55 protein-coding genes are annotated in these 56,382 nt (G+C 42.7%); 28 read left to right on the forward strand and 27 right to left on the reverse strand.

Annotation, left to right across the window (positions count from 1 at the left end; all coding sequences use genetic code 11):
* Window positions 1-153 precede the first annotated feature (153 nt).
* On the reverse strand, window positions 154-672 hold the full coding sequence (locus NI468_RS10040) for a DJ-1/PfpI family protein (RefSeq protein ID WP_253101640.1): 519 nt from the start codon (window positions 670-672) through the stop codon (window positions 154-156).
* A 487-nt stretch (window positions 673-1,159) separates the two neighbouring features.
* Between NI468_RS10040 and pheA the strand changes: the two genes are divergently transcribed.
* The 5 genes from pheA (at window position 1,160) to NI468_RS10065 (ending at window position 6,669) form a co-directional block, all read left to right on the forward strand.
* Complete coding sequence (pheA, locus tag NI468_RS10045; protein ID WP_004645570.1) at window positions 1,160-2,269, forward strand: prephenate dehydratase; 1,110 nt, start codon at window positions 1,160-1,162, stop codon at window positions 2,267-2,269.
* A gap of 66 nt (window positions 2,270-2,335) precedes the next feature.
* Window positions 2,336-3,427: a histidinol-phosphate transaminase gene (hisC, locus tag NI468_RS10050; RefSeq protein WP_253101643.1), complete on the forward strand. Its 1,092-nt coding sequence runs from the start codon at window positions 2,336-2,338 to the stop codon at window positions 3,425-3,427.
* 3 nt (window positions 3,428-3,430) lie between these two features.
* Window positions 3,431-5,677 carry a bifunctional prephenate dehydrogenase/3-phosphoshikimate 1-carboxyvinyltransferase gene (locus NI468_RS10055; protein ID WP_253101646.1) on the forward strand — a complete coding sequence of 749 codons (2,247 nt, stop codon included), beginning with the start codon at window positions 3,431-3,433 and terminating at the stop codon, window positions 5,675-5,677.
* Window positions 5,678-5,776: 99 nt separating this feature from the next.
* A complete protein-coding gene (locus tag NI468_RS10060) occupies window positions 5,777-6,139 on the forward strand; it encodes a hypothetical protein (RefSeq protein WP_253101649.1) in 363 nt (120 codons plus the stop codon).
* Window positions 6,127-6,669, forward strand: coding sequence for a GNAT family N-acetyltransferase (locus NI468_RS10065; protein ID WP_253101652.1), 543 nt, complete (start codon window positions 6,127-6,129; stop codon window positions 6,667-6,669). Before NI468_RS10060 ends, NI468_RS10065 begins: the two co-directional genes overlap by 13 nt.
* A gap of 33 nt (window positions 6,670-6,702) precedes the next feature.
* Here NI468_RS10065 and NI468_RS10070 read toward each other — a convergent pair whose 3' ends face one another.
* On the reverse strand, window positions 6,703-7,335 hold the full coding sequence (locus NI468_RS10070) for an alpha/beta hydrolase (RefSeq protein ID WP_253101655.1): 633 nt from the start codon (window positions 7,333-7,335) through the stop codon (window positions 6,703-6,705).
* A 123-nt stretch (window positions 7,336-7,458) separates the two neighbouring features.
* On the opposite strand from NI468_RS10070, the gene yaaA reads away from it, so the two are divergent.
* The 4 genes from yaaA (at window position 7,459) to NI468_RS10090 (ending at window position 12,221) form a co-directional block, all read left to right on the forward strand.
* Entirely contained in the window at window positions 7,459-8,241 is a 783-nt protein-coding gene (gene yaaA / locus NI468_RS10075; protein WP_005247421.1) for a peroxide stress protein YaaA, read from the forward strand.
* 1,180 nt (window positions 8,242-9,421) lie between these two features.
* Window positions 9,422-10,744, forward strand: a complete 1,323-nt coding sequence (locus NI468_RS10080; RefSeq protein WP_004645563.1) for an NCS2 family permease — start codon at window positions 9,422-9,424, stop codon at window positions 10,742-10,744.
* 76 nt (window positions 10,745-10,820) lie between these two features.
* Window positions 10,821-11,822, forward strand: a complete 1,002-nt coding sequence (locus NI468_RS10085) for an adenosine deaminase (protein WP_004731590.1) — start codon at window positions 10,821-10,823, stop codon at window positions 11,820-11,822.
* Between the two features lie 45 nt (window positions 11,823-11,867).
* Window positions 11,868-12,221 carry a hypothetical protein gene (locus NI468_RS10090; protein WP_004645560.1) on the forward strand — a complete coding sequence of 118 codons (354 nt, stop codon included), beginning with the start codon at window positions 11,868-11,870 and terminating at the stop codon, window positions 12,219-12,221.
* Window positions 12,222-12,264: 43 nt separating this feature from the next.
* Here the strand turns inward: NI468_RS10090 and NI468_RS10095 are convergent, their stop codons facing one another.
* Entirely contained in the window at window positions 12,265-12,828 is a 564-nt protein-coding gene (locus NI468_RS10095) for a cytochrome b (RefSeq protein WP_005252288.1), read from the reverse strand.
* 217 nt (window positions 12,829-13,045) lie between these two features.
* On the opposite strand from NI468_RS10095, the gene NI468_RS10100 reads away from it, so the two are divergent.
* Together NI468_RS10100 and rnhB are read left to right on the forward strand one after the other, a co-directional pair.
* Window positions 13,046-13,417: a hypothetical protein gene (locus tag NI468_RS10100; RefSeq protein ID WP_004731585.1), complete on the forward strand. Its 372-nt coding sequence runs from the start codon at window positions 13,046-13,048 to the stop codon at window positions 13,415-13,417.
* A gap of 59 nt (window positions 13,418-13,476) precedes the next feature.
* Window positions 13,477-14,064 carry a ribonuclease HII gene (rnhB, locus tag NI468_RS10105; protein ID WP_004731583.1) on the forward strand — a complete coding sequence of 196 codons (588 nt, stop codon included), beginning with the start codon at window positions 13,477-13,479 and terminating at the stop codon, window positions 14,062-14,064.
* A 95-nt stretch (window positions 14,065-14,159) separates the two neighbouring features.
* On the opposite strand, the gene csrA is transcribed toward rnhB, so the two are convergent.
* From csrA to alaS, 3 genes are all read right to left on the reverse strand, one after another.
* Window positions 14,160-14,414: a carbon storage regulator CsrA gene (gene csrA, locus NI468_RS10110; protein WP_004278972.1), complete on the reverse strand. Its 255-nt coding sequence runs from the start codon at window positions 14,412-14,414 to the stop codon at window positions 14,160-14,162.
* A gap of 250 nt (window positions 14,415-14,664) precedes the next feature.
* A complete protein-coding gene (locus NI468_RS10115) occupies window positions 14,665-15,945 on the reverse strand; it encodes an aspartate kinase (RefSeq protein ID WP_004278971.1) in 1,281 nt (426 codons plus the stop codon).
* A 64-nt stretch (window positions 15,946-16,009) separates the two neighbouring features.
* Entirely contained in the window at window positions 16,010-18,703 is a 2,694-nt protein-coding gene (alaS, locus tag NI468_RS10120) for an alanine--tRNA ligase (protein WP_171065870.1), read from the reverse strand.
* A gap of 388 nt (window positions 18,704-19,091) precedes the next feature.
* On the opposite strand from alaS, the gene NI468_RS10125 reads away from it, so the two are divergent.
* Both NI468_RS10125 and NI468_RS10130 read left to right on the forward strand, forming a co-directional pair.
* The gene (locus NI468_RS10125; protein WP_005106504.1) at window positions 19,092-20,114 is read left to right on the forward strand and encodes a type I glyceraldehyde-3-phosphate dehydrogenase; all 1,023 of its coding nucleotides are present in this window, start codon (window positions 19,092-19,094) and stop codon (window positions 20,112-20,114) included.
* Between the two features lie 192 nt (window positions 20,115-20,306).
* Window positions 20,307-20,603 carry a hypothetical protein gene (locus tag NI468_RS10130; protein ID WP_253101658.1) on the forward strand — a complete coding sequence of 99 codons (297 nt, stop codon included), beginning with the start codon at window positions 20,307-20,309 and terminating at the stop codon, window positions 20,601-20,603.
* Window positions 20,604-20,647: 44 nt separating this feature from the next.
* Here the strand turns inward: NI468_RS10130 and NI468_RS10135 are convergent, their stop codons facing one another.
* On the reverse strand, window positions 20,648-20,947 hold the full coding sequence (locus NI468_RS10135; RefSeq protein WP_005106506.1) for an AzlD family protein: 300 nt from the start codon (window positions 20,945-20,947) through the stop codon (window positions 20,648-20,650).
* Window positions 20,944-21,693: an AzlC family ABC transporter permease gene (locus NI468_RS10140; RefSeq protein WP_247144053.1), complete on the reverse strand. Its 750-nt coding sequence runs from the start codon at window positions 21,691-21,693 to the stop codon at window positions 20,944-20,946. Before NI468_RS10140 ends, NI468_RS10135 begins: the two co-directional genes overlap by 4 nt.
* 147 nt (window positions 21,694-21,840) lie before the next feature.
* Between NI468_RS10140 and NI468_RS10145 the strand changes: the two genes are divergently transcribed.
* The 5 genes from NI468_RS10145 to NI468_RS10165 all read left to right on the forward strand — a co-directional run bounded on the left by NI468_RS10145 (window position 21,841) and on the right by NI468_RS10165 (window position 26,411).
* Window positions 21,841-22,296, forward strand: a complete 456-nt coding sequence (locus tag NI468_RS10145) for an Lrp/AsnC family transcriptional regulator (RefSeq protein WP_004645552.1) — start codon at window positions 21,841-21,843, stop codon at window positions 22,294-22,296.
* A 206-nt stretch (window positions 22,297-22,502) separates the two neighbouring features.
* Window positions 22,503-23,669: an ATP phosphoribosyltransferase regulatory subunit gene (locus NI468_RS10150; RefSeq protein WP_004278964.1), complete on the forward strand. Its 1,167-nt coding sequence runs from the start codon at window positions 22,503-22,505 to the stop codon at window positions 23,667-23,669.
* A 70-nt stretch (window positions 23,670-23,739) separates the two neighbouring features.
* A complete protein-coding gene (locus NI468_RS10155; RefSeq protein WP_004278963.1) occupies window positions 23,740-25,059 on the forward strand; it encodes an adenylosuccinate synthase in 1,320 nt (439 codons plus the stop codon).
* A 160-nt stretch (window positions 25,060-25,219) separates the two neighbouring features.
* Complete coding sequence (locus tag NI468_RS10160) at window positions 25,220-25,528, forward strand: hypothetical protein (protein ID WP_253101661.1); 309 nt, start codon at window positions 25,220-25,222, stop codon at window positions 25,526-25,528.
* Window positions 25,529-25,640: 112 nt separating this feature from the next.
* Window positions 25,641-26,411: a M48 family metallopeptidase gene (locus NI468_RS10165; RefSeq protein WP_253101664.1), complete on the forward strand. Its 771-nt coding sequence runs from the start codon at window positions 25,641-25,643 to the stop codon at window positions 26,409-26,411.
* 166 nt (window positions 26,412-26,577) lie between these two features.
* Here the strand turns inward: NI468_RS10165 and slyD are convergent, their stop codons facing one another.
* The 3 genes from slyD to NI468_RS10180 all read right to left on the reverse strand — a co-directional run bounded on the left by slyD (window position 26,578) and on the right by NI468_RS10180 (window position 30,049).
* On the reverse strand, window positions 26,578-27,060 hold the full coding sequence (slyD, locus tag NI468_RS10170; RefSeq protein ID WP_004278960.1) for a peptidylprolyl isomerase: 483 nt from the start codon (window positions 27,058-27,060) through the stop codon (window positions 26,578-26,580).
* Window positions 27,061-27,196: 136 nt separating this feature from the next.
* Window positions 27,197-28,483, reverse strand: coding sequence for an NAD(P)/FAD-dependent oxidoreductase (locus NI468_RS10175; RefSeq protein WP_253101667.1), 1,287 nt, complete (start codon window positions 28,481-28,483; stop codon window positions 27,197-27,199).
* Between the two features lie 252 nt (window positions 28,484-28,735).
* Window positions 28,736-30,049, reverse strand: coding sequence for a D-alanyl-D-alanine carboxypeptidase PBP6B (locus tag NI468_RS10180; RefSeq protein ID WP_253101670.1), 1,314 nt, complete (start codon window positions 30,047-30,049; stop codon window positions 28,736-28,738).
* 175 nt (window positions 30,050-30,224) lie between these two features.
* Between NI468_RS10180 and NI468_RS10185 the strand changes: the two genes are divergently transcribed.
* Complete coding sequence (locus NI468_RS10185) at window positions 30,225-31,928, forward strand: M61 family metallopeptidase (protein ID WP_253101673.1); 1,704 nt, start codon at window positions 30,225-30,227, stop codon at window positions 31,926-31,928.
* 76 nt (window positions 31,929-32,004) lie between these two features.
* On the opposite strand, the gene paaI is transcribed toward NI468_RS10185, so the two are convergent.
* A complete protein-coding gene (gene paaI, locus NI468_RS10190) occupies window positions 32,005-32,397 on the reverse strand; it encodes a hydroxyphenylacetyl-CoA thioesterase PaaI (protein WP_005103578.1) in 393 nt (130 codons plus the stop codon).
* Between the two features lie 170 nt (window positions 32,398-32,567).
* Between paaI and NI468_RS10195 the strand changes: the two genes are divergently transcribed.
* On the forward strand, window positions 32,568-33,281 hold the full coding sequence (locus NI468_RS10195; RefSeq protein WP_153566972.1) for a hypothetical protein: 714 nt from the start codon (window positions 32,568-32,570) through the stop codon (window positions 33,279-33,281).
* 5 nt (window positions 33,282-33,286) lie between these two features.
* Here the strand turns inward: NI468_RS10195 and uraH are convergent, their stop codons facing one another.
* Window positions 33,287-33,682, reverse strand: a complete 396-nt coding sequence (gene uraH / locus NI468_RS10200; protein ID WP_044113019.1) for a hydroxyisourate hydrolase — start codon at window positions 33,680-33,682, stop codon at window positions 33,287-33,289.
* 118 nt (window positions 33,683-33,800) lie between these two features.
* Window positions 33,801-34,589, reverse strand: a complete 789-nt coding sequence (locus NI468_RS10205; protein WP_004731551.1) for an rRNA large subunit pseudouridine synthase E — start codon at window positions 34,587-34,589, stop codon at window positions 33,801-33,803.
* 194 nt (window positions 34,590-34,783) lie between these two features.
* Here NI468_RS10205 and icd point away from each other — a divergent pair, with 194 nt between their 5' ends.
* The 3 genes from icd (at window position 34,784) to NI468_RS10215 (ending at window position 37,174) form a co-directional block, all read left to right on the forward strand.
* Entirely contained in the window at window positions 34,784-36,040 is a 1,257-nt protein-coding gene (icd, locus tag NI468_RS10210; RefSeq protein WP_180180853.1) for an NADP-dependent isocitrate dehydrogenase, read from the forward strand.
* A 301-nt stretch (window positions 36,041-36,341) separates the two neighbouring features.
* Window positions 36,342-36,473, forward strand: coding sequence for a hypothetical protein (locus tag NI468_RS16290; RefSeq protein ID WP_276534290.1), 132 nt, complete (start codon window positions 36,342-36,344; stop codon window positions 36,471-36,473).
* 143 nt (window positions 36,474-36,616) lie between these two features.
* A complete protein-coding gene (locus NI468_RS10215) occupies window positions 36,617-37,174 on the forward strand; it encodes a M23 family metallopeptidase (RefSeq protein WP_253101677.1) in 558 nt (185 codons plus the stop codon).
* Here the strand turns inward: NI468_RS10215 and NI468_RS10220 are convergent.
* The gene (locus tag NI468_RS10220) at window positions 37,153-38,364 is read right to left on the reverse strand and encodes a YbfB/YjiJ family MFS transporter (RefSeq protein ID WP_253101681.1); all 1,212 of its coding nucleotides are present in this window, start codon (window positions 38,362-38,364) and stop codon (window positions 37,153-37,155) included. The two genes, NI468_RS10215 and NI468_RS10220, sit on opposite strands and share 22 nt — an antisense overlap.
* Before the next feature lie 212 nt (window positions 38,365-38,576).
* Complete coding sequence (locus NI468_RS10225) at window positions 38,577-40,007, reverse strand: pyridoxal phosphate-dependent aminotransferase (protein WP_247144048.1); 1,431 nt, start codon at window positions 40,005-40,007, stop codon at window positions 38,577-38,579.
* A gap of 228 nt (window positions 40,008-40,235) precedes the next feature.
* Here NI468_RS10225 and msrB point away from each other — a divergent pair, with 228 nt between their 5' ends.
* Complete coding sequence (gene msrB, locus NI468_RS10230; protein ID WP_004645533.1) at window positions 40,236-40,655, forward strand: peptide-methionine (R)-S-oxide reductase MsrB; 420 nt, start codon at window positions 40,236-40,238, stop codon at window positions 40,653-40,655.
* Complete coding sequence (locus NI468_RS10235) at window positions 40,652-41,128, forward strand: glutathione peroxidase (protein WP_004278946.1); 477 nt, start codon at window positions 40,652-40,654, stop codon at window positions 41,126-41,128. The genes msrB and NI468_RS10235 overlap by 4 nt, the downstream gene beginning before the upstream one ends.
* Before the next feature lie 101 nt (window positions 41,129-41,229).
* On the opposite strand, the gene dapC is transcribed toward NI468_RS10235, so the two are convergent.
* The 6 genes from dapC to NI468_RS10265 all read right to left on the reverse strand — a co-directional run bounded on the left by dapC (window position 41,230) and on the right by NI468_RS10265 (window position 48,279).
* Complete coding sequence (dapC, locus tag NI468_RS10240) at window positions 41,230-42,399, reverse strand: succinyldiaminopimelate transaminase (protein ID WP_253101684.1); 1,170 nt, start codon at window positions 42,397-42,399, stop codon at window positions 41,230-41,232.
* 17 nt (window positions 42,400-42,416) lie between these two features.
* Window positions 42,417-45,089: a [protein-PII] uridylyltransferase gene (gene glnD, locus NI468_RS10245; RefSeq protein ID WP_005263392.1), complete on the reverse strand. Its 2,673-nt coding sequence runs from the start codon at window positions 45,087-45,089 to the stop codon at window positions 42,417-42,419.
* A 26-nt stretch (window positions 45,090-45,115) separates the two neighbouring features.
* Window positions 45,116-46,330: a formate-dependent phosphoribosylglycinamide formyltransferase gene (gene purT / locus NI468_RS10250; protein ID WP_171057027.1), complete on the reverse strand. Its 1,215-nt coding sequence runs from the start codon at window positions 46,328-46,330 to the stop codon at window positions 45,116-45,118.
* A 114-nt stretch (window positions 46,331-46,444) separates the two neighbouring features.
* Window positions 46,445-47,089 carry a hypothetical protein gene (locus tag NI468_RS10255; RefSeq protein ID WP_005252263.1) on the reverse strand — a complete coding sequence of 215 codons (645 nt, stop codon included), beginning with the start codon at window positions 47,087-47,089 and terminating at the stop codon, window positions 46,445-46,447.
* Between the two features lie 93 nt (window positions 47,090-47,182).
* Window positions 47,183-47,530, reverse strand: coding sequence for an L-valine transporter subunit YgaH (gene ygaH / locus NI468_RS10260; RefSeq protein WP_004278941.1), 348 nt, complete (start codon window positions 47,528-47,530; stop codon window positions 47,183-47,185).
* The gene (locus tag NI468_RS10265; protein WP_004278940.1) at window positions 47,527-48,279 is read right to left on the reverse strand and encodes an AzlC family ABC transporter permease; all 753 of its coding nucleotides are present in this window, start codon (window positions 48,277-48,279) and stop codon (window positions 47,527-47,529) included. The genes ygaH and NI468_RS10265 overlap by 4 nt, the downstream gene beginning before the upstream one ends.
* 103 nt (window positions 48,280-48,382) lie before the next feature.
* Here NI468_RS10265 and NI468_RS10270 point away from each other — a divergent pair, with 103 nt between their 5' ends.
* Window positions 48,383-48,880, forward strand: a complete 498-nt coding sequence (locus tag NI468_RS10270) for a hypothetical protein (RefSeq protein ID WP_005106524.1) — start codon at window positions 48,383-48,385, stop codon at window positions 48,878-48,880.
* A gap of 190 nt (window positions 48,881-49,070) precedes the next feature.
* Here the strand turns inward: NI468_RS10270 and NI468_RS10275 are convergent, their stop codons facing one another.
* Entirely contained in the window at window positions 49,071-49,688 is a 618-nt protein-coding gene (locus tag NI468_RS10275; RefSeq protein WP_253101691.1) for a superoxide dismutase, read from the reverse strand.
* Between the two features lie 212 nt (window positions 49,689-49,900).
* Window positions 49,901-50,992, reverse strand: coding sequence for a redox-regulated ATPase YchF (gene ychF, locus NI468_RS10280; protein WP_004645523.1), 1,092 nt, complete (start codon window positions 50,990-50,992; stop codon window positions 49,901-49,903).
* Between the two features lie 294 nt (window positions 50,993-51,286).
* Here ychF and NI468_RS10285 point away from each other — a divergent pair, with 294 nt between their 5' ends.
* The gene (locus NI468_RS10285) at window positions 51,287-52,051 is read left to right on the forward strand and encodes a glutathione S-transferase family protein (protein WP_004645522.1); all 765 of its coding nucleotides are present in this window, start codon (window positions 51,287-51,289) and stop codon (window positions 52,049-52,051) included.
* A 64-nt stretch (window positions 52,052-52,115) separates the two neighbouring features.
* On the opposite strand, the gene NI468_RS10290 is transcribed toward NI468_RS10285, so the two are convergent.
* Window positions 52,116-53,636 carry a hypothetical protein gene (locus tag NI468_RS10290; RefSeq protein WP_253101694.1) on the reverse strand — a complete coding sequence of 507 codons (1,521 nt, stop codon included), beginning with the start codon at window positions 53,634-53,636 and terminating at the stop codon, window positions 52,116-52,118.
* Between the two features lie 380 nt (window positions 53,637-54,016).
* Here NI468_RS10290 and NI468_RS10295 point away from each other — a divergent pair, with 380 nt between their 5' ends.
* Window positions 54,017-54,487 carry an Lrp/AsnC family transcriptional regulator gene (locus NI468_RS10295; protein ID WP_004645518.1) on the forward strand — a complete coding sequence of 157 codons (471 nt, stop codon included), beginning with the start codon at window positions 54,017-54,019 and terminating at the stop codon, window positions 54,485-54,487.
* Window positions 54,488-54,556: 69 nt separating this feature from the next.
* Here the strand turns inward: NI468_RS10295 and NI468_RS10300 are convergent, their stop codons facing one another.
* The gene (locus NI468_RS10300) at window positions 54,557-55,306 is read right to left on the reverse strand and encodes a YebC/PmpR family DNA-binding transcriptional regulator (protein ID WP_004278933.1); all 750 of its coding nucleotides are present in this window, start codon (window positions 55,304-55,306) and stop codon (window positions 54,557-54,559) included.
* 247 nt (window positions 55,307-55,553) lie between these two features.
* Window positions 55,554-56,108, reverse strand: a complete 555-nt coding sequence (locus tag NI468_RS10305) for a 1-acyl-sn-glycerol-3-phosphate acyltransferase (protein ID WP_026056524.1) — start codon at window positions 56,106-56,108, stop codon at window positions 55,554-55,556.
* Window positions 56,109-56,382 lie beyond the last annotated feature (274 nt).

The raw sequence follows: 56,382 nt of genomic DNA on the forward strand, positions 1-56,382 counted from the left end.
TAAAAGCTTTATTTTCACCCGATAAAATACCCATAAAACAAGAGGAAGCTCAAATGAGCTTCCTCTTGTGAAAAATTGTGGGACAGCAATGTCCCGAAGGACTCTTTTTTATAGGGGAGAACATGGCCAAGATGGGAAATATTTTTTAAGACTTTATGATTTTAAAACATCCAAACATTCATGAATAAAAATGGGTAAATCATTGGGTAGGCGCGATGAAATCAACTGATTATTGTCATTCACCAGTTCCGCATCATAATACGTTCCACCGGCACGTTGTACGCGACTGGCATGCGCGCGAATACTGGTAATAATTCGATTTTTTAGTACATCTGCTTCGCACAGTAATAATGATGCATCACATAAACTAAAGATGGTTTTCTTGGCCTGGTTAAAAGCTTGGATAAATTGAAGCACCCGGAGATCGGTAGATAAAGAAACTGCAGATTCACCGCCAGGGATCAGCAAGGCATCAAAATCATCAATACTGATTTGTTCGATGCCCCGGTCAATCGTCACTGCAGAACAGCCATGCAGACCATAGACCACTCTTCCTACATTAAACTCAATATTACAGATGCTATGCTTTGCTTCCAGCAAGGCCGCAACGGGTTCAAGATATTCCTGATCTTCAAAATTATTCGTCAAAAGTACAGCTATTCTTTTTGGCATGACTGACACCCAAACGCTTGTTTTAAGTTAGACTATCTATGATTGGTTAAAAAATCGTCTCTGCTTTGTAATTGAGTAGTGATTTAATGTAAAAAATAAGTGAAATCAAAGAGAAGTCGATAAAAATGGGGTTGCAGAGTGTGCATTTTATTGTGAAATCTATCTTAGATATGAATGGTTCAAAAATGACGTGTGAAAAGTAATTATTTTAATTTTCTTATGCTTAAAACCGCTATATAGATTAAGAAATAGTGATATTTCATCTTCCTTAAAATCAGTTAATATGGACAGGCAAAGTTTACAATTTAATAATGTAAATCAAGCAGAAAAGCTGAAGTAAATGTTACCAGATATGACCAAAAGCGATAAATGGTTAAAATCAACTGTATGTTTTTAAGACTTAATCTACCAATGTCATATTGCGTAACATTTGAAAGCTCACTATTGTTATACTGAACAGATAAGGTTTATGAAGGGCGACAGAACAATGATCAACGACGATCAAAACACCACGACTTCTCTTGATTTGGCAAAAATTCGTGAAGATATCGATTCTGTTGATCAGCAAATTCAGCAATTGATTAACCGTCGGGCACGTTTGGCTGAAGCTGTGGCAAAAGCAAAGTTTGCTTCAGAAGAGAATCCGCTGTTTTACCGTCCAGAACGTGAAGCTCAGGTTTTGCGTAATGTCATGGAACGTAATGAAGGGCCATTGTCTGATACCACCATGGCACGTCTGTTCCGTGAAATCATGTCGGCCTGTCTGGCACTTGAAGCTCCGCAAAGCATTGCTTTCTTGGGACCAGTCGGGACCTATACTCATTCTGCGGTACTCAAGCACTTTGGCCATGATGCTGTGGTTCGTCCTTTACCGACCATTGATGAAGTTTTCCGTGACGTGGAAGCGGGTAGTGCCCATTATGGTCTGGTGCCGGTAGAAAATTCCTCTGAAGGCGTGGTTAACCATACTTTAGACTGTTTCAAAACCTCGAACCTGAATGTAATTGGCGAAGTTGAATTACCGATTCACCATCAGTTCCTGATTTCTGAAAATACCCGTAAAGACAGCATCAAACAGATTTATGCGCATCAGCAGACTTTGGCACAGTGCCGTAAGTGGCTGGATGCGCATTATCCAGGCGTGGAACGTGTCGCTTTAAGCTCCAACGCAGAAGCAGCGCGCCGTATTCGTAATGAATGGCATTCTGCCGCGATTGCCTCTGAAATTGCTGCGAGTATCTATGATCTCGAAATCATGCATAGCAATATCGAGGACAATCCGGAAAATACCACACGCTTCCTGGTGATTGGCCGTGAAAAAGTGCCACAAAGTGGTAATGACAAGACTTCATTACTGATTTCAGCACATGATCGTGCCGGGGCTTTGCTGGAAATTCTGGCGCCGTTTGCCAAGCACAATATCAGTCTGACCAGCATTGAAACCCGTCCTGCACTTCCTGAAAAATGGGCTTATGTGTTCTTCATTGATCTTGAAGGCCATATTGAGCAGGAACACGTGAAAGCAGCCATTGAAGAAATTCGTCCTTTGGTTAAAGAAGTTCGCGTGCTCGGTTCATATCCTGCAGCTGTACTTTAAGTCAGCTATCCGTGGTTAGGGCGAGGGTGCTGACCACTGTTTTATACCTAAAATTGGAAGTCTAAAATGTCGTTTGTTCCAGCCAATTCAGGCATCTCAAAATTAAAGCCATATCAACCGGGTAAGCCGATCAGTGAACTTGAGCGCGAGTTGGGGCTTACCGATATCGTCAAACTGGCTTCAAATGAAAATCCGCTGGGTTGTTCAGATAAAGTCAAAGAAGCGGTCGCTGCGGAAATTTCTGAAATTGGCCGTTATCCGGATGGTGGTGGTTTTATCCTGAAAGATCAGATCAAGGCCCAGTTTGGTTTTAATCACGATCAGATTACCTTGGGGAATGGTTCAAACGACTTACTGGAAATGTTTGCCCGCGCATTCGTTTCAGAAAATGATTCGGTGGTGTATAGCCAGCATGCTTTTGCAGTTTATGCATTGGTGACTCAAGCCATTAATGCACAAGCGATTGAAGTGCCAGCTAAAGGCTTTTCGCATGACTTGGAAGCAATGGCGGCTGCAATTCAAGACAATACCAAACTCGTCTTCATTGCAAACCCGAATAATCCAACAGGAACCTGGTTTGAAGAAGCTGAATTTGAAGCGTTCATGCAAAAAGTTCCTGCCAATGTCATCGTGGTTCTGGATGAAGCCTATGTGGAATATTTCCCGGAAAACTTCAACAGTCTGAAATTCTTGGCTCAATATCCAAACCTGATCGTTAGCCGTACTTTGTCGAAGTGCTATGGTCTGGCTGCACTACGTGTTGGTTTTGCTCTGGCTTCAGTAGAAGTGACGGATTATCTCAATCGTATTCGTCAGCCATTTAATGTCAACCATCTTGCGATGGTGGCTGCGGTGGCTGCACTGAAAGATGAAGATTTTATCGCGCGTTCTCGTGAAGTGAATAAAGCCGGTATGGCGCAACTTGAAGCTGGTTTTAAGGCTTTGGGTCTTAACTATGTGCCTTCACGTGCCAACTTTATCTTGGTAGATGTACAGGCAGACCCATCAGCAACCTTCAATGGTCTGCTCAAGCAAGGGGTGATTGTACGTCCGGTCGGTATTTCTAATCACATTCGGGTATCGATTGGTACTGAAGCAGAAAATGCGAAATTCTTGAGCGCATTGGCTAAAGTACTCGGTTTAGAGGCAAAAGCTTAAACCATGTCGCAGCCACTGTTTGAAAAAGTTGCATTTATCGGGCTTGGACTGATTGGTTCAAGTCTGGCGCGTGTCATTCGAGCCGAGCATTTGGCCAATGACATTGTTGCATCGACACGTTCACAAAAGACTTTGGAAGATGCTAAATCTCTTGGCCTGATTTCCGAAGGCTATGCCGATCCTTTAGAGGCGGTCAAAGGCGCTGATCTGGTGGTACTGGCATTGCCGGTACGTGCCACGCAAAAGGTGCTGGAAGCTATCAAGCCTTATTTATCTGCCAATACCATTATTACTGATGTGGGTAGTACCAAAGGTAATGTGGTCGATGCAGCGAAAGCGGTTTTTGGCGATGAACTGCCTGAAGGTTTTGTACCGGGCCATCCGATTGCAGGTGCCGAGCATACCGGGGTGCATGCAGGTAAAGTTGATTTATTTGCCAATCACAAGGTGATCTTGACGCCACTGCCAAGCAGTGCAGACTGGGCCGTCGATAAACTGATTCAGCTGTGGCAAGCGGCGAAAGCCGAAGTGATTTGTATGGATGTCGACAAGCACGATGAAGTGCTGGCGCATACCAGTCATCTTCCGCATCTCATGGCATTCAACTTGGTTGAGCAATTGGCCAAGCGTGAAGACAATTTAGATATATTTCGTTATGCTGCCGGTGGCTTCCGGGATTTCTCGCGAATTGCCGCTAGCGATCCACAAATGTGGCATGACATCTTTTTTGCCAACAAAAAAGCAGTTCTGAATGCTGTTGATGGCTTTGAACAGCAGCTCGCGATTATTCGCAAATTGATTGAAGATGAAGATTCCCACGCATTGATGGGCTTATTGAGTCATGCGCAGGCAGCTCGCCAGCATTTCAACCATATGCTCGCCAAGAAACCTTTCATGGAGAAAAATAAAGTGACACAACAATTTACCATTCAGCCGGGTGCCAAGAAATTTCAGGGTAAATTTACCGTGCCAGGTGACAAATCTGTGTCACATCGCTCGATCATGTTTGGTGCGATTGCAGAAGGTACCACACATGTGACCGGCTTTTTGGAAGGTGAGGATGCTCTAGCGACACTGCAAGCTTTCCGTGATATGGGAGTCAGCATTGAAGGCCCTAAAAATGGTGAAGTCACCATTCATGGTGTTGGCATGCAAGGCTTAAAAGCGCCGCAGTCTGCCATTTATATGGGCAACTCAGGCACTTCAATGCGTTTGCTGTCGGGTATGCTAGCAGCACAGAAATTTGATTCAGTGATGACAGGGGATGCGTCATTGTCTAAACGTCCAATGGAGCGTATTGCCAAGCCTTTACGTGAAATGGGCGCGCAAATTCAGACCACTGGTGAGCGAGGTACGCCACCTGTATCCATCACCGGCAACCAAAACCTGAAAGGGATTCAGTACGATTTGCCAATGGCATCAGCTCAGGTAAAATCAGGGATTCTGCTGGCAGGTCTATGGGCAGAAGGTGAAACTTCGGTGACTGAACCAGAACCAACACGCGACCATACTGAACGTATGCTACGTGCCTTTGGTTATGAAGTGAAAACAGAAGGCAACCGAATTTCACTGCAAGGTGGCGGAAAGCTGGTTGGAACCAATATTCAGGTGCCTTCAGATATTTCTTCTGCTGCTTTCTTTATGGTCGGTGCGGCCATTACTGAAAACTCGGATGTGACCCTTGAAGCAGTTGGCATTAACCCGACCCGTACTGGTGTGGTCGAAATCCTCAAGCAAATGGGTGCGGACATTACAGTTGAAAACGAGCGTATTGCAGGCGGTGAACCGATTGCCGATATTCGTATCCGTGGTACACGTACCTTAAAAGGCATTCATATGCCGGAAGATCAGGTGCCATTGGCAATTGATGAATTCCCGGCGCTATTCATTGCGGCTGCATGTGCCGAAGGTCAAACCATCCTGACCGGTGCTGCCGAGCTTCGCGTAAAAGAATCGGATCGTATTCAAGTGATGGCCGACGGTCTTCAAACCATGGGCATCGACTGTACCCCAACGGACGATGGCATCATCATTGAAGGTAAGGGCAAGTCTGGTGACTGGTCGCCAATCTTTACGGGTGGTGAAATTGAATCGCATCACGATCACCGTATCGCGATGAGTTTTTCGATTGCCGGTTTGCGTAATTCGGAGCAGATCAAGATTGTCGGTACTGAAACGGTCGCAACCAGTTTCCCGACCTTCACAGAATTGACCTCAATCGCAGGATTGCCAATTCAAGTGTCAGAATAATTTTTAAAATTATGTGAAACAGCCAAGCTTTTGCTTGGCTGTTTTGTTTATATTGCTTATGCTAAACCCATATAAGAAAAAAGCCATTTGGAAGTAGCGATGCGAAAATTAAAATTCATGGCCAATACCCAGAGCCAAACACCACGGGATGGTCAGGAAACCCAGGAATATGTAGCACATTTACTTGCCGAAAAATTAGGCAAATATGGTTTTCAGACCTTAAGCCAAAGTGGAGCTCAGGTTGCCGTCAGCGTGGAAGACCATGCGCTGCCTTTATCTGTGAGTTGCGAAACCAGAGATGAACAAGGGCATCTGGTTTGTGAAATTGCCTCATATCCTGAAGAAGAACAGGACTGGCTGGATCGTATCACCGAAAGAAGTTTGCTTAATCAGCTTGCACAGGCAGTGGAAACCTCTCTAAAAGAGCAGGAAAGCTTTAGCGAGTTTGAATGGAAGAGCTAATTCAACAGAATCAATCAGCTTTGCCTACACTGCAAAGTCAACGCTTGATCCTGAATTGTTTTAAATCAGCCGATGCCAAAGAAACTTATGCTTCAATTACGCCGAGTTTGACACGTTTTATGGCGTGGGACCCACCACAATCTGAACAGGGATTTGCAACAGTCTGGCAAAATTGGCTGGAAAATATGACTGATTATAAAGAATATGTATTTGTGATCCGTCATATTGAAACACAAGAATTTATTGGGCTATGTGGTTTGCATCGACTTCATGATGAAATACCTGAAGTCGGTATTTGGATTCGTGAAACTGCGCATGGTCATCATTATGGACATGAGGCAGTGCATTGTGTTGTGGCCTATGCTTTTAATACATTAGGGATTCAAGTCTTAAGCTACCCGGTAGCAGAAGAAAACTGGGCTAGCCGTAAAATTGCAGAACGCTTGGGTGGAAAAATTCTCCGTTACATCGATAAGCCTAAATATCGGGCTGTGATGTATGAAATTTTTGCAGAAGATTTTGTCTTTTAATAAAAAAACCCATCATCTGATGGGTTTTTTTATTTAGCCAAGCGCTAAGTACCGGGTCATTGCGATCCGTAATTGCTTTAAATAGCCGGTAAAGAAATGGTTGGCACCAGGTAATACGGTCACTAAATGGCGTTGTGGCTTTGCCCATTCAATCATATCTGAGAGCAAAGTCACTTCATCGGCTTCGCCATGAATGAACAGAATGTCGCCTTTAATGGCGGGCGTCACATAATGGCGAATACCAGCCACTGTTGCAGTCGGCAGACCACATAAAATGGTTTGCTTTGGTTGCAATTCTACCGGTAAGGCTGCATAGCTTTTTGCCATGACATGCGCACCAAAACTAAAACCGCCTGCATAAAAAGGCAGGGCAATATGCTGGTTGCGAGCGAACCGAATGACTTCTAATACATCATCCGTCTCACCGAAGCCCTCGTCGTGTATACCTTCACTTTTACCAGAACCACGGAAACTTGGACGATACACAATACAGCCACGTTCCAGATACATTTGTGCCAGTAAAACCGGAACCTTATGTTGTGGTGTACCGCCTTGCAATGGATGGGGGTGACAAACTACCGCGAATCCTTTCACTTCACCCTGAGGATAATCCACAAAAACTTCAATCTGACCCGCAGGCCCTTGAAGAAAAATTTGCTCGGGCATATAAAAACCGATGATTAACAGGAGAATCGTGCATTTTAACGATTATGGTGAATAAAAACATGAATTGGAATTAAAATAAGCAGACTGATATAGTTTGATTAATCATTTTTTGACCAGGTTGCCATGCTCGCTTTAATTTCTCCAGCCAAAACTCTCGATTACGATACTCCATTACCGACTGACCAATTTACTCAAGCGAGATTATTAGAACATTCACAGGACTTGATCAACGTTTGTCGCACACTTTCTGCAACAGAAATTTCCAGCTTAATGAGTGTTAGTGAAAAAATTGCCACTTTAAATACCGCACGTTTTAATGACTGGCAACCGGATTTTAATTTAGCCAATGCCCGTCAGGCGATTTTTGCATTTAAAGGCGATGTCTATACCGGACTGGATGCCTATAGTTTAAAACATGAAGATCTGCACTATGCACAAGACCGTTTACGCATGTTGTCTGGATTATATGGACTCTTACGTCCCTTGGATTTGATGATGCCGTACCGTCTGGAAATGGGAACCAAATTGGCCAATTCCCGCGGGCATAACCTATATGACTTCTGGGCACATCACATTACTGATCTGATTAATCAGGATCTAGCAGCAGCAAATTCTGAAATCCTGGTGAATATCGCCTCTGATGAATATTACAAATCAGTCAACGAGTGCAAAATTCAGGCAGACATTATCAAGCCGGTATTTCTGGATCAGAAAAATGGCAAATATAAAGTGATTAGTTTCTATGCCAAAAAAGCACGCGGTCTCATGGCGCGTTTTATGATTGAAAATAAAATTGATCGTATAGAGGGGCTAAAAGCTTTTAATACTGATGGCTATTATTTTGATGCAGACAGTTCACTCAAAGGAGAACTGGTGTTTAAGCGTGATGAACAACTGAGTGCATAAATGAGATGATTCCCAGTATCCAGCATGAGGATATGTATGCCGGATATTGGGATGTCTTTATCATGGTTAGGTTCTTAAATAGTGTTCAACGATTTGACTCTATGATGAGTGAAGTGTGGATGAACTGCATAATGAAAACTTCAAGATAATTAAAAATAAAAATATCGCCAAAAGCTTTGAAATCCCTCGCAAAATCTCCTTTATTTAGATCATTTTATTCTAAAAATTAAAGTTGAGCATTCTTGGAAAAGGCCGATAAAATAAATCGAAATAAGTTCTATTGAATAGGTTAGATTTTATTTATCTACATATTTTAATGTTGAATAAACTTCTTTTAGATATTTTGAAAAATATATTAAATTCAATTGTTTAGTTTTTGTTTAAAAGAATTTTTAATAGTGTCGATTTTTTGAAAAAAGAATTATAAATTAATTAAGTATTAATAAATAAAACTACATAAAATTAATATTTAGAGGATGAATAAATGCCTTCTATCGGGTTAAATGTAAACTATGTCACAAGTTTGTTAGGTTTTTTGTTAGCATAATTGCATAGTGTTACAAAGCAGCATAATAAAAATGAAAATATATGCTATCCCTGTTTTTGCCTTAATGATCAGTTTATTAGGATTTTGTGTCCATAAACAGTCCGAAATCAGAAAATATGAAAAGATCCGTCATGTCTTGAACGATGGACGTGATTCAAGCAAATTGCTGGAATCCAATCGACATCGACATTAAGCAGGTTGTACTATCTTCCTCCCGCCAATTGGGTCGAATTAATAAAATTAAATCAATAATAAATATAATAAAATTTTTTAAATATTCATCTTGAATATATTAATTTCTAATAAAGTGTAAAATCAAATAAGCAATAAGAAATCAATGTGTTATAATTTGCCAACGATCAGGATGAAGCAGAATTCATCTTGTTAAGCATTTGATTTAAATCAAGAAAATAAAGCTGCATAAAGGTTATGCAGCTTTTTTGTTTAGATTTTTTTTGGGTTTTTATAGCATAGCCCCGGGGCTGTAAGCTGTTACAACATTTTAACCCGTCAAATGGCTACGCTGGCATATTCGTTGCTAACACATCCTTAAAATTGATGAATTTTTTTATAAAATTTCATTTATTTGACGGCTTGCTTAAAGCATAAAGTTTACTCAATAGGGGCTAGGTCATGACGACTCCTAATCCATCTTCAGAAAGTATGCTTGAACGTCTGTTTAAACTGAGTGAAAACAAAACCAGTTTCCGTACAGAAGTTCTTGCCGGTGTAACTACATTCTTAACGATGTGTTACATCATTATTGTCAATCCAATGATTTTGTCCGAAACGGGGATGGATCATGGGGCTGTCTTTGTAGCAACTTGTCTTGCAGCCGCGATTGGCTGTTTAGTTATGGGTTTGATTGCAAATTATCCAATTGCACTTGCACCAGGCATGGGCTTGAATGCCTTCTTTACCTATTCCGTCTGTTTGGGAATGGGTGTGCCTTGGCAAACAGCACTCGGGGCTGTGTTTATCTCCGGTCTTGTGTTTATTGCGATCAGCATGTTTAAAATCCGTGAAGCCATTGTAAATGCGATTCCAATGTCGCTGAAACTGGCCATCGGTGGTGGTATTGGCTTATTCCTTGCGCTGATTGCTTTGAAAAATGCCGGCCTGATTGTGGATAATCCTGCTACGTTGGTAGGTTTGGGCGATTTAAAACAACCATCGGTTTTGCTTGCATTATTTGGTTTCCTTCTGGTTGTTGTGATGCATCACTTTAAAGTGCGTGGTGCGATCATCATCAGTATTTTGGTGTTAACCGGTATTTCAGCAGCATTGGGTCTGAGTGAATTTAAAGGTGTGGTTGGCGCAGTGCCATCGATTGCACCAACATTTATGCAAATGAGCTTTGAAGGTCTGTTCACTGCCAGTTTAATTGGCGTGATTTTTGTCTTCTTCCTGGTCGATTTATTCGACTCAACCGGTACGCTTGTAGGTGTTTCACACCGTGCAGGCTTGTTGAAAGATGGCAAACTGCCGCGTTTGAAAAAAGCACTTTTTGCGGACTCTTCTGCAATTGTTGCAGGTGCAGCGCTGGGTACATCTTCAACTACGCCATACATTGAATCTTCTGCGGGCGTAGCAGCCGGTGGCCGTACAGGTCTAACTGCTGTTGTAGTCGGTATCCTGTTTGTTGCCTGTTTGTTCCTTGCACCATTGGCACAGTCTGTACCAAGCTTTGCAACAGCACCAGCGCTGTTATTTGTCGGTGTCTTAATGATTCAAGGTATCGTGCATATTGACTGGGAAGATATTACAGAAGCAGTTCCTGCATTTTTAACCATTGTATTTATGCCATTTACCTATTCAATTGCTGATGGTATTGCGATGGGCTTCATCAGCTATGCACTGATCAAATTGTTAACCGGTAAGGCATCAACTGTACCGTATATGGTCTGGATTATTGCAGTACTATGGACGCTTAAATTCGCACTATTTGGCGGCTAATTTTTCTAGATTTGGAAAGGGTGTAAACTCAGTTTGCACCCTTTTTTTATTATTTTAGGTTTCATGAGGAGAAGCGATGAACCGTCTTGAGTTGATTCGAGCTTTGCCAAAGGCCGAGCTTCATGTTCATATTGAGGGCACTTTTGAGCCTGAGCTAATGTTTGCGATCGCTCAGCGTAATAAAATTGCCATCCCGTATAAATCTGTTGAAGAAGTTAAACAGGCCTATAACTTTCATAATCTTCAGTCGTTCCTGGATATTTATTATGCCGGCGCTGCTGTATTAATTCATGAACAGGATTTTTATGATCTGGCGTGGGCGTATTTTGAAAAATGTGCTGAAGACCGGGTCGTGCATACTGAAATGTTCTTTGATCCACAAACCCATACCGATCGTGGTGTTGCTTTTTCAACCGTGATCAACGGCTTGCAAAAAGCCTGTGATGATGCCAAAACTAAACTTGGTATCAGTTCACATCTGATTATGTGTTTCTTGCGTCATTTAAGTGAAGATGCTGCATTTGCAACACTGGAACAGGCCTTACCTTATAAAGACCAGATTATTGCGGTCGGTCTGGATTCAAGTGAAGTCGGGCATCCACCTTCAAAGTTTGAACGTGTCTTTGCTAAAGCGCGTGAAGCAGGTTTCTTGGTTGTAGCACATGCAGGTGAGGAAGGTCCGGCAGCTTATGTCTGGGAAGCTTTAGATTTACTGAAAGTGAATCGTATTGATCATGGGGTTCGTTCGGAAGAAGATCCGGAGTTAATGCAGCGCCTGATCGCAGAAAAGATGCCACTGACAGTTTGCCCATTGTCAAACCTGAAACTCTGCGTCGTGGATGATATGCAGCAGCATAATATCCGTCGCCTCTTGCAACAAGGCGTGCACGTTACAGTCAATTCAGATGATCCATCTTATTTTGGTGGTTATATGAATGACAATTTTATTGCCATTGCTGAAGCACTGGATTTAAGCAATGAGGAACTCAAGCAGTTGGCCATTAACTCATTTGAAGCCTCTTTTATTACCGATACTGAAAAAGAGCAATGGATCAACCAGATCCGTGCCCTGGTTTAAGTTTTTAAATAAAAGGCAGGGTTCGCTCTGCCTTTGTTTTTATAGATGGATATGAAATTGAAAAATATAATTCTGCTCATCAGTAGCGTGTTGATATCTGCTTGCTCAAATGCGGATATGACTTTGACACAGCGTACTTTAAAACCCGTGATTGAATACCAATGTGCAAAAGAATTGAAAGCATCTAAATTCTGGACTGCCTCGACCTATTTTATGCAGGACAAAAATAAAGCTGAACTTGAACAGAATGTCTGTTCATGTGTAGGTGAGCATGCACTCAAGGATATTCCGGCAAGCACTTTACTGAAAGCGACTCTGGATGAAGAAGTAAAGTCAAAACTCACGCAACAGGCTATTGCAAACAGTCTGAAAGGCTGCATGACCGAGTTCTTAAAATAAAATCAGCTTTGCAATGAGAGCTGATTGAGTGTGGTTTTGCAGATTATTTTTTAGAAGATTTGGATTGTCGGGTCATGCTGTTGAGTACATGATCTTTATCGATAAAATGATGTTTCAGTGCTGCGAAAATATGTCCAACTAAAAGTAAGCCAACTGCCCAGGAAAGCCAGATATGTAGGGGTTTTACGATCGCGGTTACAGCCGGATTTTCTGAAATCAGTGCCGGCAGGTTAAATAAATATAGCACTGGTGCTGGATAGCCCAGACTCCAGCTATATAAACAGCCGGTGACAGGTAGGGCAATCAGCATAAAATACAAAGCCAGATGACCTGCATGTGCCAAAGTTTTCATCCGGGGTGACATAGTGTCCGGTAGTTCAGGGGCAGGGTGGGTATAACGCCAGAAAATTCGCACAACCAACAGGAAAATAATGGTGGTGGCGATATTTTTATGCAGGGTAATGACATCGCCTTTAAAGCTGCCATCGACCTCATAACTTAAAAAATTCCCACTATAAAAACCAATCAGCCATGCCGCAATAAAGATAACCGCCATGAGCCAGTGCAGCCATTGTGCCGTGCGCGTGTAATATTGTACTTTTTCCATGTGATTTTCGATTGCCCTCAAAGATGGATGCACCTTAGCAAAGGGCGAATCAACTCAGCAATTCCAAATCTGCAACGCTATGGTGGCTTTCATGCAACATCCATTGAAATGGCTGAGTGCAGATTAAACATTCAGGATGATTTATAGATTTCTTATTCAGGTGAATTTCGGCACAATAGCGACACGCTTCATATATGAATAAACAAGGAACAGATCTGTGAAAAAATTATTGATTGCACTTGCTCCACTTACTTTGGTTTTATCGGCTTGTGCAACAACAGGCAGCCCTGAAACGCAAACCACAACGCAACAGCTGGGTGGGGCTGCGCTTAAAATCGCGATCAATGCAAAATGTACGACTGAGCTGAATAATATTCCAGCATGGCAAACAGCTACACGTCTAATGACTACGACCCAAAAGCAGAATATCCAGACTGAAATTTGTGGCTGTGTCAGTGAAAAAGCGCCACAAAGTGTAACAGCGGTAGATTTGGCGACTGCAGCAATTGACCCGGCAGCACGTGCGACGATTGTCGGCAATGTGGTTGCAAAAACCATTAACGCTTGTGTAGCTGAAGCTGTAAACTAAGCCAAGATTAAATTGAAATAGGCTGACTGGTTCAGCCTATTTTTTATGGAAAAATAGACATGAAGATTGCTGGTGTAGATGAAGCAGGGCGTGGGCCATTAGTGGGTTCGGTGGTCGCTGCGGCAGTTATTTTAGATCCGAACAACCCGATTGAGGGTTTAAATGATTCTAAAAAACTCACTGAAAAGAAGCGTGAAAAACTTTTTATCGAGATTCAGGAAAAAGCGCTGGCATGGGCCATTGCTGAGGCTTCTGCGGCAGAGATTGATGAACATAATATTCTGCAAGCTTCTTTGCTGGCCATGCGTCGCGCTGTAGAAGCTTTGCCATTTCAACCAGAGCATGTACTAGTCGATGGCAATAAAATCCCTCAAGGCCTTCGCATGAGCTGTGATGCCGTGGTGGGTGGTGATGCACTGCATGCTGAAATTTCAGCAGCCAGTATTCTGGCGAAAGTAACCCGTGACCATCAGATGATCGAGATGGATCAGAAGCATCCGCAATTTGGCTTTGCCAAGCACAAGGGTTATCCGACCAAGGCACATTTTGAAGCGATTGCCTTACATGGCGTGATTGATGAGCATCGTCGCAGTTTTGGGCCGGTAAAAAAGGTGATTGCAGCATTACAGCAGGGTGCAGAACTTTAAGTTTTATTTTAAATTATCTAAGTATTTAATATTTTTGTATAAAATTTAGACAAATTTAAAGCGGCTCAAAAGCCGCTTTATTCTTCGCACAAACATTAACGGTTAAAGTTATTTTGTGTCTGGCTATCGTCTTCATAAGAAGGTTGGTAATCTTGATCGATATGTTGAAGATGTTCATGCATTGCACGTTCATGCTGGATACGCTGGTAAATCTCTTCACGGTGCACAGAGACTTCTTTCGGAGCATTTACCCCGATACGAACCTGGTTACCTTTTACACCAAGCACAGTCACACTGACTTGATCACCAATCATTAAAGTTTCCCCGACGCGTCGAGTCAGAATCAGCATGTTTTTCTCCTTGCAAAATGCAAAACCTGCAATCTATTGAATGTAAAACAAAAAGCACAACCAAAAATTACAAAATAAGATCTGGATAGAAATTCTGTCATCTGGGTGAAAGATTTTAATCTATCTCAGCTGGTTAAAAATCCTCAGGCTTAATATAACAGAGCCACTATAAAAAAAACTATAGTGGCTCTGCATTTTTGTAGACTTTTATAAAATACTGTCAAACAATGACAATATTCTGTCTTAACGCTTAAGCACGTGCGCTAGATTCGCCTTGTTCACGGTCTAAACCGAATGCGGTATGCAATGAACGAACCGCAAGTTCAAGATAATTTTCTTCAATGATCACAGAAATCTTGATTTCAGACGTCGAGATCATCAGGATGTTGATGCCTTCGTCTGCCAAAGCTGTGAACATTTTGCTTGCCACGCCGGCATGTGAACGCATGCCTACACCTACAATTGATACTTTTACGATATCTGAACGGGTCGCAACTTCACGCGCACCAATTTCTTGAGCAGTTGCTTCAAGAATGGCTTTGGCTTTATTTAATTCGCCACGGTTCACAGTAAAAGTGAAATCAGTTGTACCATCTTCTTCAACGTTCTGGATAATCATATCCACTTCAACATTGGCATCACCAATCGGGCACAAAATTTTAGAAGCAATACCCGGTTCGTCAGGCACACCTAAAATAGTTAATTTTGCTTCGTCACGGTTAAATGCGATACCGGAGATAATTGGCTGTTCCATGTTGTCTTCCAATTCAGTCGTAATAAGTGTACCAACGTTTTGCTTAAACTCTTCGTCGAATGCGCCATCGTTGTCATTGTCGAAGCTTGATAATACGCGTAAAGGCACCTGATATTTACCAGCAAATTCAACTGAACGAATTTGCAGGACTTTAGAACCGAGTGACGCCATCTCAAGCATTTCTTCAAATGAAATACGATCAACTTTTTTTGCTTTTGGTGCAACACGTGGATCGGTGGTATATACACCGTCAACGTCGGTATAAATCTGGCATTCATCTGCTTTGAGTGCGGCAGCAATTGCAACACCTGAAGTATCAGAACCGCCACGCCCTAAAGTGGTGGTATTGCCATGTTCATCAAAACCCTGGAAACCGGCAACGACAAGTACGCGGCCTGCATCCAGATTTGAGTTCAGGACTTCAGTATCAATGGATTCGATACGTGCCTTATTGAATGAGCTGTCGGTTTTCATGCCAACCTGGCGACCTGTTAGTGATTTTGCTTCAACTCCAATTGAGTTCAGCGCCATTGCTAACATAGAAATCGTAACCTGTTCACCCGTAGATACCATTTGGTCTAGTTCACGTGGGTCAGGGGTTTCGGTAATGGCCTTCGCTAAAGCAAGTAGACGATTGGTTTCGCCACTCATTGCTGATACCACTACCACTACCTTGTGGCCGTGGTCATGCCAGCGCTTTACACGACGAGCAACATTTAAAATGCGCTCGGGAGTACCCATAGAGGTACCGCCATATTTTTGAACGATTAATGCCATAGTTGTTCCATATAAGCCATGACCCTGATGTACCTATCAGGGTCAGTTACACAAAATTGAAGTTTTATTTTGCTGCAAGCCAGGCAGTTAAATCTGCCATCACTGGAGCAAACTTCTCGTTAAGTGGCGCGCCACCTTGTGCCAAGTCAGGTTTACCACCACCTTTACCACCTAGCTCAGTTGCCAAATGTTTGATGATGTCACCTGCTTTAATAGAAGCAGTAAAGTCTTTTGCTACAGATGCGATCAAGCTCACCTTGTCACCCTCTACACCTGCCAGAACAATCACTGCATTTTCTAATTTTGATTTCACACCGTCGTGCAGGTTGCGTAGTGCTTTTGCATCCATGTTTTCAACAGTTGTAATCAAGGTTGCACGACCTGCAATGCTTTGAACTTGGCTTAGAAGTTCACCAGCTTGCAGGCTAGCAAGTTTTTGATTGAGTTGTTCGATCTGTTTCTGCAAGCTCGATGCAGTATCAACCAGTGCTTCAACTTTTTCTAAAGTCTGGTCTTTTTGCGCTTTGAGCAAACCGTTAATCGTATTGATATCGCGATCGGCTTTTTGCGCAACTTCAACTGCTTTAATGCCTGTTACTGCTTCAATACGACGTACACCGGCTGCCACACCACCTTCAGAGGTGATTTTGAACAGACCGATATCACCGGTACGTTTTACGTGAATACCACCGCAAAGTTCGATTGAGAAGTTTTTCTCTTCAATCACTGAACCCATAGACAGTACACGTACTTCGTCACCATATTTCTCACCAAACAGCATCATCGCGCCTTTAGCCTTCGCAGACTCGATATCCAGAAGTTCAGTAGACACCGCAGTATTGGCAATCACTTCAGCATTGACCAAGCGTTCAATTTCTTGCAGCTGTTCAAAGCTTACAGGCTGGTCGTTGGCAAAGTCAAAACGTAACACGTCAGATGCAACCAATGAACCTTTTTGCTGTACATGTGAACCTAAAATTTGACGTAATGCAGCATGTAGCAGGTGAGTCGCAGAGTGGTTACGTGCCGTTGCTGCACGAATGTCTGCTTTAACCGTTGCTTCTACATTTTGAGTAACTTTCAAGTTACCCATAGTCACGATACCTTGGTGTACAAATGCACCACCAGATTTCTTGGTATCTTGAACTTCGAAAATACCAGTATCGTTTTTGAAGAGTCCTGTATCACCGATTTGACCACCGCTTTCTGCGTAGAAAGGTGTTTGGTTAAGTACGATCAGTGCTTCGTCGCCTTCAACCACTTCGTCAACTTGCTCGCCATCTTTGTAGATTGCGATGATTTGACCTTGACCCGCAGTTGCATCGTAACCTTCAAACTGAGTTTCACCTTCGACTTTCACAACAGAATTATAGTCGATTGCGAATTTGCCTGCATCACGTGCGCGTTGACGCTGTGCAGCCATTTCAGTTTCGAAACCAGCTTCATCAATGGTTAAGTCACGTTCACGTGCGATGTCAGCAGTCAAGTCAGTCGGGAAACCGTAAGTATCGTAAAGTTTAAATACTACTTCGCCCGGAATTACAGAACCTTTTAACTGCGCCAATTCGCCTTCAAGCAATTTCAGACCTTGCTCAAGTGTTTTAGCAAATTGCTCTTCTTCTTTCAGAAGTTGCGCTTCGATACGTGCCTGGTTGGCTGCAAGTTCAGGATATGCTGCACCCATCACTTCAATCAGTGGCTTCAACATTTTGTGGAAGAACGAACCAGTCGCACCTAGTTTGTTACCGTGACGTACTGCACGACGAATGATACGACGCAATACATAGCCACGACCTTCGTTCGATGGGTTTACGCCATCAGCAATCAGGAAGCAGCATGAACGTGCATGGTCAGCAACAACTTTAAGTGAAGCAGGGTATTCAACTGGTTTGTTTTCTGCTTGTGCTTTTGCTTCAAGTTCAGACGTATCTAAACCAATAATTTCAGCAGCAGCTTTTAGCAAGTGCTGGAACAGGTCGATTTCGTAGTTTGAGTTAACGTGCTGAAGAACAGCTGAAATACGCTCCAAGCCCATACCTGTATCCACAGAAGGCGCTGGAAGAGGGTGTAATACGCCATCCGCAGTACGGTTGAACTGCATGAAAACGTTGTTCCAGATTTCAATGAAACGGTCGCCATCTTCTTCAGGAGAACCCGGTAAGCCACCCCAGATATGATCGCCATGGTCAAAGAAGATTTCAGAACATGGACCACAAGGACCGGTGTCACCCATTGCCCAGAAATTATCAGATGCGTATTGACCGCCTTTGTTGTCACCAATACGAATAATGCGTGAAGCGTCTAGACCGATTTCTTTGTTCCAGATGTCAAAGGCTTCATCATCGGTGTGGTAAACGGTTGCATAGAGTTTATCTTTAGGAAGACCAAGCCATTCTTCGTTAGTCAAAAAGTCCCAGGCAAATTTGATCGCATCACGTTTGAAGTAATCACCAAATGAAAAGTTACCTAACATTTCAAAGAAAGTGTGGTGACGTGCTGTATAACCCACATTGTCCAAGTCGTTGTGCTTACCACCTGCGCGCACGCATTTTTGTGATGACACTGCACGTACATAATCGCGTTTTTCTAGACCTAAGAAGCAATCTTTAAACTGGTTCATACCAGCATTGGTGAACAGCAAAGTTGGGTCATTGGCAGGTACTAGAGAACTCGACGCGACACGTGTATGCCCTTGCGATTCAAAGTAACGCAAAAATGCTTCACGAATTTCAGCTGATGTCATAAAACGAGTACTCACAACCAAGTCACTCCATAATTTCCGATTTGGCTAAAACACCACAGTCTGACAAGCATACAAGAGCTCTGCTGCAATGCGGGGCTTAAAAATTTAAAACGCCAAATTATAACGGAAAAAGCAGTAGGCACCAATCATTTTAAAACCAATTGCGAAGGATTTATTTACTCAGGTTTTTCGCTGAATAATTAAATTGAATTTTCCCACAGTAGAATTCGTGGATATCCATCACATTAAAAATAACTGGAATTTTAAATGACCCAGATACAGACGGATGGATCAGAAATAAAATAATCGAAAATCAGTATTTTCTCTGAAGTTTTTTAATGTACGGCGCCAGAAATCCTTTAACATAGAAGAGTTTTAAAATAGGCATATAAAAGGTCGAGTCATGCAACGAGTGGCAATCAATGGATTTGGGCGTATTGGACGGAATGTACTGCGCGCATGGTTTGAAAATCCGAAAGATTTTAATTTTGAAATCGTTGCCATTAATGATATTGCCGATGTTGAAACCCTGATCCATCTATTTAAATATGACTCGACCCATGGCCGTTTTCCGGGGCAGGTGGATCTCAGCTATGATGCTGAACATATCTATATGCATATCAGCTATCAAGATACTGCATTAAAAGTACAGGTTTTGTGTGAGTCGCATCCGGCTAAGTTGCCTTGGCAAAACTTGACGGTAGATGTAGTGCTTGAATGTACTGGGCTATTCCGTTCTCGTGAAGCCGCGACCCAGCATATTGGCGCAGGGGCGAAACGTGTGATTATTGGCGCGGCACCTTTTGATACGGTCGATGCCGCAATTGTCTATGGTGTCAATCATCATGAAGTCAAAGCATCGGACCAGATCATTTCCAGTGTTTCTTGTACTACGCAGGCTTTGGTGCCACTGGTCAAAATTATTGATGATGCATTTGGCATCAGTAGCGCCCTGATGACCGAAATCCATGCTGTTACGGCGGATCAGTCGGTACTGGATCATGCACATCGTGATTTGCGACGTGCACGTGCCTCGGGCCATAACATCATTCCGACCACTTCGAGCGCACTCGGTGCCTTAAAGCGTGTCATGCCAAAAATGGAAGATCGTATTGATGGTTATTCGATTCGGGTGCCAACCATTAATGTGGCCGCGATTGATTTGACCTTTGTCTCCCAGTCGCCGATTACCGATCACAAGTTAAATGAAGTTCTGATTAAGGCTGCCCGGCAGGATTTTGCCGAAATTATGTCGGTAACGGACGAGCCCTTGGTATCGAGTGATTTTAATCATTCCCCGTATTCACTGATTGTTGATCTGACCCAGACTCTGGTGGTCGGGCATCAAGCTAAGGTTTTTGCCTGGTACGATAACGAGTGGGGCTATGCCAACCGTCTACTGGATTTATGTGAATCATTTCATTAAGTTCGGGTTATCTAAACCTCAAAAGCACCAAGACACGGTGCTTTTTTCTTTCCTATAAATATTCTGCAAGCCATGTTTTAAGAGAATTTGCCGGTAATTGATCGAAAATCAGGAATTGAGGCTGAATTATTTACGTTATCTGAAGCATTTTTCGTTAAGATAAAGACAATAAAATGAAATAAGAGCAAGCACATGATGGTGGTTTGGGGATTTATTATATTGCTGACTTTGGCGGTGATTTTTCTGATCTGGCTGCAGTTTAATCAGAATGATGAACCACGTAGCGTGGAAGGCGTGCCAGTCGAAGAAAAAATCCTGCATCTGGAAGAAAATTTGAAAAAGACCCTGGAAATTATGCAGGATCTAGCCAAAAAAATGCATTTGCAGCAGGAAGTGCTGGATCAGACCACAGCCAAACTTCAGCAGGTTGAATTGCAAAATGCCGAACTGGTCAGTTTGCTGACCAAAGTGGTCGATCCACAGAAATAATCCAAACCCCTTTAGAAATTATTTAAAGGGATTTTGTTTGAGTATTAGACGATTAAAATTCTTAAAACTGCGGCAGAAACCATACTGATGGCGACGATTGGTAATAATCCAAAACGCGTAGCGGCAAATAGCGTTAAAGCCAAGGCGATCAGGTCTGCAGGATGGTCTCGAACAAAATAGGGTGCAATTACTGAAATCAGCACGCAGCCAGGGACTACTTCCAGAATTTTTCGCTGACGCTGTGTCAGCGTTTTATTTTTTAATAAGACGTAGCCCAAGATCCGGGTTAAATAGGTGGTCGCAGCAATCAGAATAATAGCCACCAAGGTATTCATCTGGATCATGTTTGATCCTCTTGAATCAGGAAAAATGCCGAAGCGATTCCAGACAAGGCGCCAACCGGCACATACCAGCCCGCAGGTAAATATAAATAAGCCAAAGCCGCACAGACTAAACTGACCAGCCATGGCCGGGCAGCCTCAAAACCTTTCCACATACTTCTCAGTAACACCAGAAATACAGCAGGAAAGGCCATATCAAAACCAAAACGGTTGATGTCACCTAATACAGGTCCAAGTATGGCGCCGAGTGTGGTAAATCCGACCCACATCAAGTACAGGCAAAAACACAGGCCGGCATAATAAGGCATGCTAAACGCAGCACGATAACCCAAGTGCGCTTGTTTCCTTTGTGCATCAGCTAGACCGAGCGCCCAGCTCTCATCAACCATAAAAAACAGCGCCGGAAAAACTTTACGATTCGGGAGATGCTTTAAATACGGAACCAAACTGGCGCCCATCAACAGATGCCGGCTATTCACCAGAAAGGTAATGAACATCAGCATGAGTAAATTTGGTGGACTGCTCCAGACCTCCAGAATGGCAAATTCAGAACCACCGGCAAAGTTCAGGCCTGTCAGTAAAGGCACTTCGAGCAAGCTGAAATTCTTCTGTACCGCCGTCGCACCCAGCACCAGCGCAAAGGGGATAATCCCTAAAAGCATGGGAATAGAATCTTTCATGCCACGTTGAAATTCGCTGAAATCGGTAGGGATAACTACCGCTGCGGTGCTTTGTCTAAACAAAAGCATGGAAATGACCTAGGTACTGCAAAACTAGACCATATTTTATTGCGATATTCAGGCTATTTGCTGTTGTAATGCAAGTAACTTAGCTTTGATTTGAAATTAAATTGCGCTAAATTAAATTTAAGGGGTTTTAAATGCCAAGGCATAGACATGGATCAAATAGATAAACGCATTTTGCACGAGCTGCAAAAGAATGGAAAACTGCAAAATAATGAACTGGCTCAATTAATTGGCTTGTCACCGTCACCCTGTTTAAGACGGGTGAAACAGCTGGAAGATGATGGTGTGATTGAGCAATATGTCGCGCTGCTGAATCCGCAAAAGGTCAATTTGGCGATGAGTGTGTTTGCACGTGTCTGGCTCAAGTCTCAAGAGGCTGCCGTGGTCGATCAATTTGTCGAAGCGATCAAGGAAATGCCAGAGGTGGTCGAATGCCAGTTAATGGCAGGCGATTGTGATTTCTTTTTAAGAATTGTGGTGGCTGATCTGGATGCCTATCGTAAATTTCAGATTCATCATTTAACCCAAATTCCCTGCATTCAAAGCGTAAAAACTGAAATTCCATTGCAAACGGTTAAAAGCACGACTGCATTGCCTTTGGTTTAATACCGGATTTTTTCATGCTATTTGTTTTGAATGTGCATTAAAACGCTGATAGTTGACACTATTGTTGTTGATTTCATCAGGTAGCGAAAATTATAAAATTTGCGATGCACAGCCAAAACTATCGTGCTAGACTAGGAGAAATCGGGTGTGCTCCCGATTTTTTTATGCGGATTCGTTCCGCGCTGACAAGAATTTAGGTTTACAACATGCCCATTTCAGAGACATGGTTATTACCTGATGGTGTAGCTGATGTATTACCAGAACAAGCGCAAGTTATTGAAAGTCTGCGCCGTAAATCACTGGATTTCCTTGCATCTCGAGGTTATCAGCTGGTGTACACGCCATTCATTGAATACATCGAATCTCTATCTTCTCTCTCAGAATCGAATCAAGATTTAGACTTAGCCACTTTTAAAGTAATCGATCAGCTTTCTGGTCGTTTGCTTGGTGTGCGTGCCGATATGACACCACAAGTGGCTCGTATTGATGCGCATGTACATCCAGTGGAAGGTGTGGCACGTTACTGCTATGCAGGAACCGTTCTGCATACCAAGCCTCGCGGCTTTAACACCTCACGTGCACCACTACAGTTGGGTGCAGAGCTCTTTGGTTCAGATAGCATCGATGCCGATGTGGAAATGGTCGACTTGATGATCAGTCTGATTCAGGAGACAGGTCTGGCAGATGGTATCCATCTGGACTTAGGTCATGTCGGTTTATTCCGCAGTCTAGTGGCTCAAGCAGGCTTGAACAAAGTCGCTGAACAGCAATTATCTGATTTATACCAACGCAAGGCTTTGCCAGAATTAGAAGAATTCACGGCAGACCTGAAATTTGGTCAGGATTTCTATGCACTTGGACGCTATGCCAGCGACCTGGATGCATTGCAAGCGCATTTAAGTGCTGAAGTGTTGGCGAATCCAGCATTCACGCAAGCTTTTAATGTCTTGCAAACCACCAAAGATGAAGTTCAAACCCGTTGGCCAAACTTGAGTATTGGGATTGATGTGGTTGAATTACGTTCATACCATTATCATACTGGCCTAATGTATGCAGTCTATGCACCGAACCGTGCAGCTGCACTGGCACAAGGTGGCCGTTATGATGGCATTGGTGAACATTTTGGCCGTGCCCGTCCGGCAACCGGTTTCTCTTGTGACTTATATGCTTTAAGCGCAGGTCAGTTTGATGCGGTACAGGTCGTGGTTGCACCTAAAGGCACTGATGCAGAACTTCTGAATGCGATTCAGAACATTCGTGCACAAGGCTTAAGTGTAATTCAGTTACTGGGTAATGATGATTTAAACTCGATTCCATATGCAACGCACCAGCTGGTGAATGCGAATGGTGAGTGGACAGTCAAAACGATTTAACTGCTTGGCTCAGTGTTCATGTCGCTGAGCGGGGCTTTCAACTTTAACAGCATGATGTAATGAGGCTATTATGGGCAAGAATGTTGTGGTACTTGGTACCCAATGGGGCGACGAAGGTAAAGGTAAAATCGTCGACCTGCTCACAGATCAAGCGGCAGCGGTAGTTCGTTATCAAGGCGGACATAACGCAGGTCACACTCTTGTGGTTGGTGGTAAGAAAACTGTCTTACACCTCATTCCATCAGGTATTTTACGTGAAAACGTATTGTGCTTAATTGGTAACGGTGTTGTTCTTTCTCCTGAAGCGCTCATCAAAGAGATGGATATTCTTGAAAAAGAAGGCGTTCCTGTTAAAGAACGTTTACGCATTTCTCCAAACTGTCCATTGATTCTTCCGAACCACATCGCACTTGATCAGGCGCGTGAGAAAAAACGTGGTAATGCGAAGATTGGTACGACAGGTCGTGGTATCGGTCCTGCATACGAAGACAAAGTAGCGCGTCGCGCAGTACGTGTTGCTGACCTGGTACGTGGTGGTGAACATCTTACTGCTCAGTTAACTGAACTTCTGGACTACCATAACTTCCAGCTGACTGAATACTACGGTGTTGAAGCAGTTAAACTGGAAGATGTGCTGGCGCTTTGCGACGAATGGCGTAAAGTTGTTGCTCCACTGGTTGTGGATGTGACCACTGAATTGCATAACTACCGTAAAAACGGTGACAACATCATGTTCGAAGGCGCGCAAGGTTCACTTCTTGACGTTGACCACGGTACATATCCGTATGTAACTTCTTCGAATACAACTGCTGGTGGCGTAAGCTCTGGTTCAGGCCTGGGTCCTTTGCATCTTGACTATGTACTGGGTATTACTAAAGCGTACACAACGCGTGTAGGTGCAGGTCCATTCCCAACTGAGTTGGTGTATGACGCTGCAAATGACACGGGTGATGCAATTGGTAAACACCTGGGTACGATTGGTAATGAGTTTGGTGCGTCTACTGGCCGTCAACGTCGTTGTGGCTGGTTCGATGCTGAAATTCTACGCCGTTCAGTTGACGTAAACTCACTTTCTGGTATTTGCCTGACTAAACTTGACGTTCTTGACGGTTTGGAAGAAGTGAAAATTTGTGTGGGTTATGAAGCTGCAGATTCTGGTTGTGTCGGTTCTTCTGATGCGCTTGCATTCGAAACTTTAAAACCGATTTACGAAACTATGCCAGGCTGGTCTGAGTCAACTTTCGGTGCGAAATCACTGGATCAGTTGCCAGAAGCTGCATTGAACTATGTAAAACGTCTTGAGCAATTGATTGAATGTCCAATCGACATCATTTCAACAGGTCCAGACCGTGAAGAAACCATTGTTCTTCGTCACCCGTTTGATGCTTAATCTTCATTTGATTAAAGCTTGAATGATAAAAACCCATCTCCGGATGGGTTTTTTTATATCCTGAATTTATGCAGCTATTTCAAGACTAAAGTTGCATCGGTAATACTACGTGATGTGCTTTAACATAGCGGTATATAAAGAAAGAAAAATGAGCAGCAGGATGCAAAAAAATATATCGGCGACCATGTTTTATTCATTGTTATTCGCGATGGGTGGGGCGCCAACAATTGCCATGATGATTATTCGCGCGCAAACCCAAAATCCCGAGGTGATTTATGCGGCACTGATTGGTCTGAGTGTCATTATTGCCTGTGTTTTAGTGCCTATTATTTTATTGCAAAATGCTTTTTTATTTTTTAAACGTAAAGATGAAATACTTGAACAGAAAATCAAACCACTGAGTCAGGTTTACTTGGGCTTAAATATCATCTGTCTGATTTATTGGTTAGCGATACAGTATTTGGCTTAAAAATTACATAATTTATAAGAAGATGAATGAATTAAGCGTTTAGCTACTGCGCGCTTTCACTTATAATTTTTACAATGTAAATTGCCCTTGAGCCAAGGCGGAGTAAATTATAATGAAGAATAAACTTTTATTGAGTATGGCAGCTGCTACAGTCGTCACATTATCAGGTTGTACCACCATTGCCGATATGGCAGGGGCAGATACTGCGACCTTAAATGCATCTGCGAGCCAAAGCTATAATGCCATGGTCAATGATGCGCGCAATAAAGGTCAACTGGATACCAGTTCAGCCACCTATAAACGGATTAATAATGTATTTAACCGTTTGAAGCCAATTGCTAACCAGATGAATCAAACTGGTACAGCATTCCAGTGGCAATTGGCTGTGCTCAAATCTGATCAGGTCAACGCCTTTGTTGCACCAGGTGGTAAGGTTGTATTCTATACTGGTATCGTGACGAAGCTGAATCTGACCGATGCTGAAATTGCAGCGATTATGGGGCATGAAATGGTGCATGCCTTAGAAGAGCATTCTAAGCAGAAAATCGGTGCTCAAGCCCTGACTGATCTGGCCTTGGGTATTGGCTTAAATGCAGCAGGTGTAGGTCAAGGTGGCGCTGCAGCAGCACAATTAGGTAGTCAGATCGGTATTGGCTTGCCATACTCGCGTAATCTGGAAAGCCGTGCTGACCAAGGTGGTTTAATGCTGATGGCGCGTGCTGGCTATAACCCGAATGCAGCCATTACCCTGTGGGAAAAAATGAGTAAGCAAAGCAGCAGCGGTGTGGCGTTCTTATCGACCCACCCATCAAGCAGCCAACGTATTGCCGCAATGCGTCAAAATCTGCCAGCCGCTATGCAGATTTATAACCAGAACAGATAATTTGATGATCCTCCTTTAAAAGGAGAGCTAGATCGGATTATAAAGGCAGGGCAATGGCTCTGCTTTTTTTATGACTAATTGGGTAGTTAATATTCTACGGGCTATTTTCAGGCAATAAAAAAGGCAAAGTCAGACTTTGCCTTTTTTCACTCAAGATCAGAAGATCTTAGTGTTGGTGACCGCCTACACCGTGTACGTGACCGTGATCTAATTCTTCTTGAGAAGCTTCACGAACAGATACGATTTCAACTTCGAAAGTCAGGTCTTGACCAGCAAGTGGGAAGTTAGCATCAACAACAACATTGTCGCCTTCAACTGCTTTAACAGTTACGATTTGCACGCCGTCATCAGTTTGAGCTTGGAACTGCATGCCTGCCTGAATGTTGTCTACGCCTTGGAACATTTGCGCAGGAACTTCTTGAACTAGGTCAGGGTTGTATTCGCCATAACCTTCAGCAGCAGGAACGTTTACAGTGAATTTTTCACCTACAGTTTTGCCTTCTAACGCATTTTCTAAACCTGGGATGATGTTACCTGCACCGTGCAAATAGGCAAGTGGTTCACCTTGAGATTGGTCGAGAGTTTCACCCTCTGCGTTAGTCAATGTGTAGTGGAAAGAAACCACGAGGTTATTTGCAATAGCAGTCATGTTAATTGATCCATTCAATTTTTTAAGGGTACATCATAAAGTGAAATTGCATTTTTGTAGACTAAAATTAGCAAAAAAACGCAATTTGACAATTTTGTTGACGATTTTTTCATTGATTGGGCCAAATTCTGGAATTTCAATGCAATTTCAGCTTTGGAGAAATTTTTCGTGTAACAAAATCTTTTGCGGTGAGAATGCCAGCATGCGCATAACCATGAATGGTCGCCTGATGAATTCGATATAAAGAAACATACATCGATTTGGCAACAAAGCCTTGCACATTGACCTGACCGAGCAACTCGCCGACGGCTTTATTCTGGCTTAAGGAAATCAGTGAACCTTTGTCAGAAAATTTAAACATCGGTAAATAACTTTCTTCATTAACACGTGCTTTCAAGGCATTGGCCAGGAAATTGGCCTGTTGGCTAGCCACTTGTGCGCGTGGACCCAAGACCGGTTCATCTGCAGCAGGCTGGCAGTGAGCACAATCACCAAAAGCAAAAATGTCTGGATCAGATTTGGTTTGCAGGGTGGAGTAGACTTTCAACCGGTGAATATTGTCTTTTTCCATATCTTGCAGTTGTGCCAAGACTTCAGGTGCTTTGATGCCTGCAGCCCAGACTTTAATCTCGGCATCCAGACTTGAGCCATCTGCAAAATAAATCTTGTCTTCATCAACCTTGGCCACGCGGTGACTGGTCAAAACCTCAATGCCAAATTTTTCCAGCTGTTGCATGGTATGTTCGGCGACTTTCGGCGAGAGTGCAGTCAGAATACGATCCGCCGCTTCAATCAGGGTAATTTTGACTTTATTTGGGTCGACCTTGTTTAAGCCATATTTAAAGAAATTGTGTTTGGCTTCCACCAGTTCAGCTGCCAGTTCTACTCCGGTTGCACCGGCGCCAATAATCGCGATATTCAGTTCACGGCTCGAAGCTTCATGTTGAGCATTCAAGTAGAGATGCAACAGATCCTGCTGAAAGATATCAGCTTGTGGACGGCTGTCGAGAAAATGACAGAACTGTTTGACGCCTTCGGTATTAAAGTCATTTGAGGTAGAACCCAAGGCCAGTACCAGGGTGTCATAGTCGATGCGCTGGTTCTTCTTGGCTTGGGCTTTTTTGGAGAAATATTCTGTTTCTACCACAATCTGTTTCGCTTCACGATCCAGACCGGTAAATGTCCCCAAGACAAATTCATAATGATGTGCGGCTGAATGGGCAAAATAATTGGTTTCTTCTTCATGTGGATTTAAGGTGCCTGCGGCAACTTCATGCAGCAGCGGTTTCCAGATGTGCGTCAGTTTTTGATCGACCAAAATAATCTGGGCTTTACCGCTTTTACCCAAGCTCTCACCCAGCTGAGTCGCCAGCTCCAGACCACCGGCACCACCACCCACAATCACGATTTTATGTGCTGTCATATATGATTAACCTGTTTATTTTTTTAATAAAAATAAGAGAAATAGAGAGAAAATATACTATGGCATGCGCTAAAACGCGTCTTGATTAAAATTGTTATACAAATTACAAAACGTAGCAATTCTGTGAGAGCAGGTAAGTGTTGCTGCTTTAAGCAAGCAATGGGAGAGCGAGATTAATAGGAGGGAAATCTGCTAGAAGATCAGCGCAAAGATCTTCTAGCTTAAAGAAAAGTGACTTGAGATGTAGCGCTATTATCTATCTAAAGGATAAAGCTTTACGCTTGGCGTATTGTCTGAAAATAAACCGAATAAGCTTTGTAGCCAGCTAAAGAATTTCTGAAATAGATTGGCTTCTTCAATTTCGACATGATCTTCAATTTGAATGGTGCGAATCAACTGATTATTCTGATAAACCTGAATGGTCGCCAAAGGCATCATGGTCGCCAAAGGTGCAATGAGTTCAGACGCTTTCACTTCAACACTGATATGAGTCTGAGTTTCCTGTAATGGCTCGATACTTTTTAAAACGCCATCACCAGTATTCAGCATGACACGCTGATGCGCCTGGTCAAACTGATTCAGGTCAATACTGTAGCCCTGATCATATAAAGAAGTGGTAATAATCTGCGGTTGCTTGGTTTGCACCTTAAACATTTTTAAGGTGGATTTAATTACAGGCAACTCAGCCAGTAGCTGTTGATCTTTGATCGCTACTTCATTGCGAGTATAGGTATAAGCCAGATTCATCAGCTTATGTGATACTTCAGCGCGTTTTGCTGCACTTTTAGTACCCAGCACCACCACAATCAGACGGCGATTTGGCATTTCAAAATCTGCGGTGACGCGATTGGCGGTTAGTGCCAGATTATAGCCCGCTGCACGGGTAAAACCGGTTTTTAAACCATCTACTGTAGGATCGACCTGAAGCACACGGTTGGTCGCACGATGAAAATGCTGGTTATAAGTAAAGCTTGGCTGTTTGGAATAATACAGATAATCCGGGGTTTCATTCACCACCGCCATAGACAGTCTGGCCAAATCGGCGGCAGTCGAATAATGCTCAGGCATGGTAATACCGGCCGGATTCTGGAAATTGGTATGCTGCATGCCCAGCGCTTTGGCTTCCTGATTCATACGTTCAACAAACTGCGGAATACCACCCGAAATTTTCTCAGCCAGCGTGACTGCGGCATCATTAGCAGACATGATAATTAAGCCCGCCAGAAGCTGATCGACTGAAATCAGATCACCTTCTTTCAGGTACATCTGTGACTCATCCCACATCACGGTTTTAACCACAGAGGTCGCGGTTAACACTTCATTTTTATTTAATTTTCCGGCCTCAATTTCCTTTAAGGCAATATAAGCCACCATCATTTTGGTCAGCGAAGCCGGAGCACGCTGAACGTCGGCATTGTGCTCTGCAATGACTTGACCAGACTGTGAATCCAGAATGGTCCAGGCTTCAGCTTCAACGCTTTCAGGCACAATATTGAGTAGGGCAGCATGTGAAAATGCAGAAATAAATAAACTGAAAACCGCAATCAGTGAGATGATGTATTTCAATGGTGTTCCTTGATAACCCGCTGGGTGTTGAACGATTTAATTTTCACGCATGCTATGCCTTTTTTATACAGATAGCTAGTCGTAAATGTAGACAAATAAGACAGCTAAACCATACTGGCTTAAAAAATGCTAAGCTAAGCTATATCTCATTTATTTTAATTTTATATCGTTCATTATGTTGCATTATCAAATTGAATTTGACGATTATCGTCAGCATCTTATTCACGTGACTGTTCGTTTTCTTGCGGACCCGACACAAGTCCTGTCATTGCCGACTTGGATTCCGGGCAGCTATCTGATTCGAGAGTTTTCCAAGCACATTGAAGCGGTCAAAGCCTATGATGAAGATGGGCGCCAGTTACAGATCCAGAAATTTGAAAAAAATAAATGGCGTTTATTCAATACTGATCATGAACTGATTACAGTGGAATATGATGTCTATGCCTATGACCTGTCCGTTCGTGGTGCATATGTGGATCAAAATCGTCTCTACGTGAACCCAGCTTGTGCATGTTTAGGGCTAGAAGGTCAGGAAAATAAAGAAATTGAACTGGAAATCTTCCTGCCAGATGAATTAAAGCATTTTCAGCTGGCAAGCGGCATGAAAGCCAAAAGTCTGGTCAGAGGCCGTTTCACGCTGAAAGCTAAAAACTATGCCGAACTGATTGATGCGCCATTTGAGCTAGCAGAACAAACCCGTTTCAGTTTTGAAGCAAATGGTATTCCGCATGAGTTTGTGGTGTCAGGCAAACACGCGATGAATGCGGCGCGTATGCAGCAGGACATTGAAAAAATCTGTGCTACAGAAATTTCAATGTTTGGTTCGGCGCCGTTTACAGACTATACCTTTATGACCATGGCAACCGGCAATAGCTATGGCGGTCTGGAGCATCCAAATTCTACCAGCCTGATTTCACCACGTGATGACTTGCCGAAAGCCAATGAGCCAGAAGAGCCATCTAAAGATTATCAGCGTTTCTTGGGCTTATGTAGCCATGAATATTTCCATTCATGGTTGGTGAAATTCATTCGCCCTGAAAACTTCGTCAATTATGATTTAAACAGAGAAGGCTATACTTCTTTGTTGTGGATCTTTGAAGGTTTTACCTCTTATTACGATGATTTGATTTTGCTGCGCAGTGGCGTGATTAATCAGGAATCGTATATTGCTTTGTTAAAAGCACAGATTGACCGTTATTTGCAAAATCCGGGGCGTGCGATTCAGTCAGTGTCTGAATCCAGTTTTGATGCCTGGGTGAAATTCTACCGTCAGGATGAAAACTCGAATAATGCGGGTACCAGCTATTACAACAAAGGCTGTTTAGTTGCTTTGTGCTTAGACTTAGGTTTGCGTTTACGCGGTTCAAGTCTGGATGCCGTGATGCGCCGTTTGTATGAAAATGCCCAGAAGGGTGTTCAGGTGCATGAGCGGACAATCTTTGAATTGTGTAAAGAACTGACAGGAGATGATTGGTCAGAACAGATCAATCACTTGATCAATACCACAGACGAATTACCATTGGATCAGCTTTTCCCTGAGTTTGGTATGGCTTATAGCCTGAAAAATGACAAGTCTTTGCCATTCGGTTTAAAACTGGCAGATAAGCCGGAAGGTGTGCTAGTTCAATCTGCGCGTCGTGAGGGTGCTGCTGTGCTCGCTGGCCTTTCTGCCAATGATGTCATTATTGCAATTGATGGTTTAAAGGCAACGACTAAGCTTGTTGAAAGCTATGCAAAACAGCAAGGTACTTTTACAGTGTATGCATTCCGTCGTGATGAGTTGATGACCTTCGAGGTTCAAGCTGCGGGTTCTGAACTGACCGAAGTTGAACTGAAAGTGGAAGATCCGGCTAAAGTCGAGAAATGGCTTAAAGCTTAAAGCTTCACTTGTTCGTCATTTAAAAAAACCGGTGCATAGTCACCGGTTTTTTATTGCATTAAATTTTGAGAAAAAATTATTTAATGATCAGTCGTGATGTGCCACGGAATTCTGCCACAATTTGATTATGTTGATTCATCACCTGAATATCATAAATGCCACTACGGCCACTGCTGGCTTTGTGTTCAGCTACAGCAGTCAGTGTGTCGCCAAGCAAGCCCGGTTTTAAATAATGAATACCGCAATGTTGACCAACTGCCGGATGTTCACCGGTATTGCAGGCAATTGCAAAAGCTGCATCTGCCAGTGCGAAAATCACGGCACCGTTACAGGTCTGATGACCCTGTAAATGCTGTTCAGTTACCTTTAATTCGATCTTTGCATAATTGTGATTATAAGAAACCAGATGAGCACCAAGATGCTGAATTAACCGGTCCTGATTAAACATCTGGTTGACTTGCTGATCCATTGCAAAACTCCTTATTTAGATATGTTTTATTTTAAATTATTAAATATATGAATCATAAATAACATCGGATAGTCAGAATGACAAGATGGAAGAGTTAGAAATCTTGTTTGCACACATAAGAAAAAGCAGGTAAAACCCATATTTAGGAATGGCTTTTTTATTATTAGAAGATGAATCAAAATAGTTTAAATTGGGGGATTAGAATTACAGTTGTATGGCTAGCTGTAATTTTTCTATTTTGGTTTTTTGGTGATTTGAAAAATCCAACATCTTTAAATGAATTAGGGGATTTTCTTGCAGGTATAGTTGCACCTATCGCTTTCTTATGGCTGATTTTAGGCTATGTGCAGCAAGGTAAGCAGCTAGAGCAAAATACAAAAGCATTAGAACAACAGGAAAGAGCATTACAGCTCCAAATCCAGGAAATGAAAGAAAGTGTTGAATATCAAAAACAACTTGGTGAAATTCAGAAAATTCAATTACAAGAAGTACAAAAAACATTAGAACCACGTTTTCTTATATTGAGTTCTAGAGTTAGGACTGTATTTTCAAATAAGGAAATGACTATTAATTGTTATGCGAACTTATATTTGATAATCGAAAACTTGGGTGAAGATGCGTTTGATTTTAAAATACAATCAGGTGAAAAAAACGCAGTTATAGCTAAAGAAAATAAATTTTTAGCTAGTGAGGTTAAACATATTAAGTTTGAACTAGACCAAACGAAATTAGATGAATTAAATAAGCATAAAGAAGTTGACGCTGATTTTATAATTGAGTATCAGAGTAAAAATGGAAGAGACTATAAGAAGTTACTAAAAACATATATTTATCAATCTAAGCATCCATTTTATGAACTTGAATCTAACATGATTGATAAGTAATAAACTCAATTCCCCCGATACGTTGAATAGCCATAAGAACTTAATAACAGTGGAATATGGTAATGCTCCAACGTGCCATCAATCACAAAAACTACCGGCACTTCAGGGAAGAACGTCCGTTGATTATTGGCCTTAAACCAATCACTCGTTTTAAACGTTACTTTATAAACGCCTTTTTGTAACGCGGTGTCTTTAGGATAAAATTCTTTAATACGACCATTACTGTCTGTCTTGGCTTCATTGAGCTTGACCCATTTCTCACCTTGTTGAGCTTCTAGGGTGACCGTGACATTAGCAGAGGGTAGGCCGGTTTCCTGATTAAGTACATGCACACTCAGCGGATTGGCAAAGCCAAAAGTTGAAAGGGAAGTCGCAGCTAAAGCGAAAATTATTTTTTTCATGAGACTCACATTAAAATGAATACTTTAATTAATTCTAATAGATTGAAAAATAAAAAAATATTTAAGTTATGTAATAAAAAAAGCCCACCGAAGTGAGCTTGATTGAATCTATTCAAACTTAGCCACGACCGCGGCCGCGACCACGTGGTGCTTTGGTATTTGGACGAGTTGTGCCATTGGTCTTACGACGCGGCTTTTCACTTTCATCCATTTGCCAGATACGTTTGGTGCCAGACTTTTTCACAGAACCATCTTTGTTCTTGCGAACCATTGGCTTACCACCCGTACCACCCGGCTTTTTCACATAAGAGCGTGAACGGTATGGTTCTTCCGCAGGAACATTCTGGAAGTCTGGATAAAGTAATGGTTCAATTTCTCTGGTTTCACCCGGTTGCAATCCCATACGAACCAAATCAATCTCACCAATTTTGGTACGGATCAAACGCAGTGTAGGGAAGCCGACAGCAGATGTCATACGACGAACCTGACGGTTACGACCTTCACAGATTGAAATCTCAACCCAAGACGTCGGAACAGAGGCACGGAAACGTACAGGAGGATTACGCTCCCACAACCATTCCGGTTCAGACACTTTTTCAGCACGTGCAGGAAGCGTCATGCCATCTTTCAGTTCAACGCCTTTACGAAGCTGTTCAAGTGCTTCTTCGGTCACATCACCTTCCACTTGCACCATATAAGTTTTAAACTTTTTATTGGCAGGATTGGTGATATATTGGTTGAGACCACCGTGATCGGTGAGGAAAACCAGACCTTCTGAGTCCATGTCCAAACGACCCGCAAGACGTAAATCTTTGTCGTTGACAAAATCAGCCATGGTTGGGTGCTTTTCATCCGCACGGAATTGGGAGAGGACGTCATAAGGTTTGTTTAGAATGACGATTTTCATAGGAAATAACTTCTATAATTACATTAATTTAAAAAATGTAGAGGTTTATTTAAAAGGGAAATTTAGTTATTTCCCGTATAAATCTCAAAAACAACAAATCTGGATTAGAATATTATGCGTTAAGAACAGTTGAAAGTATTGCCTAATTGGCAATTATTTTAGATTTGTCAGCGGCATCCGGGAGAATACTAATAATGGGATATCAAAAAATCGTAGTACCTGTGGATGGTACCAAAATTACCGTTAATGCAGACCTGTCACTCAACGTACCAAATAATCCAATTATCCCATTTATCGAAGGGGATGGAATTGGTGCAGATATTACACCAACAATGCGAACTGTGGTAGATGCTGCTGTGCAAAAAGCATACGCCGGGAAGCGTTCCATCGAATGGATGGAAGTCTACTGCGGTGAAAAAGCTGACAAAATTTACGGCACCTATATGCCTGAAGAAACTCTCGAAGCACTGCGCGATTATGTGATATCGATTAAAGGTCCACTGACCACGCCAGTCGGTGGTGGTATTCGTTCCTTGAATGTGGCTTTACGTCAGGAACTGGATTTATATGTCTGTGTACGTCCGGTGCGCTGGTTTGAAGGGGTACCTTCGCCAGTACATAATCCGGAACTGACCGACATGGTGATTTTCCGTGAGAATTCAGAAGATATTTATGCCGGTATTGAATGGAAAGCAGATTCTCCGGAAGCGAAAAAAGTTATCAAGTTTCTGAAAGAAGAAATGGGTGTAACCAACATCCGCTTTGAAGACAATTGTGGAATCGGAATCAAACCTGTCTCCAAAGAAGGTAGCCAGCGTCTGGTGCGTAAAGCGATTCAGTTCGCCATCGAAAATGACAAGCCTAGTGTGACTTTGGTACACAAAGGCAATATCATGAAATACACCGAAGGGGCATTTAAAGAGTGGGGCTATGAGGTCGCATTGGAACGTTTCGGCGGTGAGCTTTTAGATGGTGGTCCATGGGTTAAAATCAAAAATCCAAGAACAGGCAAAGACATTATTATTAAAGATGTCATTGCTGATGCCTTCTTGCAGCAAATCTTGATGCGTCCGGCGGATTATTCTGTAATTGCGACACTGAACTTAAATGGTGATTATATTTCTGATGCGCTAGCTGCGGAAGTCGGCGGGATCGGGATTGCACCGGGTGCCAATATCGGCGGTTCGATTGCAGTTTATGAAGCAACCCACGGTACAGCGCCTAAATATGCTGGACAAGATAAAGTAAATCCGGGTTCGATTATTCTGTCAGCAGAAATGATGCTGCGTGATATGGGCTGGATAGAAGCTGCCGACCTGATCATCAAGGGGATTTCGGGTGCGATTGCGGCAAAAACGGTGACCTACGATTTTGAGCGCTTAATGCCAGGGGCGACCTTGCTGCGTTGTTCCGAGTTTGGTGAAGCGATTATTGCCAATATGGATGCCTGAAATTGCGATGCAATTTATGAATAAAAAAACCCGCAATTACGGCGGGTTTTTTTATCACTTTATTGGGAAGCAAAGCCTGAACGGTTTAAGGTTAAACGTTAAAATAAGTATCAGGCTGCAAGATCATGTAAGAAGTGTAATGAGCCTAGAAATGATTCGTTCTAAGCTGAATAACTTAGTAAACACTGTATTACATTGACGTATTTGGATACAGCTCAGCGATTGGCTTATTTTGTATAAACGTTACAGTGATGAATGGAACTTCCAGTGATATAGAGACGTTTCTCCAAAGGAGTAAATCATGGCTAAAGCTAAAACGAGACATAAGCAGGTCCAACAAAAAGACAAGCAGGACAATGCTCAGAATGAAGAGCAGCAACAGCAACAACAGCAACAACCATCGAAACCATCTCGTGCTAAAAAACGTAGATAATCTCCTATCCACCTAAAATAACAAAACCCTCATTTGAGGGTTTTGTTATTTGAACGCTTGTATAAAATCATCACTAAAAATAACAGGATTGTGACTTTAAATTAGGCGGTTGTGATTAAGATAAAAGTCATCTATTTAATTTAATGCGAATATTGGTGAAATTTCTTCGGATTATAAGCTTACTGTTATCTATAGGTTTTCTACTAACTGCCTGTCAGCCACCGCCTTCAGGTGAAGCAGCAGGTTGGAAAAGCCCTTATCTGTATTGGCAATTACAGAGAGCCCAGTTAGAAGCTCCGCTACAGATTCCGGTTGAAGGCGTCAGAGTTGGTCAGATTAATGATACTTGGGGAGCAGCGCGTAGTGACGGTCGTAAACACGAAGGTACGGATATTTTTGCCAAACGCAGTACGCCAGTATTTAGCGCGACCCCAGGTATTGTGCGTAGGATTGGCACCAACAATCTGGGTGGAAAAATCATCTGGGTGACCGGTCCAAATATGAGCCAACATTATTATGCACATCTGGATGACTATGCAGAACATATTCAGGAAGGCGACTGGGTTGAGGCAGGTGAAGTCATCGCTTATGTGGGGAATACAGGTAATGCCAAAAATACCCCGCCGCATTTACATTATGGGATTTATTTAGGTGGGCAAGGAGCAACCAATCCTTATCCTTATTTAGTCCCTTCTCCATGAGCAGAAATTGGCAGAGTTTGTTGTTCAGATTTGAGTCTGACAGGACGTGTGTACCAGAACAATTGTAACGTTCCTAATAAAAGAACAAATGTGGCCAGTATGAACTGTTGATGATAGCTCAATCCAAAATATTGCAGCGCACTAAAACTGAGCCCACCGATTAGCTGAATCGAGGCAAAACACAAGGTGGCAATACTCCAGAGCTTTTTATAAGCCAGTCCATACAGTTGCAAAATGGTATAGGAGGTCAGGAACACCACAGCCGGATTTAGCATCCCGGTAAAAAAGGAAGAGCTAAAAGTAAGCAATGGGCTGGCATCTAGGGTTGCAATAAAAATAGCCACAATATAAAGACTATAAAGAATTTTCAGGGCAACAAAATTACCCCATTTTCTGGCCAGTGCATAAGCACTCAAGGCGCCTAAAGCACTACCTAGTCCATACAGAATCCAGTTGAAATTAATCCAGAACAAGCTCAATCCGAACTGCTGGCTTAAATAATCAATCCAGAAGAGTGAATGCGGTATATAAGCGAAAGCACTACAAGCATAAACTGTAAGTAAACTATAAAAGACGCTATTCAGAGATAGATGAGAGGTAACCGCAGGAGCTTGTGCCGACAAATATGGCTTAAATTTCTGAATCAGTAGACTTAAAACGATACAGATAAGCAAAGCAAAACCACATAAGATTAGCCATGCAGTCTGTATGGAAATTTGATCCAGATAAGGCAGAAACAGGGTCGCAATTAAAACGCCTAGTCCAATCCCACTAAAACCAATAAAGTTGATTTTAAGACGATCCTGAAGTTCACAACACTGCGCGACCACACTCGGCGATAAGATCATCATCAGTCCACCGCTGATCCCTGAAATGATACGCCAAGCGATATACCACGCTTCAGAAAAACCAGAAAACGCACAACACATCAGGCTGAACATGCCAGCAAAGGCTGAAATTTGAATATAGGTACTCATACTGCGGTCTTGAGGAAGACGCATCGCGGTAAAAGCACCGATTAAATAACCCAGCAAATTGGCACTGCTCAAGAGGCTGGCAAAATCTGTACTCCAGCCAAAGGCTTCTCGTGTGCCAGGTAACAGTGCAGTATAAGAAAAACGAAGAATGCCAATGCCCAAGCACATACTAAGACAAAGAAAAAGGCTGAGCTTGATTGTGTTTGAGGACATCCGTGCACTCATAGAATTTTATATTTGGTCAAAAAATAACATGAATCTTCATGATTGAGGGGAAATTGCCTGAGAAGAAACCATTGAGTACAGAAATTTGCTCAAAGAAACCGGTATGATTTTTAAGATTTCATCAGTCAAAAGCCTGAATTTTTTCAGAGAAATAAAAAACCGCGTATCAACGCGGTTTTTTATATTGTCTATTTCAAGAATTAACGCATCTTGGCCAGGAAACGGCCAACACGGGTAATGGCTTCACGCAGTTCATTTTCAGCCGGCAGGAATACTACACGGAAATGATCCGGTGTCGGCCAGTTAAAGCCTGTACCTTGAACCAGAAGCACTTTCTCGGCACGTAACAAATCCAGCATTAGTTTTTCATCATCCTGGATTGGATACACATTCGGATCCAGTTTCGGGAAGCAGTACATCGCACCTTCAGGTTTGACACAAGACACACCTGGAATCTCGTTCAGCATTTCCCAGGCAATGTTGCGCTGTTCATATAAACGCCCGCCCGGACGAATCAGGTCATTAATCGACTGATAACCGCCCAGTGCAGTCTGAATCGCATATTGAGCCTGATGGTTGGCACACAAACGCATCGATGCCAGCATATCCAAACCTTCGATATAGTCTGCGGCACGTGCTTTATCGCCGGTAATGGCCATCCAGCCGGAACGGAAACCAGCAATACGATAGGCTTTAGATAAACCGTTAAACGAGACACAGAGCTGATCGCCAGCCAGAGCTGCTACAGCAACATGCTCGATTCCATCGTAAATAATTTTGTCGTAGATTTCATCAGCAAATAAAATCAGGTCATATTTCTTGGCCAAGTCGACAATTTGTTGTAACACATGACGTGGGTAAACCGAACCGGTCGGGTTATTCGGGTTGATAATCACAATACCACGCGTATTTGGCGTGATTTTGCTTTCCATGTCGGCAATATCTGGATACCAGTGATTTTCTTCATCACATTTATAATGAATCGCCGTACCGCCAGACAGGTTCACTGCTGCTGTCCAGAGTGGATAATCTGGCATTGGAATCAGCATTTCATCGCCATCATCCAGCAGACCCTGCATGGCCATAACAATCAGTTCAGACACACCATTGCCGATATAGACGTCATTGACGTGCATATCTAGAATGCCTTTTTGCTGATAATACTGACAGATCGCCTTACGCGCCGGGAAAATCCCTTTGGAATCGGTATAGCCAATCGCATTCGGCAGGTTTAAAGCCACATCGTTGATAATTTCTTGTGGTGCTTCAAAACCAAATGGGGCAGGGTTACCAATATTTAATTTGATAATTTTGTGACCGGCTTCTTCCATCTCGATGGCCGCTCGTAACACAGGTCCGCGAATGTCGTAGCACACATGCTCGAGCTTAGATGATTTCTTGATCTCGCGAGGGGTTTGGAAAGTGTTCGGCATTTTGATGTTCTCGGAAGGAGTGGAGGTCACTTTTGCATAACGATATAAATAACTTTTAAATGTCTCAGTTGTGACTAGATCGAGATCATGTTCATCTCGAAGTAGTGCAACAATTTTTTCATGCGTAAATCCAAGCTGCTGATATTGTTTGATCACAGGCAGCAGATTTTTAAAAATTACGCTCTTTTTTTGCGACATTTTTTAATCCTGAGCAAATTTAGAGCTAAGAATACCATTAAATTTGCTCACTAAAAAACATTTAATGTAAAAATTGCTTACTTTTATTTCTATATTTGCTTTCTTTTTGCTTTTTTAGGCATTATATGTCTTTTGTAAAATGTTGAATAAAGACTAGAATTTTTAAAATGAATCACGTAAATATAGGATTATCCTATTTTAAATAGCAAGATAAAAAGGTATGTGATCATGGGAAAACTCAATAAATCAGACCGGGAATGGCAAAGAGAGTTATCACCTGAGGAGTTTCGCATTACGCGCGAGAAGGGAACCGAGCCGGCATTTACTGGAAAATACTGGAATACCAAGCAAGATGGCACTTATGTATGTCGTTGCTGCGGCACGCCACTGTTCTCTTCTGAGACCAAGTATGACAGCGGCTGTGGCTGGCCAAGTTTCTACCGTCCTGTCAGCAGTTCGGTGGTAGAAGAATTACCTGATACTTCACACGGAATGGTCAGAACTGAGATTGTTTGTCATCATTGTGACGCACACTTAGGGCATGTTTTCCCGGATGGCCCAGAACCGACCGGTTTGCGTTATTGTGTCAACTCGGCTTCTTTGGACTTAGAAACACAAGAAAAAAATGATGAGGAAACCTATCCATGACTAACATTTATCAGTTTGAAGCTGAATTGTTAGATGGCAAAAGCAAGCCACTTGCAGATTACGAAGGCAAGGTACTTTTGATCGTCAATACAGCGAGTAAGTGTGGTTTTACCCCACAATTTTCAGGATTAGAAAAACTTTACGAAAAATATAAAGATCAAGGTCTGGAAATTTTGGGATTTCCATGCAATCAGTTTGGTGGTCAAGATCCAGGTTCCAATGAACAGATTGGTGAATTTTGCCAGAAGAATTACGGGGTATCTTTCCCGATGTTTTCTAAGGTGGATGTCAAAGGCCCTGAAGCGCACGCCATTTTTCGCTATTTAACCAATAATTCCAAAGGTATTTTAGGCAATGGAATTAAATGGAATTTTACCAAATTCCTGATTGGCCGTGATGGCAAGGTATTGAACCGTTTTGCACCAACCACCAAGCCTGAAGATCTTGAAGATGAAATTGCCAAAGTGTTGTAAGAATCAGCATTATTTTCTCAGTATGTGATAAAAATAGAGCTCATCTAATGTTAATTAAAAAACCCACTTATCTAAAGTGGGTTTTTAGTCATGATTAAAACTTAGAGGATGGTTTTCAGGCGTCGAATAACCTCTTCACATTGCGCCAGATCGGCTACGAGTGCCAGACGTACATGATTTTCACCCGGATTACCTTGTTCGGTATCGCGGGATAAATAACGACCCGGAAGAACTTTAATATGTGCTTCTTCCATCAAATGTTTGGCAAAGGCTTCATCATTGTCGACTTTTAACCAGTAATAGAAACCTGCATCCGGTTTTTTGAGTGGCAGCAGATGACCGAGTTCTTGCTGGAATAAATCAAACTTGGCACGGTATTGCACCCGGTTTTCTTCCACATGCGCTTCATCATCCCAAGCAGCAATTGAAGCCAGTTGATGTTGTACCGGCATCGCTGCACCGTGATACGTACGATATTTCAAATAAGGTTTCAACAGGCTGGCATCACCTGCAACAAAACCTGAACGCATGCCCGGAAGGTTAGAACGTTTAGACAGTGAATGGAACACCACACAGTTTTTATAATCATCTCGGCCGATTTCAGCACAAACTTCCAGTAAACCTACAGGTGCCTGATCAAACCACAGTTCCGAATAGCATTCGTCTGAAGCAATCACAAAGTTGTATTGATCCGACAGGGCAATCAGTTTTTTAAACTGTTCTTTCGACAGCACTGCACCGGTTGGATTGCCCGGGGTACAGACAAATAGCAATGCCGTTTTTTCCCAGACTTGTGCCGGAACAGCATCAAAATCACCAAGGTAATTGTTTTCCTCAGTACAGTTGATGAAATAAGGTTTGGCGCCTGCGAGCAGTGTTGCACCTTCATAAATCTGATAAAACGGATTCGGCATCACCACATAAGGTGCCTCTTCACGATTTACCAAAGCCTGTACAAACGAGAAAATCGCTTCACGCGTACCAGAAACAGGCAGGATATTGCTGTCTGCACTGATGCTATTTAGCTTAAAACGGCGCGTCAGCCATTGAGCAATACTTTCGCGTAGCTCAGGCAAGCCTTTACTGTTTGGATAGGTCGATAAATGTTTAAAGTTATCAATAATCGCTTGTTTCACAAACTCCGGTGCAGGATGCTTTGGTTCACCAATCGACAGGGGAATTAAGGGCATATTTGCAGGCTGGATATCCGCAAAAAGCTGATTTAACTTTTCAAACGGATAAGGGTGCAGTAGAGACAAGCTAGAGTTCATGAATAAGTAACCGCGTTTTAATGTGAGTGTTGACTACAAACCTGATGAGAGGCTTCATCCAGCGCAGTTTTAAGTGCAGCTGCAAATTCAGCAGATTCTTCAGGTGTCATAGGGTTGCCATCTTTTTTTGTGACAAAAAATATGTCTTCGGCACGTTCGCCAAGTGTAGCAATTTTGGCAGAGTGGATATCCAGGCCTTGCATCATAAATAAACCACCGATTTTGGCAAGTAAACCAGGATGATCGAGAGTAGCGATTTCGACCATATTTTGATTCAAGGCAGGATTGATACTAATATCGACTGTATTTTCAATATCGAAATGACGTAATTGACGCGGAATCCGGCGCTGCATCAGGCCCGGATATTCATCAGAATGACTCAAGGCATCTTTCAGAGCTTCAATCACTGTGGCTTCGCGTTCCGGATCGGTCAATAAGGTACCAAAACGGTCGAGTACGACATAGGTATCCAGACTGAAGGCTTTAGTCGCTGTAATAATCCGTGCGTCTTGTACATCCAGATTCATACGATCCAGAATAGCTACCGTGGTAGCAAACAGGTTGGGTTGATCCTGCGTATAAATAAAGATCTGTACCGCATCCTGCGCATATTTACGGTGCGCCCGCATCAGCACCAGTGGGGCAGGATTATCGCCGTGTTGTAAAATGGCACGGGTATGCCAGGCAATTTCATCTGCTGTTTCTTTGAGGAAATAGTCATCACCAAGTTCCTGCCAGACTTTTTCTACCTCATCCAGTGAGAAGTCCTGAACCAGAAGTTCACTGGCTGCAAATTTAGTATCTTCAATCAGCATTTGATAATCAACCGGACGGCCCAGACCAGAACGGATTACGTCACGTGCCTGAGTATATAGTTGACGCATCAGCGAAGCGCGCCAGGTATTCCACAGCTTCGGATTGGTGGCGTTAATATCGGCGACTGTCAGGGTGTACAGATAGTCCAGATGTTCCATGTCACCCATTTTTTCGGCGAATTCTTTGACCACATCCGGATCGGAAATATCTTTTTTCTGGGCAGTCACCGACATCATCAGATGATTTTGGATCAGCCAGGCCACCAGGTTGCTTTCGCGTTCGGTAAAACCATGACTACGGCAGAATTTAATCGCATCACTGGCACCAAGTTCACTGTGATCACCGCCACGGCCTTTGGCAATATCATGGAAAATTGCCGCTAGATAGACGATGTCACGACGGGTCAAACGCTGGAACACTGAACTGACCACCGGAAATTCCTTGGCAAATTCAGGTTCTTTAAAGCGGTTTAAGTTGCGGAGCAACAATAAGGTATGTGCATCGACCGTATAGATATGGAACAGGTCGTATTGCATCAGCCCCAGAATTTGTCCAAATGCAGGAATATAGTTTCCAAGCACGCCATAACGCTTCATCGCAACCATGGTGTCATAGAGTCGATGCGGTGAACGGATAATCGCCATAAACAGTGCCTGGTGCACCGGATTATCACGGAAATCCTGATCAATGCGTTTTCCAGCCAAGGTCAGCAAGCGTAAGGTACGCGCACGAATACCTTCGATCTCAGGACGATTGGCCAGCAGATAGAAAATTTCCAGAATTGCGCTTGGATTTTCCGAGAAAATCTTGTGATGCTGCACAGCCAGTTTGCCATCGACCAGTTTAAAGTTCTGGTTGATTTCTTCGATCTGGCGTTCATATTGCGGTAAACGTGGCGTAATGACCGATTCATTAAAATAGGCCAGCAGCATTTCGTTCAGCGTAGACACTTGCTGTGCACTGCGATAATAGCGCTTCATGAACTGTTCAATTGGATAGTTCGGATGATGCGCCTCTTCACGTACATAGCCAAATTTGGCAGCAATATCACGCTGATAATCGAACAATAAGCGGTTTTCATCGCGCTTGGTCAGGCGGTGCAGGTGATGACGGATTTCCCAGAGGAAACTTTCGGCTTCCTCAAGCACACCGAGTTCAAATTCTGAAATAAAACCGAGATGTACCAGATCATAAATGCGATTGACACGGAAATGCCGTTTGGCAATCCAGCCAATCTGGTTGATATCACGGATGCCACCCGGCGCATTTTTAATATCCGGTTCCAGATTGCTTTCGGTATTGTTGTGCTGAGCATAGCGTTTATGCTGCTCATCCATCTTGGCATCAAAAAAAGTTTTGTCAGTCCAGGTACGTGACACGATACGACGTGGCCATTTGCACAGGTTTTCATTGCCAATAATCAGGCGGGCTTCGATCAGGGTGGTGGCGACGGTCAGATCACTGCTGGCCTGATTGACACATTCATTGATGGTGCGGACACTGATACCGGGTTTGAAATTCCCCACGTCCCAAAGCGATGAAATGAATGTAGAAATCAGTTGTTCCTGTTCCGGGTTAATCTCGTCTTCTGACAAGATCATGATGTCGACATCAGAATAAGGCAGCATTTCACGACGGCCATAGCCTCCGACTGCAAACAGGGCCAAATCAGTTTGATCCAGTTCGGCATGCTGCCAGAGAAACTGCAATGCTTCATCAATCAGGTTGGAACGCGCCAGAATAATATCCCGAATCGACTGGCCATTTTCAAAACTTTCCTGAAGCTGATTTTCGACATCACTGCGCCATTGATTGATGGCTTTAATGTCATGGTTGCTTTTAGCGTAATTCAGCAGTGGATGGGTGTTGATCATGTACAGTCGTCCGTTGGTATTTCAGCTTAGTTTTGGTTGACGCTAACTTGGTTGGCGACCTGGAGGGCCAGTTCACGTGCCTGTTCAATAGTTTCTGCACGTGCCGTGGCAACGCCCATACGACGACGTTTAAAACCTTCTGGTTTGCCAAACAGGCGCAAATCGGTATTGCCGTCTGCTAAAGCAAGATTCAGGCCAGAAAATGAAAGATTACGGCCATCTACTCCAGCATAAATTACCGCACTGGCAGCCACACTATGTCGTGCAGTATTCACCGGCAAGCCTAAAATAGCACGTGCATGCAGCTCAAATTCACTTTGAAATTGGGAGGCTAAAGTCACCAGTCCAGTATCGTGTGGACGTGGGGAAACCTCACTAAACCATACTTTGTCGCCTTTTACAAAGAGTTCCACTCCAAAGATTCCGCAGCCACCAAGTGCTGTAGTGACCTTGTTGGCAATGCGCTTGGATTCTTCCAGCGCGGCTGGAGTCATCGGTTGAGGCTGCCAGCTTTCCACATAATCACCTGAGTCCTGACGATGTCCGATCGGGTCGCAATAAGACGTTTCGATTTCGCCGGTTTCTGGATTTTTTGCACGAACAGTCAATAAGGTAATTTCAAAATCAAAGTCAATTTGTGATTCTACAATCACAGTACCCTGATTGACCCGGCCACCGGTTTGCGCATATTCCCAGGCAGCATCGACTTCATCAAAACGGGTAACACGAGACTGACCTTTGCCTGAAGATGACATCACCGGTTTCACAAAGTTTGGATAGCCGACATCGTCACAGGCCGCGCGGAAGGATTCTAAACTGTCGGCAAAACGGTAAGCTGAAGTTGGCAGACCGAGTTCTTCCGCAGCCAGACGACGAATACCTTCACGGTTCATGGTCAGATTGACGGCTTTAGCAGAAGGAATGACTGTAGCAATGTTCTGGGCTTCTATTTCAAGCAGAACTTCGGTCGCAATCGCTTCAATTTCAGGAACAATTAAATGTGGCTGGATTTGATTGATGAGTTGTTTGAGTTCTACAGCATCTGCCATATTCAAGGTATAGGAATAATGCGCAACCTGCATGGCAGGGGCATGATCATAACGGTCAGCAGCATGAACTTCGACTCCAAGGCGTTGTAGTGAAATCACCACTTCCTTGCCCAGTTCACCAGAACCCAATAATAGAACTTTATAGGCAGAAGATTGAAGGGGAGTACCAATAGTCACGCTCATGTGGATCATCCATGCTTGATTTTATGGACTTTTAGCATAGCAGAACTGAGCCGACAGTTAAGCCAAGATTCATACAAAATTGTGATATTGACCAACAGTTTTATTTATAAAGTTTTTCTAGATTTAATAAGGAGGCGCTGTCATTTTCACATCGCTGTCAGACTGCGTTTGCAGAAGATAAATCCCGCTTTGAGACTTGAGCTTTTCTATTTGTGCAACTTGTTCAGTATTGATATTTAGCATCTTTAACAGACGTAATGTACGAACATGCAGGAAATACGCATAGGGCAATACAAAAGGCAGTACAAAGCACAGCAAAAATAACAGTAGCCCAAAAACTGTGAATTGAATGCAGTCTCGCAAGATGGTAGTGAGCTGGAACTGATCTGCTGAAAAGGCGGTAGCTGAAAAAAGAATAAAAAGGAGCGCAAATAAACCAGCAAAAATTTTTAGAGTATTCGGCAGGACACGATGTCTGAAGCTCCATTTACCCAAAATCAATGTCAAAGGATGAAGATGCAGCACGTATTGGCTCTGATTAAGCATAGCAATAATTTGATGGGTGCTATTCTTTTTAATATAAACCACCCGAACTTGATCTGCTGGTTGAGCATGTATTTCGACAAAATGTCCGGTAAAATTTTGAGCATTGATAAAACATTCAAAATATTGTGCCGGCACTTCATGTCGATGGAATACGGTTAACATTTCATCGCGCCGATGATGAATAAAGATTTTGCCTTCAATCACCTGTTTGACCTCAAACATGCGCATCCTTCCTTGTTTTTATTGTTATATAAAAAAGATCTATACTATGAGTTTAGCATAAGTCTTTGTTTCGATTGATCAACGAGTTAAAGCTTAAAAGGGTACTGGAACATAGGTGTAAACCAGGCCATAGGTGAGCGCTGCAGTCAGTGTCGCCATCACAATACGTTTAAACTTAAAGTACAAAACCGTGAGCACAATAAAGCCAACCAGCATCGCAAAACTTTTATTCGGCGTTTCTAATAAAGGTGGCAGGGTAGCAACTACCAACATGGAGCTGATCGCAGCGATGCCAATTGAACCCAAGGCAATTTTTAGCCACAACGCTCCGCGTTTTTGCGAACCTTGCTGAAATTTTTGAATGACAAAAAAAGGACCAAAGCGCGAGGCAAAATTGGCAATCCCGACTAAAATCCCGACCAGAATAATCTCTAGATTCATGCTTGATCTCCTGCGTGTTCAGGATCTGGCTGTTTCAAAATATAGTGCTTGAACAGGCCTGCGAAAATACCAGAACTTATACCGATAAAGATCGCGGCAGACAGGTCGATAAAATAACAGGCAATCGCAGACACCAGAATTGTGACAGCTACAACAAAAGTATGTTTTTTCTCAAAAGCGGCTAACAAGAAGCTCAGGAACAGCGCAGGTAACAAGAAATCCAGCGCAGCCTGTAAGAATTGCGGCAGGTTGCTGACCTGATCGGCAAACAATCCACCGAGGAAAGATCCGAGTGCCCAGGACATCCAGCTAAACAGGCTTAAACCGAGCATCCAGGATTCTGACCATTCCTGTCGCCGTTGCGAGAGCTTGATCATGCCGGAGGCAAAAACTTCATCGGTCAAACCCCAAGACCAGATTGCCGTTTTCTTTAAATTCAGCCGGTCTTGAATCAGATTTTGTAACGCAGGGCCATAAAGCAGATGACGAATGTCTAAGGCAATCACGGTTAATGCCGTCATCCAGATAGATGTTCCACTACCTAAGAGAGCGACCACCAGGAACTGGCTGGCACCTGCATACATCGAGCAGGACAGGAACAGTGCTTCCCAGGCGGTAAAGCCAAACTGAGTGGCTGAAACACCAAAAGCAAACGACACTGGTAAATAAGTGAAGATAATCGCTTGGCTATCTTTTGCACCTTGCCAGAAGCCAGCAGGTTGCGTAGCGAGTTGATTCGGTTCAGACACGACACACCTTGAAGGAGAGTTGAACGATGGGTCAAATGAAGATTGTGTATTCTACGTGAATTTAATAGCATAGTGCCGAAATGTTTAAATTGGCGAGCCTGATATGTGGATGTTCAAGACACGTGCGATGCTGACTGCTGCTTTAATAAGCACGGCAATATTGTTACAAGCGTGTGGGAATGACAGTCAATCGACTGATAAGCCAGAAATTAAACCGGCACCTAAATTGACTAATGATGCGACGACTTATGCCAATGCCGCATGGCAACTGATCAATGAAGTGGATCCACTGGTCTATAATAAAGAAGTGGATCAGCTGGAAACACAGGTACGTCAACCAGCACGTAAATTGAGTACAGACTGGCGTATTAATGTCAAAATGACCGATTCGGTGACCGAAGGCAAATATGCTCTGTGTCGTAAAGCTTTGACCAGTCTGGAAATCTGGGCGCGGACGACCATGGAAAATGGCAACAGCCTGCAACAAAAACAGGCGGATTATGAGCGGGATAAACTGCAATGTCAGAATGCCATTGCCCATCCTGCACTCGGAAATACCGATCCTAAGCAAAAAGGTACTGCAATTGCCAATATGCAATAAACCTTTGCCCATTTAAATGTACTTATAAAAAGCCAGTCATTCAGACTGGCTTTTTTAGCAAAATAAGCTTTAAAAATAGGGCATCCACATATGTTCTAATAAAAGTACCATTACACCGCAGATCAGGAGTGTGCTGCCAATCATGCGTTGAATCATTGTACGTGTAGACATGGTCGATCTCCTCAAAGATTTAAAGCGTGTTTAATGCTTCCAAATAACGACGATTTACTTCTTTCCAGTTCACAACATTGAAAAAAGCCGAGATGTATTCCGGACGACGGTTTTGATATTGTAAATAATAAGCATGTTCCCAGACATCCAGACCTAAAAGGGGAATATTGCCATTCATCAGCGGAGAATCCTGATTGGCACTGCTTTCCACAATAAGCGTTTGATCTGGCGCCATACTTAACCAGGCCCACCCACTACCAAAACGGCTAAGCGCTGCTTGAGTAAACGCTTCTTTAAATGCCTCGAATCCTCCTAATTCATGTTCGATTGCCTTGGCAATTTCAGCTTCGGGATGACCACCGCAGTCTGGACTCATCACTGTCCAGAACAGGGAATGATTGGCATGTCCACCAGCATTGTTGATCACGTTCTGTCTGAGTTGCTCGGGCACTTCATTGAATTTGCTAATTAAGGCTTCGACCGATAAATCTTCCCATTCTGTGCCCGCTATTCCTGCATTGATATTATTGATATAGGTTTGATGATGCTTGCTATGATGAATTTCCATAGTCTTGCTATCGATATGAGGCTCTAGCGCATCATAAGCATAAGGTAGTGCAGGCAAGGTGTAGCTCATTGGCAGGATTCCTTGAGAGAATGGAGTTAGGTTATTTTTCATTAGATTTAAGATACGCCCTAATTTAATATTTATATATGAGAATAGTTATCATTATTGTTAATATGTGTTGATCTTATGCGCTTCCAGGAAGCTTGTTATACGTATGAATCCTCTTTTTAAAAGTAATAAAAAAAGCCCCCAAGAAGGGGGCTTTTTCAAACAGCAACGACTTAAACGTTAAAACGGAAGTGTAAAACATCGCCATCCTGAACGATGTAAGTTTTACCTTCTAGACGCCATTTACCTGCTTCTTTCGCACCGGCTTCGCCGTTGTACTGCACGAAATCATCATAAGCGATACATTCTGCACGGATAAAGCCTTTTTCAAAGTCGGTATGAATCACGCCTGCTGCCTGTGGTGCAGTTGCGCCAACTTTTACGGTCCAGGCACGAACTTCTTGCACGCCCGCGGTGAAGTAAGTTTGTAGGCCCAGTAATGAATAACCTGCACGAATTACAACGTTTAAACCCGGTTCTTCCATGCCCATTGCTTCAAGGAATTCAGCACGGTCTTCATCTTCAAGCAATGAAATTTCAGCTTCAATCTGATTGCAAAGTGGAACCACAATCGCATTTTCTTCAGCAGCTAATTTTCTCACTGCATCTAAATGTGGGTTATTTTCAAAACCGTCTTCAGCAACGTTAGCAATATACATGGTTGGTTTAAGCGTCATTAAGCCAAAACCACGAACCAGTTTACGTTCGTCATCATCTAGGTCCGCTGCGCGAGCCGGTTTACCTTCATCCAGTAAAGGCTGGATTTTTTCCAGAACTGCTTTAGTAGCTAGCGCTTCTTTGTCGCCACCTTTGGCAGATTTAGTCAAACGCGTAATCGCTTTGGCTACAGCATCCAAGTCTGCAAGCGCAAGTTCGGTATTAATCGTAGCGATGTCATCCAGTGGATCAATACGACCATTCACATGAATGACGTTTTCATCTTCAAAACAACGCACAACGTGAGCAATTGCATCAGTTTCACGAATGTTGGCCAAGAACTGGTTACCCAAGCCTTCACCCTTAGAAGCACCCGCTACCAGACCTGCGATGTCTACAAATTCCATAGAAGTCGGAATAACGCGTTGCGGTTTAACAATTGCAGTCAATTTGTCTAAACGTGGATCAGGAACAGGTACAATCCCGGTGTTTGGTTCGATCGTACAGAAAGGGAAGTTTTCTGCAGCAATAGCAGCTTTGGTTAAGGCATTGAAAAGTGTAGATTTACCAACGTTCGGCAAGCCGACAATACCGCAATTAAAACCCATGAAATAACTCACAAAAGCGTTATATAAAAATTGCCCCCGATTTTACATGAAAGCACGGCTAAAGTCAGGTCATGTGCTTGTGGTTTATTGCAATCAAATGCTTCTGGTGACCTAAAATGATTCGCTAAGCTTTCCAGGATGTGTAGTGAGTCCACCAGCCATAGAGGAATAATCAGCCAGTATTTTACTTTTGAATAAAAATCACATTGTTTTTCTAAAAGTGAGTGACTAAAGTATCTGAATAAAATAGCGGCCTACACGCCCTGATCCAATAACGATAAACATGGAGCATACATGCGAACTTTATACCAGTTTCCTTTATCTCACTTTTGCGAAAAAGCACGTTGGATGCTGGACCATAAAGAGCTGTATTATGTTGCTCACAATCTGATACCCGGGGTACACCGCGCTTTTGCCCGCCTGAAAACAGGACAGAATCGTCTGCCTATTTTGCGTGATCAGGACCGATGGATCGCAGATTCAACTCAAATTGCTCTCTATCTCGATGATACTTATCCAGAACATCGTTTACTTCACGCAGAAGGATATTTTCGAAATAAAGCTTTAGAAATTAATGAAATTACTCTGGAATTGGGTCGTCATGTTCGTCGCTGGATGCTATCTCAAGCACTGACTTCTGATCATGAATCTCTGGATATTTTAATTGGTGAGCAGGGCTATCTGCGCCAGTTTGAAAAATTTTCTAAACCTTTATTGAAAGCGATGGTGGCCAAGGGTTATGCATTGAATGAGGAAACCGTGGCGGAATCTAAACAGCATATTGATGTTGCTGTACAGCAGCTCAATCAGATGCTGGTCAGCCAAGGTGGGCATTATTTTGTCGGAAATCGTTTAGGTCTGGCGGATATTGCGGTCTGTTCCATGTTGGCACCGCTTCTGGCGATTCCAGGTACGCCGTGGGAAAAAGAAAATTTTGAAACCTTGTCCGAAGAATATCGCGATTATCAGCAGTATTTGAATGAGCTACCCCTAGGTGAATATATTTGTCGTATTTACCGAACCGAACGCAATGCACGGGTAGACTGGCGTGGTGTATAAGTTTAAATGCTACTCTCAGAATTAAAAAACGCGCATGAAGCGCGTTTTTTCGATGAGATTATAATTAACCCCACGGATTAGTCTGGTCGATATCAATATTTTTAGTAAAATTATTGAGGAGTGAACCAAAATCAAAGCCAGAAGAAGAACCACCACTGCCGATATTTTGAATCGTATCTTTAATGCCCGGCAGGATAGCAGACAGATCAATATTGGAATCAGTCGTACCCACACCTTGGATCAGATCACTGAGGTCAGGCAATTCAATCGAAGAGCCACTACCAACCAACTGACCAACACTTTCGGCAATACTGCCTAAGTCAAAGCCGTTTGAAGCAGAGGAAATACCTTCGATCATATCACCCAGATCCAGATCGCTACCGAGATTGAGATTACCCAATAACCCACCCAAGTCTATGCCATTTGAACCATTCGCAATCAGACCGCTCAGTAAGTCAGTGAAGCCACCGACATCAAAACCACCCGTTGCATTTCCGCCTACAAAGCCGCTAATTAAATTGGTAATAGCACCAAGATCAAAATCACTGCCTGCATTGCCACCGATTAAACCACCCACCAAGCCTGCAATTGCTCCAATATCTATATCACCTAAACTGCCAGAACCGCCGATCAGACCACCGACCAATTCAGCAATTTGTGCGAGATCAATCTCGCCATTGCCACCAATCAGGTTGCCAACCAGATCCGCGATCGCACCGATATCTACACCGCCCAATCCGCCAGAACCACCGATCAGGCCACCAACGAGCTGAGCAATTTGTGCAATATCAATCTCACCATTGCCGCCAATTAGGTTGCTGACCAGGCCTGCGATGGCACCAATGTCTACGCCACCTAATCCGCCAGAACCACCGATCAGGCCACCAACGAGTTGAGCAATTTGTGCGATATCAATTTCACCATTGCCACCGATGAGGTTGCTGACCAGACCCGCAATGGCACCAATATCTACGCCGCCTAAACCGCCAGAACCGCCGATCAGGCCACCGACCAACTCGGCAATTTGTGCGATATCAATCTCGCCATTGCTACCAATTAGGTTGCCGACCAGACCTGCGATGGCACCGATATCAATATTACTTGAACCGCCGATCAGGCCACCGACCAGTTGAGAAATTTTACCAATATCAATATTGCCCGTACTGCCGCCCAATAAGCCGCCCACCAGTTTAGAAATAGCCTCAAGATCTAGGCTGCTGCTATTGCTCCCCATTAAGCTCTTTAATAAGTTGGTGACCTGGGTAATATTAAAGCTACCGCCATTGGATTGGGTTAAGCTACTGATCAGGCTTTGAATATTTAAACTTGAGGCATTCGAACCAGAAAATTGAGTTAATAAATTGCTGAGATTTGTCGTACTCAGGCTGCTTCCAGAAAGGAGATTATTTAATAATGAGCTGACTGAAGGTTGAGTATTGGATCCGGTGAGATTGCCAATAAGATTGGTGAGGGTACCTGATGTCGTTCCACCGAATAAGCCGCCCAATAAGCTCTTCGTTTGGGTTTCGACGGTTAAAACAGGACTCACTTTTGTTTTTATCAAGCTTAAAAGTTTAGAAGCCATGACCGTTCCTTGTGTAATATTTTTGAAATGCGCTATTTTTGTTTTTAAAGCGCCTTTGTTTTAATCTATTTCTATACACTTGTAAAAGATGGACGGTTAAGTCGTGTAGGGGCTGACAGGAATAGCCTATCTGTTGTCGTGTTTACCCAATTTAAATAATTTAAAAATAAAGATTTAATTAAAAATACCATTGGTCATATTTTTAATTAATGCGATTAACGGTCATTTAAACCCTCCTGAAAACCGTATTTATAAAATGAAATCCCATTTGGAAAAAAATTTCAGAATATGAAAATTTTGTGAAAAATAAATAAATATTGTATAACAGAGATGGCGCAAAATTTTCTGCATCTATTGATTATTGATATAAGAGTATAAAAATGGAACTGGATCGTTTCGATAAACATATTCTAGAAATATTGACCCATGAAGATGTCAATCTGAATGAACTGTCCGAGCGGGTGAATTTATCTGTGAGTTCGGTGCATCGCAGGATCAAACATTTAATCGATCATAATATTATCAGTGGCTTAAAACGTGAAATCAATTACCAGAAATTAGGTTTCAGTCTGCATGTGCTGTTACAGGTATCCTTAAGCAAACATGATAGCGATACTTTTGCTAAATTTCTGGAAGAACTGGAAAGCATTCCCGAAGTGATTAATGCCTTTTTGGTCACCGGTCAGTCTGCGGATTTTATTGTCGAAGTCGTGGCAAGAGATATGGAAAATTATAGTGAAATCCTGCTTAAGCGGATTGGAAAAATTGAGCACGTGGTTGCACTACATTCCAGCTTTGTCATTAAAGAATATAATGTCTTTAACTGTAGCGGATTACTCAATAAAGTTTAAGCAAAGGCGAGGGTGGTCGACAGCCATAAAAAAACGCACCCTAAGGTGCGTTTTTTGAATCAGTCATATTTAAGCATCAAGTTCTGCTAAAACAGCATCTGAGAATTCAACGTTGGTATATACGTTTTGTACATCATCCAGATCTTCAAGCATATCAATCATTTTCATGATTTTTTTTGCTTGATCGATGTCTGTGATTTCTGCTTTGGTTGAAGGGCTCATCACCACTTCAGCATTGTCAGATTTTAAACCTGCAGCAGTTAAAGCATCTTGAACATCACCGAAAGCTTCAGGTGTGGTAATGACCAGGATATCATCTTCAGTGACTTCGATGTCTTCAGCACCTGCTTCTAATGCCACTTCCATGATTTGATCTTCTAAAGACACATCTTCAAAAGTAATCTCACCACGTTTCGTGAACAAGAATGCTACCGAACCGTTGGTGCCTAAGTTACCATCAGTTTTAGAGAAGCAATGACGTACGTCAGGCACAGTACGGTTCAAGTTATCAGTCATGGTTTCAACAATAACTGCAACACCACCTACACCATAACCTTCGTAGGTCACTTCTTTCAGGTCGTCGTTATCTTCGCCACCAGCACCACGTTGAATGGCACGGTTGATCACATCACGTGTCATATTCACTGATAGTGCTTTTTCAACCACAGCACGTAGACGAGGGTTGCTTGCAGTATCTGGACCACCAAGCTTTGCAGCAGTGGTTAATTCACGAATGTATTTGGTAAAAACTTTACCACGACTCGCATCTTGTTTTGCTTTGCGATGCTTAATATTGGCCCACTTGGAATGACCCGCCATGCGAACTATGCTCCTTGTAGATTGGCTGTATGCCTATCAGAATGCCGAAATTCTACCATAAGCGTTTTTTTAAAAAAAAGTGCCTGGATTTGAGATTTCAGGATAAAAACAAAAAAAGTGCAATATCGAGGAAAAATAGAAAGAGGATAGGGAGATTTATAATTCTATTTATACATTGATATAGACAGATGACTTGGACATAAAAAGCAAAATCGCTGATTATGTCCGTGCTTTTCTTTTAAAAAGCTTATTCTGGAATAACGATATCCAGACCAACCTTATCTTTATACAGTTGTTTGATCAAAGCCAGGTCATGCGCAAGGTCTGTCGGATAGATCTTGCCAAGAATGCCACCTTGCTTGGTTCTGGAATTGGCGTATAACAACACGATCGGTACATTGGCAGCCTTGGCAATATGCCAGAAACCGGTACGGATCGGTTTGCGTGCTTCACCCTGTTTGGCTCGTGTCGCTTCGGGAGCAATGACCAGATTGAACTTTTCATTGTTCTGAAAATGTTCCACCATCTGGGTCACGATATCTTTACTGGCCTTGCGGTCAACCGGAATACCACCCACAGCGTTTAATAGCGGTTTGAAAGGTCCTTTAAATAATTCTTTTTTGATTAAGGTATGAACCTTGAGGTCGTAAATCTGGAACAGAGCAATTGACAGTACCGCATCCATCATTGAGGTATGTTCAAATCCAATAATAACCTGTTTATCTTCAAGCACATCTGGTTCGACATGATATTGCCAACCTGCAAGTTTAAATGCAGATTCGCCAAGGAATTTATTTAGCATAAGCACAGATAAGTAAAAGCTGTATGTAGAGAACTGCATAATTTCATCTTGTTCGCCCATACAGTCAATAGGCTTTCCAATAAAATCAGCGAATAATGTAAAAATCTATGATTTATTCATCTTTTTAAGCTGCAAGATTAAGAGTTAATATATATAAATAAAATAATATTAATATCTTAAAAATATTAGGGTGTGTCCTCATTTGGCTTTGCACCAAATAAATATACAGGCTATACGAATCATAGATTTATAATTGCGTGCCAGTTTATCAAAT

The sequence above is a fragment of the Acinetobacter lwoffii genome, from assembly GCF_024129355.1.
GTDB classification, from domain to species: Bacteria; Pseudomonadota; Gammaproteobacteria; order Pseudomonadales; family Moraxellaceae; genus Acinetobacter; species Acinetobacter lwoffii_I.

What these genes read in the sequence shown, in the direction of transcription:
- NI468_RS10040 (WP_253101640.1), bottom strand. Translation starts at nt 672, where the DNA reads ATGCCAAAAAGAATAGCTGTACTTTTGACGAATAATTTTGAAGATCAG.
- pheA (WP_004645570.1), top strand. Translation starts at nt 1,160, where the DNA reads ATGATCAACGACGATCAAAACACCACGACTTCTCTTGATTTGGCAAAA.
- hisC (WP_253101643.1), top strand. Translation starts at nt 2,336, where the DNA reads ATGTCGTTTGTTCCAGCCAATTCAGGCATCTCAAAATTAAAGCCATAT.
- NI468_RS10055 (WP_253101646.1), top strand. Translation starts at nt 3,431, where the DNA reads ATGTCGCAGCCACTGTTTGAAAAAGTTGCATTTATCGGGCTTGGACTG.
- NI468_RS10060 (WP_253101649.1), top strand. Translation starts at nt 5,777, where the DNA reads ATGCGAAAATTAAAATTCATGGCCAATACCCAGAGCCAAACACCACGG.
- NI468_RS10065 (WP_253101652.1), top strand. Translation starts at nt 6,127, where the DNA reads ATGGAAGAGCTAATTCAACAGAATCAATCAGCTTTGCCTACACTGCAA.
- NI468_RS10070 (WP_253101655.1), bottom strand. Translation starts at nt 7,335, where the DNA reads ATGCCCGAGCAAATTTTTCTTCAAGGGCCTGCGGGTCAGATTGAAGTT.
- yaaA (WP_005247421.1), top strand. Translation starts at nt 7,459, where the DNA reads ATGCTCGCTTTAATTTCTCCAGCCAAAACTCTCGATTACGATACTCCA.
- NI468_RS10080 (WP_004645563.1), top strand. Translation starts at nt 9,422, where the DNA reads ATGACGACTCCTAATCCATCTTCAGAAAGTATGCTTGAACGTCTGTTT.
- NI468_RS10085 (WP_004731590.1), top strand. Translation starts at nt 10,821, where the DNA reads ATGAACCGTCTTGAGTTGATTCGAGCTTTGCCAAAGGCCGAGCTTCAT.
- NI468_RS10090 (WP_004645560.1), top strand. Translation starts at nt 11,868, where the DNA reads ATGGATATGAAATTGAAAAATATAATTCTGCTCATCAGTAGCGTGTTG.
- NI468_RS10095 (WP_005252288.1), bottom strand. Translation starts at nt 12,828, where the DNA reads ATGGAAAAAGTACAATATTACACGCGCACGGCACAATGGCTGCACTGG.
- rnhB (WP_004731583.1), top strand. Translation starts at nt 13,477, where the DNA reads ATGAAGATTGCTGGTGTAGATGAAGCAGGGCGTGGGCCATTAGTGGGT.
- csrA (WP_004278972.1), bottom strand. Translation starts at nt 14,414, where the DNA reads ATGCTGATTCTGACTCGACGCGTCGGGGAAACTTTAATGATTGGTGAT.
- NI468_RS10115 (WP_004278971.1), bottom strand. Translation starts at nt 15,945, where the DNA reads ATGGCATTAATCGTTCAAAAATATGGCGGTACCTCTATGGGTACTCCC.
- NI468_RS10125 (WP_005106504.1), top strand. Translation starts at nt 19,092, where the DNA reads ATGCAACGAGTGGCAATCAATGGATTTGGGCGTATTGGACGGAATGTA.
- NI468_RS10130 (WP_253101658.1), top strand. Translation starts at nt 20,307, where the DNA reads ATGATGGTGGTTTGGGGATTTATTATATTGCTGACTTTGGCGGTGATT.
- NI468_RS10135 (WP_005106506.1), bottom strand. Translation starts at nt 20,947, where the DNA reads ATGATCCAGATGAATACCTTGGTGGCTATTATTCTGATTGCTGCGACC.
- NI468_RS10140 (WP_247144053.1), bottom strand. Translation starts at nt 21,693, where the DNA reads ATGCTTTTGTTTAGACAAAGCACCGCAGCGGTAGTTATCCCTACCGAT.
- NI468_RS10145 (WP_004645552.1), top strand. Translation starts at nt 21,841, where the DNA reads ATGGATCAAATAGATAAACGCATTTTGCACGAGCTGCAAAAGAATGGA.
- NI468_RS10150 (WP_004278964.1), top strand. Translation starts at nt 22,503, where the DNA reads ATGCCCATTTCAGAGACATGGTTATTACCTGATGGTGTAGCTGATGTA.
- NI468_RS10155 (WP_004278963.1), top strand. Translation starts at nt 23,740, where the DNA reads ATGGGCAAGAATGTTGTGGTACTTGGTACCCAATGGGGCGACGAAGGT.
- NI468_RS10160 (WP_253101661.1), top strand. Translation starts at nt 25,220, where the DNA reads ATGCAAAAAAATATATCGGCGACCATGTTTTATTCATTGTTATTCGCG.
- NI468_RS10165 (WP_253101664.1), top strand. Translation starts at nt 25,641, where the DNA reads ATGAAGAATAAACTTTTATTGAGTATGGCAGCTGCTACAGTCGTCACA.
- slyD (WP_004278960.1), bottom strand. Translation starts at nt 27,060, where the DNA reads ATGACTGCTATTGCAAATAACCTCGTGGTTTCTTTCCACTACACATTG.
- NI468_RS10175 (WP_253101667.1), bottom strand. Translation starts at nt 28,483, where the DNA reads ATGACAGCACATAAAATCGTGATTGTGGGTGGTGGTGCCGGTGGTCTG.
- NI468_RS10185 (WP_253101673.1), top strand. Translation starts at nt 30,225, where the DNA reads ATGTTGCATTATCAAATTGAATTTGACGATTATCGTCAGCATCTTATT.
- paaI (WP_005103578.1), bottom strand. Translation starts at nt 32,397, where the DNA reads ATGGATCAGCAAGTCAACCAGATGTTTAATCAGGACCGGTTAATTCAG.
- NI468_RS10195 (WP_153566972.1), top strand. Translation starts at nt 32,568, where the DNA reads ATGAATCAAAATAGTTTAAATTGGGGGATTAGAATTACAGTTGTATGG.
- uraH (WP_044113019.1), bottom strand. Translation starts at nt 33,682, where the DNA reads ATGAAAAAAATAATTTTCGCTTTAGCTGCGACTTCCCTTTCAACTTTT.
- NI468_RS10205 (WP_004731551.1), bottom strand. Translation starts at nt 34,589, where the DNA reads ATGAAAATCGTCATTCTAAACAAACCTTATGACGTCCTCTCCCAATTC.
- icd (WP_180180853.1), top strand. Translation starts at nt 34,784, where the DNA reads ATGGGATATCAAAAAATCGTAGTACCTGTGGATGGTACCAAAATTACC.
- NI468_RS16290 (WP_276534290.1), top strand. Translation starts at nt 36,342, where the DNA reads ATGGCTAAAGCTAAAACGAGACATAAGCAGGTCCAACAAAAAGACAAG.
- NI468_RS10215 (WP_253101677.1), top strand. Translation starts at nt 36,617, where the DNA reads ATGCGAATATTGGTGAAATTTCTTCGGATTATAAGCTTACTGTTATCT.
- NI468_RS10220 (WP_253101681.1), bottom strand. Translation starts at nt 38,364, where the DNA reads ATGTCCTCAAACACAATCAAGCTCAGCCTTTTTCTTTGTCTTAGTATG.
- NI468_RS10225 (WP_247144048.1), bottom strand. Translation starts at nt 40,007, where the DNA reads ATGTCGCAAAAAAAGAGCGTAATTTTTAAAAATCTGCTGCCTGTGATC.
- msrB (WP_004645533.1), top strand. Translation starts at nt 40,236, where the DNA reads ATGGGAAAACTCAATAAATCAGACCGGGAATGGCAAAGAGAGTTATCA.
- NI468_RS10235 (WP_004278946.1), top strand. Translation starts at nt 40,652, where the DNA reads ATGACTAACATTTATCAGTTTGAAGCTGAATTGTTAGATGGCAAAAGC.
- dapC (WP_253101684.1), bottom strand. Translation starts at nt 42,399, where the DNA reads ATGAACTCTAGCTTGTCTCTACTGCACCCTTATCCGTTTGAAAAGTTA.
- glnD (WP_005263392.1), bottom strand. Translation starts at nt 45,089, where the DNA reads ATGATCAACACCCATCCACTGCTGAATTACGCTAAAAGCAACCATGAC.
- purT (WP_171057027.1), bottom strand. Translation starts at nt 46,330, where the DNA reads ATGATCCACATGAGCGTGACTATTGGTACTCCCCTTCAATCTTCTGCC.
- NI468_RS10255 (WP_005252263.1), bottom strand. Translation starts at nt 47,089, where the DNA reads ATGTTTGAGGTCAAACAGGTGATTGAAGGCAAAATCTTTATTCATCAT.
- ygaH (WP_004278941.1), bottom strand. Translation starts at nt 47,530, where the DNA reads ATGAATCTAGAGATTATTCTGGTCGGGATTTTAGTCGGGATTGCCAAT.
- NI468_RS10270 (WP_005106524.1), top strand. Translation starts at nt 48,383, where the DNA reads ATGTGGATGTTCAAGACACGTGCGATGCTGACTGCTGCTTTAATAAGC.
- NI468_RS10275 (WP_253101691.1), bottom strand. Translation starts at nt 49,688, where the DNA reads ATGAGCTACACCTTGCCTGCACTACCTTATGCTTATGATGCGCTAGAG.
- ychF (WP_004645523.1), bottom strand. Translation starts at nt 50,992, where the DNA reads ATGGGTTTTAATTGCGGTATTGTCGGCTTGCCGAACGTTGGTAAATCT.
- NI468_RS10285 (WP_004645522.1), top strand. Translation starts at nt 51,287, where the DNA reads ATGCGAACTTTATACCAGTTTCCTTTATCTCACTTTTGCGAAAAAGCA.
- NI468_RS10290 (WP_253101694.1), bottom strand. Translation starts at nt 53,636, where the DNA reads ATGGCTTCTAAACTTTTAAGCTTGATAAAAACAAAAGTGAGTCCTGTT.
- NI468_RS10295 (WP_004645518.1), top strand. Translation starts at nt 54,017, where the DNA reads ATGGAACTGGATCGTTTCGATAAACATATTCTAGAAATATTGACCCAT.
- NI468_RS10300 (WP_004278933.1), bottom strand. Translation starts at nt 55,306, where the DNA reads ATGGCGGGTCATTCCAAGTGGGCCAATATTAAGCATCGCAAAGCAAAA.
- NI468_RS10305 (WP_026056524.1), bottom strand. Translation starts at nt 56,108, where the DNA reads ATGCTAAATAAATTCCTTGGCGAATCTGCATTTAAACTTGCAGGTTGG.